Genomic DNA, 56,679 nt, shown 5'->3' on the forward strand with positions numbered 1-56,679 from the left:
TAATTTTGGGGTTATTCTTAGTTTATATGTCAAAAAATAAGGCCATAAACGCACCAGAGGTAAACGAATTAATCTGATACCAGAATCTAATACATAGTCACAAGGTTCAGTTTGTACTATTTTTCCATTTTTATATGTTGAGCAATCAGCAATTATACAAACTTCATGTCCATCTAAAACGTTTTGCAAAGGTAGTAAATTATCTTGATAGGTCATTCCTTCTGTATAATTAGATGCCAGACAAATATGTATAATCTTCATAAATTTTCCTTATTTGACTCTAATAAAATAGCATGGACATTTTTTAGATGATGCTTTAGTCGATATTTTATTTTTGCTGTCCGCATATTTATTACTGAAAATTTATGTAAAAGCTCTCTTTGGCACACAAGTTTCGTAATTGCATTAGCTATTGAATCAGGAGCGCATTTTTCTATAGCCAAGCCATTTAGATCTGGTTCAAATATATCAAATATTCCACTATGATCAGTTGTCAATACAGTGCAACCTGCTGCATATGCTTCCAATATACTAATTGGTTGTCCTTCATAAGGATAATAAGTAGGCAGACAAAATACATGGGCATTATGTAGTAAATTTCTCTTTTTCTCTCCACCAACTATCCCATGATATTTAGCACATGGTATTTCTTCAATTTGTTTTATAAAAAATTGTTCTTCTTCAAAAGATTCAAAACCACCAGCAAAATCTATATTAATTTTTTTTAAAATATGTTCGGGCAATATTTTTATCGCGTTTATTAAATCATCATGTCCTTTTCCTGGTAATAAATTACTCAAAAAGAGTATATTAATAGTATTAGTGTTTTTTAATTTTCTTTGTAAAGAAGAAAATTTAATAAAAACATCTTCTGGAGAAAAATTCTTAACAATATGAATGTTTTTTTCATAAACTATGTTTGAGTATATAGTAGTAAGTCTTTCTCCAAGAACAATAACACCAGCCATTTTTTTAAGGAAAAAAGAATTTATTTTTTTTATTATAGGATGTTCATTTGAAAGTAATTTTTTCATACCTGCACCACCATGCATATGGATATAAGTATGTGGTAAATATTTGTAAATAGTTATATATATTAAAATATCTTTTACATTACCAGCAAGAGATTCGGATGGGGTAAAATATATTAATGTTGTATTTTTCTTATATTTGTATATATACCACAATATCTTACATATTTCTATAATACGAACAAAAGAGCTTTTTCCAGATGAAAATGACTGTTTGCTTAAGTTTACTAACTTGACTATTTTTCCTTTACTAACAAGATCATCATATAGTGCTTTACTTGCTACTGATTGCCCTGTTGTCGGTGGAGGAAGTGGTGCTATAAATAGAACTTTATGAGATGACATATATACTCGCCAATTATATTTTGATGTTAAATAAAGTATGAATAACTTCACTAAAACAGTGATATACCTTGCGCCACATCTTGTATAGTAGGGACTGATAGAAAATTATCGTAGATCCATGAAATGATATCACTGTCCCGACTAAGCTTGCATTATTTTTTGGAACCTTAATATTTGATTTTTTATTTGTCCTAATTATTTGAAAATTTCTATTTTAGAGGCTCATTTCTTTGCTATTGTATTAAATGTGAATCCATTTTTACTAAAATCATCACTTCAAATTATTATATTTGAATCTGTTTGATAATAATAACCCTAAAATAACCCATACCCCCCCTCCACTGAGTAATGAGGTTGTTAATGGAGCATTTATTATTGTTATCCAAAAACCAGTCATCCATAAAGCAATAAATCTTGGATTTGTTTTATATGATACTGAATTTATTATCCATAATAATAATAATATAAAAAATGTTATTACTAATATTCCCCAAGAACCTAAAGCAGCTATTCCATCACTAGCCCAAAAACTTGCATTAAAGTTAGCATCATACGAACCAGAGTAATTTATCCCAATCATTTGTCCCAGTGAATATTTACCATACGGATATGATTTAGTAATGGCGTCAATAAAATTGATATGAGTGTAAAAAGTCAGACTATGTTCTACGAAATATTCATAATAGGTTGTTAATGTCCATCCAGGAGTAGCTAAAGTTCTCATAAAAAAAATAGCTTTTATCATTTCTAGATTGGGTATGTTAATTAAAATTAAAGCAGCTATAGTTGAAATCATAATTATCGATAATTTAATAAAGAAATCTCCTTTATTATTATAAAGGACGCTCATAGCGATGATAAAAAAAGGCATTAAAAGGGTACTTTTAGAACCATTTGCCATGTATACTAATAACGCAAGGGAAAAAGCAAAAAATAAAGCTGTTTTACTTTTATTCAAAATACCAACGGTAGTATAGTATGGGATAAAGCAGATGGAAAGCCACATTATTAAATAGCCTGAAATTACACCGCGTGAAGAATCTCTAGACTCAAATCTTAGAATATACACATCAGAAAAATTAACCAATCTCATATGAGAATGATTTTCCGATAAAAGAACTATGACTGCTATTATTGTTAATAAAAATAGAATTATTTGAGCTGCTTTATGCAGAGAGTTATTTTTTTTATATGAAGGAAATTTTTTTTTTGTAAAGTACATTTTATTGCTTTTTTTTATATTATATCCCGACACGATAAAGATTGCATACATACTTATAGAAAGGAAAACCATAACTAAAAGAAGGGAGGGTATTGTTTTTCTCCACATAAATAACATGGTTAATTGAGCAGGAGCGTAGCAAAATATATATAATAAAACCGCTCCATAATTAGATGGTGTTATAGATTTTTTATAAGCTAAAATAGGTAATATGGCTAAAATATAGCCAATAAAATAAAGGATTGGTGTTCGATGAAAGTAAAAATGATACGCATATTCAAAAGCTGGATTTATATATTTTATATATGCCCAGTGGTATAGTGATAAATACATTACGGTTAAAATAATATAAAGTATTTTATTTTTTTTTACTTTGTTTATTCTCATATTTAGTATAAATAATATCGTAGTGATTGTTATTATAATTTATATCTGTCATTAATTAAAGTAATATGTCTGATAAAAATCATAATTCCTATTGTAATTATAGTATTTGCTATTGAGTAACCCAAAATTATTTTTTCTAACTTTAGATTAAGAAGACATAATAAAATAAGAGTAATATTAGGTATTAAACCTAGCGCAATTTGAGAAAGTAAGCCATAGAATTGTTTTTCAAGTACCACAAATAAAGACTGAAGTGGCTGTAATGAAATTGTAGACCACGCCATTAAAGCTAAAGGTGAGACTAAATTACTAGCGGGTTCAAAATTTGAACCTAATATTAATATAAGAACTTCGTCACCTATTGCATTTGAAAGAAAAATAAAAGGTATCCCAATAATTAGACTAAATTTTATAAGTTTATTTACTATAGGTAATAGCTTATCTTTATTATGATGTCGCTTGAATAACTCTGCTCGTAGTGCTTCACTAACTGCGTTGCCGAGTATAATACCTGGTGTTTGAAGAAATCTTAAAGCTAATGAATAAAAACCTACTTCTGCCTGTGTGCGTAATAGTCCAAGAATGAATATTGGTGCACTGGTTGACAACGATGACAGCAAAAAAGTAGGTAACATAAATGTTGGAAATGCTTTATTTTTTTTTATAATGTCTAGCATTAGACTCGGTGTTTGTATAATATTAATTCCTCCGAATATTTCATTTCTATTACCTCGAGGAATTAGCATAAAAAAGGTAGCTGCAGTTATACCAAAAAAAACTCCCATAACTAAAGATTCAGTATTATTCAATTCAGAATATGCTAAGCTTAAAGTTAAGGCAATATTTATAATTGAGCTTAACAATAGGCTTAATGAATATCGAGAGTAATTCATTTTCCGTGCCGACCACTGTTGGGTTAGGTTATGAATAACTATAGAAATGACACAAAATGGCAATAACAAATAATAAAAAGGAAACCACTTTATTTCTAAAGTTATAAAAACAAACATAGTTATTATTAATAAAACAGAGAAGATAATAGAGAAAATAAAAGTTATTGCACTGAGAGAAATCGCTTGTGAACTATTTCGTTGAGCAGGAATAGATAATTCATATCTTAATGTGCTAATTCCGGCAAGTATAGTATATGATGTCATAAAAATAGCTAATCCACCAAGCGCTTCTGGACTATACAACCTCGTTAACATTGGAGTTATTATAAACAATAAAAATTGACTCGCTAAAGTTCCTGAGGCAAGTTGAGTGATATTTTTTCTTAGGGATTGCATATTGTTTGCTTATTTTTAAATATATTGAATTAGTGATTTTTAAATAAGTTTAATTTTTCTTTTATTGTTGCAATGCATATTGGTAATATTTCAAATTTTTGTTTGTTTTCCTTTCTGCATTTACTACAAATTAGGATATATTAAATATATTATTTTAAATCTCATTATTAGATAATAGATATTATATACGCAATTAACTTGAAGATGCAGATTTTAAAATCTGGAAGTTATCAGTCAGCTGGGTAATGAGTTCATTTGTTTTTTCTGGCAACGTGACATGAAAAAAATTATGGAGTGTTTCACGGAATGTTTTTGCATCTGGGAAATAAATATTGTTTCGTACCTGCTCGTTCGCATATTTCCACAATCGGGTTGAGGTTCGGACTGTAAGGCGGCAGATAATGCAACTCAATATTCAGAACTTCAGCAAAAAATTAAACTAATTCAGAACGATGATAACCCGCGCAATCCAGAATAATGTGAATTTTTTGAGAAAGGGGTAACTTTCCCTGATTGAGCCGAAAAAAAGGACGACATTTTTCACATTAATGGTCGAATATTCACAAATAATCGTGTCTTCAATCCGTTGTAAATTAAGGGCACCCATGATGTTAAGCCGAATACGACCGCCCGTGTTTTCAACCACTTTGACATGCGTTCTCCCGCCCTTCATCCAGCCATAACTTAATTTTGTGAACTGGGTAGGATGCACGGCATCAATAAACAAAATAGGTTCATTTTGACCACATTCTTCTTTTAGCGCGTTGTAGGCTTCAATAAACTGTTACTGTTTATCTGCATCAAATTTATGGGGCATGCCCATGGGCTTCTTGTAGCGGAATCCCTGACGGTGAAGCCATTTTGTCATTCCGGCCACCGTGAAAGTTACCTGCCAACGCGCCTGCACATACACGACAATTTGCGCGGTAGTGTGCCCGTGTTCGGGAACTGTATAACGAAAGCCGTGGAGCGATAGGGTATGAATGTGCCGCCCAGTTACTGATGACAGCGGGAGATAATCCAGAACGTTTCCACTCAGAAGCTGGCTTTGCTGCTTTATGCGGAGTGAGTCCGGTACCTGTGTCTTCAGGGAAAAATCAGCGGCACCGGCTCAACCGTGGCGGTGATCGTGCTGCCAACAGTGCACTGCATATCATTGCTATTGGCAGGCTGCGAACGGATCCCCGAACTCAGGAATATGTCGCAAAGCGTATGGCAGAAGGTCACTCCAAACTGGAGGCAATACGCTGTTTGAAACGTTATATCTTGAGGGAAGTCTTTACCCTGCTGTGTAACCGAAATCGTCAAATCAACAGTATACAAATAATGACTTGACACTTAGAAGGGCATCCAAGGCAGCCAATACAGCAGCAAGAAATTTCGCCGCTTACTGTGGCGAAATAAGATTATCCAAAGTATGAGCCGCAGGGGCTGCTGCTATGATAATTCCCCGATGGAACGGATATTCCGAAGTCTGAAAACCGAATGGATCCCACCAGAAGGTTATCTGGATATCCATGAGGCGATAAGAGATATCACGAAATATCTGGGCGGATATGACAACGACGTCCGTCCCCATAGTTTCACTGGCGGTCTTTCTCCCGTTGAATAAGAAAAGCAGTGGGAAGAGGCTAAAATTGTGTCCGGAAATGCTTGACCGCTACAGATAGGATTATGGGGTTTATGCGGGGCAACAGAGGGGACTATTTTCTGCCTGAGCTCATCAGAAATGAACCATTGTGCTATCGATTTCTTATTCATGAATAAACATCCCCTCAATTAAAGAAAGCTGATTATAATATAAAATATCTCCTATTGGGATAGGCTCTAAATCTAATTGATTATATTCTTTAGATTTTCAATAAATATATCATGAGGTATAGCGAAATTTCCTGTAACCGTTTGGCCATAGATTACATTTTTTGTCACTATCGAGCCGAGAGATATCCTTGATTTATCTTCAACCATCAGTCTACTGCTAATAACCGAAGCAGGACCTATAAAAGTGTTATTTCCAATTTTAACATGCCCCATTACCTTTGCTCCAGCGCATATGATATTATCACTGCCAATATTAACTCCATGGGCAATGTATACTTGTGCATCTAATTTAGAGTTAGCCCCTATAATAGTATTTCTATAGCTAAATCCCCTACTTAATGTAGAGTTTGCTCCAATTTCTACATTATTCTCTATTAATAAAAACCCATCATGCTTTGGACTAAATATTCCATGAATAGTTCTTTGATGCTGAAAGCTATCAAGACCTATTACACTACCTGAACGAATAATTACATTGTCTTTAATTATTACTCCAGGATGAATTGTAACATTAGGCTCTATTATGACATTCTTCCCTATATTTACATCACAATCAGATATATATATATTGTTATATAGTATGTCGCTCTCTATTACAGATTTATTTTTATGACCTATTTTTTTTCCAAAATAGTCTACTAGTGAAAAAAAAGCAAAGTTAGGATCTTCATGTATTATTTTTGTAATTCTAGGATCTATTTTTATTGCTGATTCTGATTTGCAGATTACGCCATGTATATTTTTATTGTTATTTAACACATTGATATAACTATCATTTTTTATATAACTTAGCAAAAATTCTCTGTGATTAGAATATACATCGCCTATGCCATTAAATGAAGGAATATCTATTTTTATATTAAAAAGATCATTAATTAAATCTGAGGTTATCAAGTTTTCAATTTTTTTCATGATTATTTTTGAGAATAAATTTATTATGATATGTTTTTGTTTAGAATATCTCGTGGCTCTTATTATTTATTTTACATCTAGTTATATTTAAGATACTGCATTTTCTAATTTAGACTAAATCGCATTTCAAAATGATAGGAGTAAACCTTGTCCCGCGTGCCGCGCGGGACAAGGGATCACCATCTGGAAATACTCTCACTATTATGAAAAGGCATTTAGTAAATTACATTTATGTATGTTTATTTTAAATAAGTTCAATATGAATATCATTTATAACCAATAAAATAGATAGATATTTTCATATATCTCCAAATTTATTAGATGGTAAAAAAGATAAAATCATTATAAGTAAGGTTTAATAACAGTTGTACATTTAATTAGTGAATATTCCTTACCCCTCTCTCCAAGAAAGGGGTAAGGAAATTATATAACATTTTGAATGATTATTTATAAGTATGAGCTAGTTATATATTTAGCTAAGATAAAGCCAACAAAATAATAGTTTGAAAGATAAAGAATATATAGATTGGAGAAAGGTACTTCTTTTCCATTTTTATAATAGTGTTAGTTATAATCTCTTAGGAGAATCATTACAATTCCTCATCGATTACGATGGGAGTTATTCATTTAAGATTTTATTACATTATTATGATTAGGAGAATATTTTCCACGAGTATCAACAATTAACTCTGCATTGTTAATTATTAAGTTATAGTCAAATTTATCGTGGTCTGTTGCTAGAATAATACAGTCGAACTCTTTTAAATTACTCTCAGTTATAGATTGACTTGTTAAGTTGAAGTGATGTTCACGCATTTTAGGGAAGACAGGAACGTGTGGATCAGAATATTCTACGAATGCCCCTAAATCCCTTAGTTTTTCCATTATATGGACTGATGGACTCTCCCTCATGTCATCAACATTTTTCTTGTATGCAATTCCTAATACAAGAATACGGCTTCCACTGATAGATTTATTGGTTTTATTCAATGCCAAGACCGTCTTAGTAACAACATAATCAGGCATTGACGAATTAACTTCACCAGAAAGTTCGATAAAGCGAGTATTTATACCATATTCTCTGGCTTTCCATGTTAAATAGAAAGGATCGATAGGTATACAATGACCACCTAGCCCTGGACCTGGGTAGTAAGGTACAAATCCAAATGGTTTTGTTGCAGCAGCCCTAATGACTTCATGTATATCAATACCCATTTTGTCTGCAACAAGCTTCATTTCATTAACTAGACCTATATTAACGGCCCTATGTATATTCTCAAGCAGCTTAGTCATTTCTGCTGCTTTTGTGGAGCTAACTGGAACAACTTGATCAATAGCTGGTTGATAAACGGCAATACCTGCTTTTAAGCAGTTTTCTGTATGTCCACCAATAACTTTTGGGATTGTTCTCGTTTCGAAATCAGGATTACCCGGATCTTCTCGTTCCGGTGAATATACGAGGAATATATCTTCACCGACTGTTAAACCATTTTCTTCTACTCTTGGTAATAGCTCTTCTTCAGTCGTACCTGGATAAGTTGTACTTTCTAGAGAAAGTATCTGACCTTGCCTCAAGAATGGTTTCACCATATCAGTTGTATTTATGACGAAACTCATATCAGGTTCTCTGTATTTATTTAATGGAGTTGGTACACAGAGGATAATTGCATCACATTCGGAAATTCTTGAAAAGTCAGTTGTTGCTTCAAAACCTGTTTCAATAGCTTTTTTAATTTTAGAGGAAGAAATATGCTCAATATAACTTAGGCCTTGACTTAACTTATCCGTTTTATTTTGATCTATATCAAAACCGATAACTTTAAAACCAATATCACTATATCGTAGCATTAAAGGTAATCCGACATACCCTAACCCAACAATAGCTATATTTGCATTTTTATTATTAAACTTACTAATTAATTGATTCAGAAATGACATGTTATAGGCCTTTGATATACCATATAAAATTAAGCTAAAAAAATGTTCTTGGATTAAGAGCATTTTTTTAGTTCATATGAGTATTGAATTGAGAAAGGTAATGAAGAAGGTACGTAATATTATTTTCTTGATTAATATTAAAACAGCATCAAAGCTACCGCACTGGGTTACGGCTCCCAGAGTGCCTGCTATATACTCAAATTTAGCTTATCCTCTTAGTTAGAAGAGGAAGATTTGTCTATCTAACAAAAATCAACATATCAATGATTTGTGTTAGGCAGCGACGAGGTTAGTCCCTCGACACCCTGAGGTCAAGTATAATAACGTTTTTTTCTTTAATTATTACATGCTGTAACTAACCAAATCTCAAGATGAAAGATGTCTACCTTCCATGACCATGCAACGGCAACCAAATCACCAACCGTAACCCACCTAAAGGGCTATCTTCTGCTTTCACCCAACCTCGATGCTGACTTATTGCCGTTTCAACAATCGCCAGTCCCAATCCAGTTCCACCGGATTCTCTATCACGTGCTTCATCTGTCCGATAAAACGGTCGGAAAATTTGTTCTCGGTCTTCAGGGCTGACTCCCGGGCCATCGTCATCAACCGTAATCGTGACACCTTGATTGTCTGACTTAAATGCAACGGCAATATGGCTGCTGGAGTATCGAAGTGCGTTACGGACGATGTTTTCCAGTGCGCTGCCGAGTGTTGTCGGGTTACAGTAAATTATCCAAGTACCGGGCGGAGAAACGATATCCAACGTTTTGTTCATCTGCTCGGCTTCAAATTTAGCGTTCTCCAGGATGTCATGCCATATATCGTAGGCTTTGATATTTTCGCGCAGTAACTCGTTCTTGTGCTGATTACGGGAAAGTACTAACAGATCGTTAATCATCCCATCTAAACGTTGGGTCTCTGTTTCGATGCGTTCGAGTTCTTTGCTTTCACCATGACGGCGGCGCAGTAAGGCTGTCGCCAATTGTAAGCGAGTCAATGGTGTGCGCAGTTCATGGGAGATATCAGAAATAAGCCGTTGCTGGGCAGTAACCATCCTTTCCAATGCGCTTATCATCTGGTTGAAGCTGCTGCCTGTCGCCAAAAATTCTTGTGGGCCGGATTCTAGTTCGGGGTGTTGCCGTAAATTTCCTTTTGCAACGTCATCTGCTGCGTTCTTTAATTTCCTAGCCGGCTTTGCCAAACTCCATGCCAACCATAATAACAGTGGAGCGCTGATTAACATGGTTGCCGCCGGCAGTAAAAAAGGCCGGTCAAACATCAAGTTAATAAAATCTGATTGTGGGCTGCCTGCTGGCCTCACTAGGTAGAGTTGATAGTGGTCTTCACCATCTCGAATGGAAAAAGGCCCAAGTATTTCAGAACGGCCATATTTTTTCTTTTTAGGGTGATCCGCATTATCAGATTGCCCGATAAAGTTACGAACCACTTGCTTCTGACGAGTCGGGGTATCGATATCAATGATACGTCCTTCGCTGGTGACAAGGAGTAAACTTTGGCCCGGGGGCGTTAATTGGGCGATAGCGCGATCCAACCGCAACCACCAGAATAGGTCGTTTGCTGGGTAGCGAATCAGTTCTTCTTCCAGTTGCTTCGCCAGTTTTTTCCCCTGTTGATATTCGCTGTCTAGAAGTGGTGTTAGTTGCCGTGAGTCCAGTTTGGGGGCCATTAAGGCCACCATCAGGACAAGTGCGAGTGTGAGCCAGAAAATTGCGAAGATGCGGGCTGTCAGGCTATTGATCATTTTGCGGAAACCATTAAGTAACCACGACCACGTAATGTTTTAAACCATGGAAGCTCGTCAGTTCGATTCGGTAATTTACGACGCAGGTTAGAAATATGCATATCAATAGCACGATCAAAAGGTGTCAAGCGTTTCCCTAAGACTTCCTGACTTAAATGTTCACGGGAAACAACCTGCCCTAAATGCTGTGCTAATAAATATAGCAAAGTGAACTCTGTTCCGGTCAGATCCAAAATCGTACCGTCAAAACTGGCTTCCTGACGTCCAGGATTGAGTTGTAGTTTATCTATCTCCAGTATCGGTGTCCCCATATCAGCTTGTTGTTCGCTCCAGTTGGAACGACGCAAAATCGCACGGATACGGGCAACCAGCTCACGATCATTAAACGGTTTAGGGAGATAGTCATCCGCTCCCAGCTCTAATCCCAAAACGCGGTCTAAATCACTTCCACGTGCCGTTAACATGATAACAGGGGTCTGATGGTATTGCCGTAGCTCTTTGAGCGTTTCAATACCGTTCTTGCGCGGCATCATGATGTCCAGCAATAACAAGTCTATTGAAGAATCTATATATTGTAAGGCCTGCTCTCCATCATGGGCGATGACAACATTGAATCCTTCCATCTCGAGCAATTCTTTTAATAGCGATGTCAGCTCGCGGTCATCATCAACTAATAAGATTTTATGCATTAATTCTTCCTCCAAGAGCAAAATACGATAACAAACTCAGCTATTCCATGACTTTACGTTCTTTTACATGCTCTGACGCTAGTTTGCAGCCGCAGGGTTATAGTTATCCGCACTGAATCGAATGCTGCTGTTCGAGAAAGCGGGGAAATTTAATGCGTAACATAGCAATATTGGCTTTAGCGTCAATGGTTGTTCTCGGACCAATAATGGCCTTAGCTGAAACTGCTGATACGGATGATGTTCCTGAGGCCATAAGTCCTTTGCCTTATTGTATGCCATATGGTCATAAAAGAGACTCTAATTATTATCAAAGTGATGAACATAACTACAACTATAGTTATATCTTTGGTGGAATAATATTAACTGAACAACAGCGTCAACAGATGTGGGATTTAGTGAAAAAACAACATCTGCATGAGCAATCAATTGTTGATATGCAAGTTGAGCGTCAAAAGATGTATAAGATTTTGACCGAGAAGAATTTTGATGAAGCTGCGGTTCGATTGCAGCTTGAAAAAATAGCAGAAAAAAATATTGAATTGGGTGTAGAAATTGCACGTATCCGTAACCAGATGTACCAATTATTAACACCTGAGCAGAAAGAGCGACTACAAGAACGTTATGAAACGCACACTGCTCGGGATATAGACTGAGTTTTTGCCAGTAACTAGGCGCTCAGTAGCGTCAACAACGGTTTTCCTTGCCATAGACACCATCCCTGTCTTTCAGCCCCCTTGAGGGGCTTTTTTTTATGCAAATTGCAGCTTACTTGCATAAATTGGCTTTTTTTTATCTAATTTGGTAAATGATTCCAACTGTTCCCCTTTTCCATGAAAAAATTTGTCTTTATTGCTCCTGAATTTCATTCGATACCTCCAACCTACTCTGCCGCTGTAGAATGGTGGGTCTATAATGTTGCCAAAACGAGTCAGACTAAAAATTTAATTGTCTGCAAGGGAGAAAAAACAGAGAAACCGATAGAACAAATCAGTGAATACTCCACAATCCACAGAGTATATACTAGTGCAATTTATAAACGTTTTTTCAGAAAATGGTCTCGTTTAGATCCTTACCCTTATGCCAAAAGGGTTATGGATGTGGTCATGTGTGATCAGTGTCAGGATGACGAAAACCCTATTTTGATCATTCAAAATTCTATCCCGCTTTACAACGCAGTAAAGACGTTTTACCCAGAAAAATTGATGGCTCTTCATTTGCATAATAAACATAGAACAACTGACTTAGGGTCAGAGACAAAACTCATTACACCCAGTCATTTTTTAGCCCATTTTTTTCACTCAGAAGTAAAAATAGAAAATATCAAAGTAGTCCCTAATGGCATCGATAAGACACTATATATACAAAAAAGTGACTGGAAAAGAGAACGTTTCGGTTTAAAAAATAATGAAACCGTCATCTTATATGCTGGTCGGTTAGATCAAGGCAAAGGTGTTATTGAACTGATGGATGCCGTTACTTTACTGCATAAAAAACATAAAAATATAAAGTTGCTGATGATCGGAGATCATTCAACCACTAAAAAAGGTGAACGCGAAATTTATCGGAAAAAAGTGCTGGATAAAGCTTCAAGAATGACTGATATCTGTATCCTCGCAGGGAGTATGCTTCCGGCAGATATGCATCAGGTATATCCACTTGCTGATTTAACCGTCGTGCCTTCATTAGGGGAAGAGGCTTTTTGCATGGTTGCCTTAGAATCAATGGCATGCGGAGTCCCCGTTTTGGTCAGTCCAAGAGGTGGAATAAAGGAGTTTGTGATCCCTGAAAGGACCGGTTTTTTATTGCAAGAACCTTTGTCTCCGGAATCTATTGCCAAAGATATTTTGTCTACCTTGTTGAATAATAATTTAAACGTTATCGCTGAGAATGCCAAAGAAACGGCAATAAACCAATATGATTGGACTAATGTCAGTATGTCTCTGTCAGAAGCGTTAGCTGAGTGGTTTTAACCATTTTTAATGGGCTATCCAAAAGTGTTGAATAGCCCTCAGAGTAGTTAACTTATGCTTCAGTTTTCTGCTTTCTTTCACGCCATCTTTGCTGACACAACGCAGCCAGTAAGCCAAGATAGATACCTAAGATATTCAAATGAATACTTTCAAAATTCCCTCTGACAATAAAATACCCAACGAAAGAGATAAATAAGATTAATGCGGCCTGATTATTACCGTTATTACTTGTTATCCATTCTTGAGTAGATTGTTTCAGATACGAGAAGATTAAAAATAAAAAGGCAATTAACCCGAATATTCCAGCCGCAAACCAAACAGTCAGGAAAATATTGTGAGGACCAAGCGATGTTTTAAAGGTCCAATCAGGATAATTTTGAACGTTATCGTTATAAATTTGGTCATAGATTTTGTTACCGGCACCATGACCTTTGATTGGATTGTCTAAAATTAAAGTTAGGGCAGATCCTTGTGTCCCATTGCTATAGCGATGGCTGCTATCTGTTTGTTCCAACTTATAAGTCAAAGTAGAACCTTTCATGAGATAGTCAGATTTGATGATAAATATAGCAGAGCCAATAATAACAATGCTGGTAATTAAGGTTTTCCAATTTTTGTTCATAACAATCATTATGAAAAACATGACAAAAACTGCAAGCCAGGCACCTCTGGAAAGCGTTCCGAGTAATACAAAAAATACAGATATAATAAGCAGAGTAGTCAGCGCAAAACGAACATAATTTTTCTTGTTTTGAAAATGCCAAAGAGCGACAAGTGCGGGGAAAAAGAACACTATGCCATCTGATATATTACGGTGGTTATAGGTTGTGAATGGCATGATATTGTTCTGATAATCCTGATAAAACAGGTACATTTCTTTTAGCGTGATAAATAACAATCCAAGCAAAAATGAACCAATAATCATTTTCTGGATTTTAAGTTTATCCGTATGGCTTAATGCTAACGTAATCAGAACACTGGAGAGAACGACATCTCTAAAAAAAGGTGTTTTGAGCTCATTGAAGCTGAGCTTGGGATCAGGCGAAATAACTATCGAATAGAGATAAGTCAAAATTAATAATCCCAAAGCTAACACAATATTATTCTTCAGTGCAGCAACGCATCCTTTGGGATTTTTAATAAGCATATAGAGTGCAGTTATTGCTATCAAAGCAAAAAATAAGTTCTTATAGCGTGTGATACCCGTTACGTAGACAAGTGCGATGTAACCACCGACACAAAATGTACTCCAAGATAAGTAATTTTTAACGGTTTCTTTAAACATAACCATACCAGACTGGAAAGAGGATTTCTGGTTGGTATTTTGTATTATTTTAGTAAAGCAGGCACGAACAAAAATGCAATTTTACTAATTCTGAAGCATTTTTATCTCATTCTGTGAAACTCAAAGAAAAATTCTCTCTCCAATCAAAAAGTTACTTCCATTTACCAGTCATCCCTAACCTATTGTTATATTGAATAATTTTCATTACCTTATACTCTATTATTATGTTAATTAAAAAATTTTATCATTATCATTCACATAAAAAGGGATAAGGATACCCAATATGAATAACCCCCATAAAATGGACCTATTGGCAAAAGGCATGGGTGCCACGCTATCAGGTTTATGTCGTCTTTTAACTGGTGTACAGGCGCGATGGATTGGCTGTGAGCCATCCACTGCAAGTCGAATTTATTATGCCAATCACTCCAGCCATCTTGATGGATTGGTGATTTGGTCTGTGCTTCCACCTACATTGCGTCACCAAGTTCATCCTGTAGCAGCCCGTGATTATTGGGATAAAACCAAGTTACGTTGTTACCTCGTTAATAACGTATTCCGTGCAGTATTCGTTGATCGTAGCGGAGAAATTAAGTGAGGGCGAAAACAAGGAAGCTTTCCTGCTACGGGCTTTGTCTGCATTAGAGGAGTTGATGTTATGACGAAGATTGATCATGACTTGATGCTGTTGCTAGGCGGTGTATTTGGAATATTAGTTATCGCCAGTGTCATCGGTGGAATTTTGACCCTCTGGTATTCAGGGGAAAAGCGCAATGCCACAATTGATAATCTGAATGCCCGAATCCGTGGCTGGTGGATGATATGCATCATCAGTGTGGTAGCCATTATTGTTGGTACTATGGGATTAGTTATTTTGTTCGCGGTAATGTCATTTTTTTCCTTGCGCGAATTTATCACGTTAACACCGACTCGCCGTGGTGATCATGAAGCCTTGTTTTGGTGTTTCTTTATTTTCATGCCCATGCAGTATGTTTTGGTTGGCGTACAATGGTACGGATTATTCTCAGTATTTATTCCCGTATATGTATTCCTGTTCCTGCCAGCCCGTACTGCCTTGGTTGGGGATACTACGCACTTTTTGGAACGAACCGCCAAAATCCAATGGGGGATGCTGGTCACGGTGTTTGCCATCAGCCATGCGCCGGCTCTGCTCATGTTAGATATTCCAGAGTATAAAGAACAAAATATCAAATTATTGCTGTTCCTGATGATTGTGGTGCAGATGTCTGATGTTTTGCAGTATATATTCGGGAAATTATTTGGTAAGCGTCCGATTGTGCCGAAATTAAGTCCCCATAAAACGGTTGAGGGATTCGTTGGGGGGATTGCAGCCTCGGTGCTGTTGGGAATATCGTTGTTTTGGGTAACTCCTTTTTCCCCTTGGGAAGCGGGTTTGATGTCGTTGGCAATCACTCTGATGGGATTTATCGGCGGATTGTGTATGTCAGCAATTAAACGAGACAGCAGTGTGAAAGATTTTGGTGGAATTATTGAAGGACACGGCGGGATGCTGGATAGAATTGACTCACTTTGCTTCGCAGCCCCTATATTTTTCCACTTAACGCGCTACTTTTATACCTGAGACTGACTAAATAACCAAAGGGCTATAGTCGATGAGTATAAATTATGGGCGATGGGTCAGTACCGCTGCGTTAGCAGCAACAGTGCTGGCCAGTGTGTTATTGATCGTAAAAATTTTTTCATGGTGGCTGACAGGCTCAGTGAGCTTATTAGCAGCGCTGGTGGATTCTTTGGTAGATCTGGCTGCATCTCTGACCAATTTTTTTGCTGTGCGTTATTCAATTCAACCTGCTGATAAAGAGCATACGTTTGGGCATGGTAAGGCCGAATCACTAGCAGTCCTGGCTCAAAGTATGTTTATCTCCGGTTCAGCGATTTTTCTGTTTTTGACAGGCCTTCAGCATTTATTTTCCCCCAAGCCTTTAGAACATGCGGTAATAGGTATCTGGGTGATCGTCATTGCCCTGATTACAACGTTATGTTTGGTAACATTCCAGAAATGGGTGATCAATAAAACTCAAAGTCAGGCCATTCGCGCGGATATGTTGCATTATAAATCCGATCTATTGATGAATGGGGCAATTTTGGTCGCGCTACTTTTGAGCCTGTATGGATTTAAACGTGCAGATGCACTGTTTGCTTTGGGGATTGGGAGCTATATCCTCTATAGTGCGTTAAGAATGGGATATGATGCTGTACAGTCTTTGCTTGATCGCGCTTTGCCGGATGAAGAGCGGCAAGAGATTATCGAGATTATACAAAATTATCCTGGCATATCAGGTGGACATAATCTCCGAACCCGTCAATCAGGCCCAACTCGTTTTATCCAGTTCCATCTGGAGATAGATGATAATCTGCCATTGGTACAGGCCCATGCTTTGGCTGAAGGCATTGAAAATAAATTGCGGAAAAGGTTTCCGGGTGCCGATATTATTATTCACCAAGATCCTTGTTCCCTTGTACCTGAAGAACATAAAAACCGTTGGGATTGATGGTGAATTTACCCATAATCAAAAGATCATCAAAAAATAGACATAATCTTAATGCAGGCTGAGTATTTTTCCGTATCATAGGTACTATTGAATCAATTCAGCTAATAAAGTGACTATCAGGTTTCGTAAAATCGCTGTAAGTCTTCCTACACAAGCAGTCGTCAGCAGATTGGCAAATACTTTACCGACAAATAATATATCTACAAGTCAGAGGTCATCATGATCAACAAGATTAAAAGAATCGGAGTCTTAACGAGTGGCGGGGATGCCCCTGGCATGAACGCCGCTATTCGTGGTGTTGTTCGTGCCGCTTTAACCGAAGGGTTAGAAGTTTACGGCATTTATGATGGCTATCTGGGGTTGTATGAAAACCGCATGAAGAAGCTCGACCGCTTTAGTGTTTCTGACATGATTAATCGTGGTGGCACATTTTTGGGTTCAGCCCGTTTTCCTGAATTCAGGGATGATAAGGTTCGGGAAATTGCCATTGAAAATATGCGCAAAAATGATATTGATGCGCTGGTGGTAATTGGGGGTGATGGTTCTTATTTAGGTGCGAAAAAACTGACTGAAGCGGGCTTCCCTTGCATCGGTTTACCGGGAACGATTGATAATGATGTCGCAGGCACGGATTACACCATTGGTTATTTCACGGCGCTGGAAACGGTAGTTGAAGCAATCGACCGCCTGCGTGATACCTCTACTTCCCACAAACGTATCTCGATTGTTGAGGTTATGGGGCGTTATTGCGGTGATTTGACCTTATCGGCGGCAATTGCGGGTGGATGTGAGTTTATTGTGCTACCTGAAGGTGAAACACCATTCGATAGAGAAGAACTGCTGGCTGAAATTAAGGTTGGGATTCAAAAAGGCAAGCGTCACGCGATTGTAGCCATTACTGAGCATGTTTGTGATGTTGCAGAGTTGGCGAAATATATTGAAGCAGAAACCCGCCATGAAACCCGGGCAACGGTATTGGGGCATATCCAGCGTGGTGGTGCACCGGTCGCCTATGACCGTATTCTTGCTTCCCGCATGGGTGCTTATTCAGTGCAGTTACTGCTGGAAGGGCACGGAAGCCGGTGTGTTGGTATTCAAAACGAGAAACTTGTTCATCACGATATCATTGACGCGGTTCAAAATATGCAGCGTATCTTCAAGAAAGACTGGCTGGATACAGCGAAAAAACTCTACTAATCCTTTCATCAGCTTTCTTATTAATCTGCAAAATTCATCTTCTGAGGCAGCCACATAATGTGGCTGTCTTATTTCTCATATCCCCCTATCGCCTTTCAAGATGCAGCATTGTTGGCTACGCTGCATCTTGAAATAAATCGTGCATATTCTTCTTACGTATAAGAAGAAATTTTAAATTATTTCAGTGTCATAACGCTTTCTGTCAGTTTTTATGGTGAAAAATGATAATAGCTTAGGGGAGCATGTCACCGTGATCATGAACACAGGAGTTATAAAGTTAAATATAAGAAGATATTACTCATCGGCGGTATTTTTGCTGACGTTGGCGATTGTGACGGGCAATTCATGGGCGAAAGAGGTTCAACTTTTGAATGTATCCTATGATCCGACCCGTGAATTATACCAGCAGTATGATGAAGCATTCAGCAAATACTGGCATCAAAAAACCGGAGATGATGTAAAGATCCGCCAATCACACGGTGGCTCAGGTAAACAAGCAACTTCGGTTATCAATGGCCTTCAAGCGGATGTGGTGACTTTAGCACTGGCATATGATGTAGACGCCATTGCAGAAAGTGGGCGCATTGATAAAAATTGGCTTAAACGTCTGCCAGATAATTCAGCACCTTATACATCAACCATAGTTTTTTTAGTGAGGAAAGGAAATCCCAAACAGATAAAAGATTGGTCAGATTTAATTCGCCCTGATGTTTCCGTCGTTACACCGAATCCCAAAACCTCCGGTGGCGCACGTTGGAATTATTTGGCCGCTTGGGGATATGGGTTAGAGCATAACAATCAGAATCAAGATAAAGCCAAAGAGTTCATAAAAACACTTTATAAAAATGTTGAAGTGCTGGATTCTGGTGCCCGTGGTGCGACAAATACCTTTGTGGAGCGCGGAATTGGTGATGTGCTGATTGCGTGGGAAAACGAAGCACTGCTGGCGAACAATGCCTTGGGAAAAAGTAAATTTGAAATTGTTACACCAAGCATTTCTATTCTGGCAGAGCCTACCGTTGCTGTTGTCGACAAAGTAGTTGATAAGCGGGGAACACGTGAATTGGCAACAGAATATCTGAAATATCTTTATTCCCCGACCGGACAGGAAATTGCAGTCAAAAACTATTATCGTCCTCGCGATAAAGCCATCGCCGAAAAATACCGTGCTGTTTTTCCTGAACTGAAACTTTTTACGATTGATGAAGTTTTTGGTGGCTGGGGTAAAGCGCAGAAGGAACATTTTGCTACAGGCGGAATTTTTGATGAAATTATCCGTCGCTAATCAGAGAATTGCTTAATAAATCATTGGTGGGGAAATAATTCTCCACCAATATAACCAAAATCTAAAATAGAAATAGTATGAAAAAATGTTTTATTATCAGCAAATAACCTCTATCAAACTGTAAGGTATTGATATATCCGGTTACATACCATGAATAAAACAGCATTATTTTTACGATAATGCCGTTGATAATAATTTTATTTCTCTACTTTAATTTTTGCTGATTTATATGCGGTCAATAATGCCAATATTGGTGCAATGGAGAAGATCAAAAATAACCAATAGGACGATGAAACAGCTCCTTCTACGCCACCGGGTTTATAAAAACCAAATATATTGACGATCATTCCTGCCAAGGCAGAGCCAAATGCAGAGGAAAATAACTGAATGGTTGTAATGGATGAACCAGCAATATTTTTATCCGCCTCACTGGAAATCTGCAAAATACGTGTCAGAAGATGCGGCCAGCCGAAACCTACACCAAAACCAAATAACCCTAGCCCTAAAGTGATCAACACCATTATTTGCCACTCTCCTGCTGATTGGAATGGCAGCATAACAAACAGCAATAACATGCCAATCAACATGAATATAGGGCCACTCATAATCGAAAATCGCATTTTCGCGCCCTGCCAGCTGGCACTGAGCATTTCTCCTAATGTCCAGCCAAGTGCTGCGGAAGCCACTATATAACCAGCAGCCAAAGGAGACTGTCTATGCAGAATTTGCAAAAAGTAGGGGACAAAAACATCACTCGCCAAGCCAAGCATCAAGAGAAAAATAGTGGCAAATAAAATCATGTGGGGTGAACGAAAACTAAAGGTATTTTCAGGTAATAATCTCGCCGAAGTGCGACGTTCACAAATGATCAGTAATAATACCAATATCACTGCCACCGCGACGCCGATAATATTGATCCGTACATCTTGTGACAAACTTCCCGAGGAAACCACCAAAATAGCCGTTGATAGCAAAATCAATTGTACCGTCGGCAATGGCGTTTTGGTTCTGTTTTGTTCCTGCTTTTTAGGCAAAATCAGATAGGCAAATAAGGCATAGAGCAAAATGGCGGGAATCATAATACCAAACGCATAGCGCCACGCATTCATTTCAGCGAAAAGACCACCAATGGCCGGCCCGATTAACGTCGATACCCCCCACACCCCCGAAATCAGCGCTATGGCCCGGGGCCAGAGTGATTGTTCAAAAACCAGATTAATCATCAAATAAGAAAGAGCAAATAGAAATCCACCTCCCAATCCCTGAATGGTTCTTCCTATCAACATAATTTCCATCGTAGGTGCGAGAGTACAAATCAAACTGCCGATGAAAAAGACCAATGCCGCAACCAAATAAGCATTTCTTGCGCCTGACACACTGAGTAATCTCACAGAAAGGATAGAACCAATAATTGATGCCATGACAAACAATGTCGTATTCCAGGCATAGAGATTTAACCCGCCTATGTCCTTCACAATGGAAGGTAAAATAGTAATCGCAATTAAGGTATTGATCGCCATCAATCCCACACCCAGTGAAAGCACTATTGCACTCGGCGCATTTTTGCTGGAAAAAAGATCTCTCCAGCGGCGTTCCTCAGTCATTATCATCATTATTGTCCTGAACACAGGTTGAGTTGTGAAAAATCTTAGGCTAAATTAAACAAGATAAATCTTGTAATAAATTAATGTCGGAATCAACAATATGTCAAGCACTGACTTGGAAAATAGAATAATCGCAGGACAGACAGTGAGTGAGAAGTTATTGATGCTTCTAAAAACTCGAGGTGCCTTACAAGCCTCTGATGCCGGCAAACTATTGGGAACAACAGGAGAAGCAGTCCGTCAACAATTTGTGAAGCTGGCTAAAGAGGGGTTGATTAAAGGGAAATCTGAAGCGAAGGGGGTCGGCCGCCCGATTCAACTCTGGTATCTCACGGAGAAAGGTCATGCCCTATTCCCTGATACTCATGCAGAGTTAACAGCCCAATTGATTACAATTATTCGCAGCCAATTAGGCGAAACAGCCCTGGATTTGATTATCAGTGTCCGCGAGAAAGAGGCACTTTCCAACTATAAAAAGATAATGGAAGGTGCCACAGAGTTACAGGAAAGAGTTGAGCGTCTGGTCGCTATCCGCAGCCGGGAAGGTTATATGGCCCATTATGATGTTGATGAAAAAGATGGCTCTATTTTGTTTTTTGAAAACCATTGCCCTATCTGCTTCGCAGCTAAAATCTGCCAAGGATTTTGTCGAACAGAGTTGAATGTTTTTCGCGAAATACTGCAAGCCAATGTGGAAAGAACCGAATTTATTCTCAGTGGTAATCGACGCTGTGCCTATCGCATCACACCATTGACTTAATCTCTGATAAAACCTACGCAGTATCAATTGCGTAGGTTTTGTTTATGTCTATCTCTTCAGATGACTCAGCCAAAAGCGAAATCGTTCAGATTACCCTTGGTTGGTGCTCCATTGGCACCAGGAAGACTGACAACTATGGCTGCAACGCGGTTTCCAAGATCCACGGCATCCCGTAACGACATGCCCTGAGACAATCCCGCCAACATACCACCACAGTGTGCATCTCCGGCACCAATCCCATCCTCAAACCGAACCTTATAAGCAGGCACATGTTCAGGCTGGTGGTTTGGCTGGCATATCCATGCCCCTTCTGCACCGACGCGAGCAATGATCGTGAAGCCATGTTCATCTGCATAGCGATTGGCCTGTATCATGGGATCACCATCGCCACACAATAAGGCAATCTCATCTTTATTTAAGCTGAGCATGGTTCTATCCACAGGTAATGCCTGAATAAATTCAAGGTCAATATCAACCAGACGAGGACCAAAATCTAATACCAAAGTCAGGCTAGCAGGCGAGGCCAATAACCATTCGCGTAAATCACCCGCAGTGGGATTCGCTAATTCATAACCACTCGTATAAATAAATCCCTGTTCCGGCAGTGGGATAGTCGCCAGAATCTCTGTATTCCAGGCATCGTCACAACCGGGGACAGAAACATAGATGCGTTTGCCATCAGGTTTCATCATGGCAAAGCACCAACTATTGTCTTTTGTAGGATGGCGCAAGGTCACCCTTAAACCCAGATTTTCCATTTCTGTTGCGACACTCTTCCCCCAAGCCCCATTCCCCACAAATATGCCGTTGATAACCGGGGTTTGCTGACGGCAAAGGGCGCGGGCAACATTGAATGCACAGCCACCAACTTGCCGATCAACTTCTTCCGCTTCCCAATATTCACCATCATGGGACAATTCAGGTAACTTAAGAACAATATCCCCTGTTGCAGATCCCACCACAACGACAGGCAGTAAAGGCTCTTTCATCTTTTATCCCTATTCAACATCAAATACAGACCATAACAGATAAAGCTGACAAAAAATGACAGAAACAAGCCAAGGCTGGAATTCGCAAAAATCCCAACTGCCCACGGACCACTAATGAAATCATTTTTCGTCACCAGAAAACCCGCCAATGCTCCCAGTAGCCAGCACAATATGGGTATCCACTTAATGCCGCCATTCGGGCCAATGTAATTGAACAATTTATCCGAACAATACCCCTGCTTTCGACGGATCACGATATAGTCAAGCAAGAATACCGCCTCCCACGATGCCAAAAAGACACCGAAGAATATCAGGAATGCGATAAATGGCCCCATAAAGTCGCCGGTAACAAACAGGGTATAAATCGCGACAGTCAACACAATCATCGAATCAATGGTAACTGCATGGATTCGTTTGATTTTTATTCCTAACGTCAATAAGTTCAAGCTGGCAGAATAAAGGCTCATGACTGCCATAATGATTATGCCTGCAATGGCTGTCATCAGGTAAGGGATCAACATCCAATCCGGCAAGATGGAGCCAATGTGGGCAATAGGATTATCTGAGCTGGGAAGGTCAGGTAATTGAACAGAGAGCAAAATTCCCGCAAATAATAACAATACCAGAGGGAGCATACCGCCTGTGGTTACTGCGGTGAAAACCTTTGCATCGGACGAATTTTCATTCTGAAAACGGCTATAATCGGCACTTGAGGCCGCCCAAGCTATACCGCTTCCCGCAGCAACTACTGAGACTGCCGGCAAAAATCCCGTTAACCAACTACCTGATGGCATGGACAACACCGATTCCCAATTTGTTGTCATCAGAATGTAAAACACCACAACCAGAGTCATGATCCCGAAAACGCGGGTAACCCATCGCTGCATGGCAATGACCATCTCTTTTCCCAGCAGCGTGACACCTATTGATAGGCCTGAAAATAATATCATGCTGGCGACAGTCAACAGCGTACTTTCAGCAAGTCCGAAAGCCTGAAATAACGCGGAAAGGGTCAAAGTACCCGTAACAATATTGATGGACTCCCACCCCATGGAGATGAACCAGAAAATCACCGTCGGGGCAATATTACCCTTGATACCAAAAATCGTGCGGGAAAGGGTAAGAGTTGTGGTTCTTCCTCGTTTGCCACTGAAACTGACATAGCCAACCAATGCAAAACTGGAAAGCCCTACTAATGCTGCCAGGGCGGATTGCAGAAAGGAGAGTTTGAAGGAGACAATGATGGCACCGTAAACAATGCCGAGAATGCCAATATTAGCGGCTGACCAGACCCAAAATAAATCCAATGGTGTACCTGTACGTTCTGAGGAAGGAACAATATCTATACCTGTGCGTTCTATCTTCCAGAACCGTTGACTATTTTTCTGTGTACTCATTTGTGTTTTCCATCACTGTCTTAAAACTTCTTGTTTAAATGACGTACTTAAGACTCTAGGCAGAAAAACCCTATCTGAGTTGCTAACTTATACCATGACCTCAGTAGGGAACATGTGATACCGGATAACGTCCTGAAAATGGCTCTGGTCGTGGACCCTATGGTTCTCTTCCCTGGGTTGGCGCAAAAAAATCGCACACATTAATTGGAGTCCCATAAAACATGACACCATGACCAGAGCGCAGCGTACCGACTTGATTAGCCCATGATAAGCCGATGAAGTCTCTGTTTCTTCAAGCGGGCGTGGCAGCCGGACATTTAAACCACCATACCACTTCAAGGCCGATGTCATACATCAACCCTGAGCTTGAAGAATACGTCTCTTGCGATCCCTTTCATCTTTCAAGTCGCAGCTTTGTTGGCTTTATCTTGAAATCAACTGGTTATAATTCAGGATATTACAGAAAAAGGCTTCTAAACTCCCTACTTCTTATATAAGCAAGACTTATACTTTATCCATCCATTAAGGCCAATGAAAGTCCAATTTTGTTATTATGTGATGCCAATCTAATTCCAATACACGCTATACCCAATGGATTTCAAGGCGCAACGCAACGGCAAGGGCTGGAGTGACTGGGGTAAGTGAACACAGATAACAAAGCTGCAACTTGAAAGACGAAGGGTATATACCTTGCTGTACAGGCTAATGTAAACTTATGCCATCAAATAACCGGGGCTTAAAAAATGCTGAATCACTTTGTTGACTGGGTACGCGAACAACTTGAAAAGAAAAGCAATAGCCCCCGCTATATCCAATTGCAAAAAGCCATTGAAGCGGCAATTGAAAAACAGTTATTGGAAGTCGGTGATTTTCTGCCACCGGAACGCCGATTAGCTGAATTACTCAGCATATCTCGGGTGACGGTCAGTAAAGCCATGCAGCTTCTGGAAGAAAAAGAAGTGATTATACGCCAGCAAGGGATCGGCACTCAGGTCGCCAAATCGGGCAATTCTTCACTCAATAAAGCTGTTGGTTTTACCTCACAAATCATTAAAGAGGGAGGAACGGTATCCAATTGCTGGTTATCGAGGAATATTATCCCTGCTTCGGAAGAGATAGCGAAAAAATTATCCCTTAATATCGGCGACCACATTGCCGAACTGCGCCGTATTCGCCTTGCTAACGATACGCCAGTTTCACTTGAAAATACCTATATTCCCCGGAAATACTTGCCCTGTCCTGAATTACTGGAAGGCTCCCTGTATGCACATTGGGAGAAAGAAAACATTCATCTGACCAATGTGAATCACAAAATCAAAGCTATTGCCTGCCCTGCGGAGCTTGCCGAATTACTCAATATCGCGGAGAATTCTCCACTACTGCAAATTCATCAGATAAGTTTCAATGGACAAAATGATATCATTGAGTTCAGCGAGATTTTATGTCGTGGTGATATTTATGGGCTTGATTTCAATTCTCCGCAAAATATAGACATTAATTATAATTGATAAAAAATTAATGAATAAAACCCTTCACCACTGACTTTTCTCCCTGTTTTCAGAGGGAATTCAGTACAAATACTGTCCATCACCTTTTGGTCTGTCATATCTTCCTGTCATCAAAAGTGATTCTTTTGTATAAAAAACAACATTTACTGATCGGCAAACAATCAATACATTATTTAATCACAAAAATATCATTTTAGTTTTCAGGCAATTCCAAATCATTAAGAAAAAGAAAAATAACTGACAAAATAGTACATTGAACGATAAGAGGCATATTACCTTTTACTGAAGGGATTATTTATGAAAGACATTAGTCAATTATATTCAGAACATCCTGAGTTCTACGATGCATTTTCGAAAGACAGAGACTTTTTGTCTCAATGCCACTCTCTTCTCGATTTTAGCTCTCCAACAGATCCCGATGACATAACCACATTAGAATTATTAGCGGGACCAGCAAGACACTCACAAGCGTTTAGCCAATTAGGCTGTAAAGCTTATTCTCTTGATGGTTCTGAGGGTATGAAAAAGTATTCCGTTGCAAAAGGCATACAACACGAAGCAAACTACTTCATTTCTCATTTGCCTGCTGATAAACCCAAAATTCCTCCTGATTTGAAATTTAATATTTATACGTTACTCAGATATTCAATTGGTTACTTCTCAAAAGAATCTATTCAGTGGTTACTGAAATGGTGTCAACACCATTCCCGCAAAAACGGCATACTTTTCGTTAAGGTACATAAGCAGAGTACTTTCAATAATTTTATTGAAATACATGAAGATAGCCATATTATTAGTGATTCGGAACTGGGTAAAGCGGAATGTTATTGGCCAGTCACCCCACCTGAATGGAGCGATACAGAGTGGGAAATTAAGATGACAGTAAAAGTGATTATTAATGGCGAAACACATTTTTATGAGTCCCGGGAAATAATCCATTCCTATGAAGATATCAGGCATATATCTGAATCCGTAGGCTGTAAAGCAGAAATCATTTCACCTCAAAAATTATCTGGGTTCACGGACAACGCCCACATTGTGGCTATTTATCTATAAATTAAAATTATGCCCTTCTGTCAGCAATTATTGGCTGACAGAAGGGATAATGGAGAATATGGCGACGCATTACTCTTTGCCTGCCACTCCCAGCTGTTGGTAAATATAATGCTTGTAGCTCTCCATCAGAGCCTTATCCTGACAATCATCCAACTCACCATCACACAAATGCCGCATGATCATATTCGCCTGATAAAATTCAGGTGTGGATAAGCGGGCTCGTTCCAGAATCATCCCGCCAAGGAAAGAGATATCTGTCAGATTGCCCGTTGTAATTGGAGTTCCGTCTTTCAGATTATCCCGCATAGTAAATTGGGTGATATGTGCAGGATCAGATAACGGAGAATTGTAGTGATCAAAATGTATGTTCGGTTGATGATCACCAAAATAGAGGAAAATAGTTGGTTTATCGCGCTTGGCAACAAATTCACTGAAATCCTTGATGGCAGGATCAGAAACCGTGATTTTTTCCATATAATGGCTGAATTTACCTACCGCATTTGAACTATCAACTTTGTCAGTCAAACCATAGTCATCAAAGTGGCCCTCTTCATAAGGGCCATGCTCGTACATGGTCAGCGAGAAAATAAAGATCGGCTTGTCTGTTTCCTTCGCCAAAATGGTTTTCACGTAAGACAACATATCCTGTGTCGAAATTGTCCACAGATTTTCATCGATGCTTGCCGGATAGCCCAGTTCCTGTGGCTGGATAATCCGGTCAACGCCCAATGTTTTGTAGGCATGCCCTGCATGATAGGCCGATTTATTAAATGGCGTCAGCACAACCGTGTAATAACCATTGTCCTTCATCGCACGGAACAAACTGTTTTTCAGATGATCGACAACAAAATAAAACACCGCATTTTTGCGAACGCCGAAATCATCCGTATTCAATCCGGTCAAAACAGAGAATTCAGATAGCCACGTCCCTCCACCAAAGGTTTGTACCCTGAGCGGACTTTGGGCACTGACATTCTCATCATGTTGGAACATATAAAGATCTGGCAATTTAACATTAGCAGGTAACTGATAAAGGTAGGGATTGACGGTGGACTCCTGCAATAACAAAACCACATCGGGTTTCACATCTGACTGTGGTTCCGGCAACATCACTTTCTTCGCCTGTTGTAAGAAATAGTCAGCAGATGTACCAAATTGTGGTGGTTGGTATTGTGCATCCATCGCTGACATCACCATATTGGTCACTGTTCCCCGTCCCTTTGGTAATTCCTCCTGCCATTGAGCATGGTAGGCTCTAACCGTCAGATTGATCCCCCAGACACTGGCCGCCACCAGAATAATACTGATAAGCCGCCATTTGATCCCCCGTGTGGGAGGAACCGCTTTCCAGCTCAATATTATGTTGAATATTAACCAGACAACCATCGCCGCTACCGCAATACCTGCCAGCCAATAATGGCGTAAGGTTTCCTGATTGGAAGGGTCCAGAATGACATTCCAATCAGAAAACATCAGCTGCTCTTTGTAGTAATGAACTTTTATCTGGTTAAGGAATTTGAGGATGATAAATAGGGTTCCAGTCAACACAACCGAAAATAGCCAGCGCGCTGACACGAAAAAAGCCAGACCAAAGATAATGCCGAATACGCCGACAGACACCAGCGCAGGATAAATATCTCCGCTTTTCTCAAACACGATTATCAAGGAAGCGATTAACAGCAATCCAAGATAAACCCCCGAGATTATTTTTTTCTTCATACTTGATTGAATTCCATATATGAGTTCAGTTTGACTTCACCCAAAAAAAGTAACATAGGCTATCAAATATGCAGAAAATAAAATTCTGTATATTCGCTCAATGAAGACACCTCTGACTCAAAGGAGTTCAATCGGTACGGCATTAAAAAACCACGGCTAAAACATGCCTTCATCCCGTAAAACATGTAAATCAGACTTTCTGCGGGTAAAGCCGGTGCGGTTAAAGAATTCTAGTATCTGGATCGCTAATTTTCGACCGATATTAAATTCATCGCGGAAATTCATAGCCGTTATGCCTCCGTTATCCTGATAATATTGACGGATCAAATCAGCAAATTGCTGAATGCGCTGACGGTGATAATAACGATCCGGCACGATCGCGATAATAATCCCCAATTGCGCCGCTGTCCGCAAAAGATGGCGCACGACATCTTTATCTTCCCCCATCTGCGTAGCCAAGTCGCGAACCCACCACGCTTCGGACCTGAAATAGGGTTCCGCTTTTAACCAAAGGCTCACCTGCTCAGCAGTAAATTCCAATCCATGCTCAGGTAAATGCAAACTTCCATAAGTTTGCTTCAGTGCTTTCCGTTCAAGTAATCGATTGAACAGAGTATAAACCAGCGTTTCATCCAGTGCAGGTAATGCCATTCTTTTCAATCGGGCTTTACCCACTCCAAGTTGATCAGGATGTTTCTCGTGATATTCCGCCAGAATCTGCAATATCTGTTGTTCTGCCAGCACTGCATTATGCTTTGACAGAACCCAGTCACCAGCAATGATGGCATCCATCTTTATCAACAAGTGGTTGAGCTGGCTTTCTGTTAACTGACGCGCCCATGCAAAGTGGCTGAGAGATAACGCTCCGCGTGGTAAATGAGAAGCGAGATTTTCCGCATGAGTATTCGCTCTCGCCAATTGGGATAACCAATCAAGAAACGCGGGCTGACGTTTTCCCCTGCGCGGAGAATTCAAATTAATGACCCGCGCTCCCGCCAGTGTCTTTCTGGCACTGATATCACGTAATATCAGGCGATCATTTTCCACCAGCCATAAAGGGCGATCTAACACCAGTTCAGCCAATACTGGTGTATCTGTCAGGGAATTCAGTAATGAAATTCGTCCCGTGATATGGCTTGCAGCATGATGAATATGAAGGGACTGCCAATTTTGCAGCGACGCATCAGTTTCAATCTCCACTAACACTTTGACAGCCGCAGACATGGGCTGTTGTGATAATAGCCAATCGCCACGGGAAATTTGTTCTTTACTGATATCCCCGGCAATATTCAATGCGATACGCTGCCCGGCTTGCGCATGCCCGGCTGGCCGATTCTGGGCATGCAGACCACGAACTCTAACAGTTTGCTCACTGCCGGTGAGCCACAAGGTATCACCGACACAGATACCCCCCGCCAACGCGGTTCCTGTCACCACTACCCCCGCCCCTTTAACGGTAAAAACGCGATCGATAGCCAAGCGAAAGCGCTGGTTTAATTTTTCATGATACGAATTTTGACGGGAATAATGGTGTTGGTGGGCGGATTGTGATTGATGGACAGAAAGTAAATAGTCTCTGAGTGGTGCAATACCTTCCCCTGTGGTGGCGGCTGTTACAAACAAAGGAACGGATTGCCACCCTTGTGATACCAGTAACTGTGCAGCTTGTTGCCGGACTTCCTCAATCCGGGCAGGTTCAACACCATCCGCTTTGGTCAGTACAACCGTAATTTCAGGCCGTCCGATTAAACGTAAAATCGCCAGATGCTCGCGTGTCTGCGCCATCACACCATCATCGCAGGCAACAACCAGCAGGACATGTTCAATGCCCCCGATCCCCGCCAACATATTGGACAGAAATTTCTCATGGCCCGGTACATCGACAAATCCCAGCGAAGAACCATCCGATTGTGGCCAATAAGCATAACCAAGATCGATAGTCATGCCCCGCTTTTTTTCTTCCGGTAAATGGGTTGTATCAACCCCTGTGATTGCTTGAATCAATGTCGTTTTACCGTGATCAACATGTCCTGCTGTGGCAAAAATCATAGTAATTCAGCTCATTTGTATAACAACGATTTTTATAGCGACAATTTTTATGGCATTAATTTTTATAACAATCATTGCTATAACAACAACTTTTATAACAACAACGCCTGCAATAATGCGCCGCTATCTTCAAGACAACGTAAATCCAGCCATAATCGCCCATCGTACAGACGCCCTATCACTGGATTGTGCAAATTGCGCCACTGGTGGGCTAAATTTTCCAATGTACTGCCGCGCCCATCAATCGCAGCAAAAGTCAGCGCCCAACTGGGCAGGCGATCGACAGGCAAAGAACCACTGCCAATCTGAGAATAACAAGGTTCGTCACGGACAATAAACTTTTCACCGTAATGATCCCGAATTTTGGGAAGGAGCCGCTGCACCATATCATGGATTTCATTTTGCGTACGAGACAACAGACGCAGCGTCGGTAATTTTTGATGGAGTTGTTCAGGATGTTGGTAAAGGCGCAATGTTGCTTCCAGTGCAGCCAGCGTCATTTTATCCGCCCGCAATGCACGTTTCAGAGGATGACGCTGGATAGCATCAATCCACTGTTTCTTGCCGACAATAATGCCGGCTTGCGGGCCACCCAATAATTTATCACCGGAGAAAGTCACCAAATCAATGCCGTGATTCAGATAATCCCGGGGCATGGGTTCGGCAGGCAAACCATATTGTGTCATATCTATCATGGAACCACTGCCAAGATCGATGGCTGTCGGGATTTGAGATCCCGCGCCCAACGTCGCCAATTCCTCTCCCGAGACTTCAGCAGTAAAGCCTTCGATGCTGTAATTACTGGTATGTATCTTCATCAGCAAACCCGTATCCGGATTGATTGCCTGTTGGTAATCTTTCAGATGCGTCCGGTTTGTCGTGCCCACTTCCACCAAACGACAGCCCGCCTGTACCATTACATCAGGAACACGAAATGCCCCGCCAATCTCCACCAATTCCCCACGGGAAACAACGACCTCTTTTCCCTGAGCCATCGTTGCCAATACCAATAAAACCGCTGCGGCATTGTTGTTGACGATACAGGCATCTTCTGCCCCTGTCAGCGTGCACAGGAGATCTGCCAAGGCACGGTCACGGTGCCCCCGACCAGCACCATCAAGGGAGTACTCCAATGTCACTGGCGAACGCATTGCCTGTGTCACCGCATCAATCGCTGACTCCGCCAGCACAGCCCGTCCGAGATTGGTATGGAGTACCGTGCCAGTCAGATTAAATACTGGTTTCAAAGCTGACAGGCCCTCTTGTTTGATTCTTTGATGCAATGAAGCAACCCAGTTACCATTCCATTCCGGCAAGTGTTGATGTTCCCGAATATTGATCCTCGCCAGCTCCTGCATTTCCCTCAGTATACCTACTACCCGCGTTTGCCCGTGCATCTCAATCAGCGGAGTGATTTCAGATTCCCGCAATAATTTATCGATGGAAGGTAACTGACGGTATAGCGAATTTATTTCCTGTGTCATCGCTGTCCCCTTAATCACTTATTCATTGGGAAACAGAAAAGGGTTCAGGCTACTGCGGGCAAAACCTTCATCTTCCATTTTGGCATCCAGAATCAGTGATGCCAGATCATCAGCCACCGCATCCACATTCGGATCTTTTTCCTGATAAAGGATTTTCAGGTAACTGCCACAATCACCACAACTTTCTGCTTTGACTGCCGCTTGCTCACTATCCAGTGACCAATAATTCAGATCGCCGGTTTGCTCACAGTTGCTGCATTTGATCCGCACAACGTGCCATTCACTTTCACACAAATGACAATGCAAATAACGCAGACCCTGACCAGTCCCAATCTGAACAACGCTGGCAACAGGCATACTGCCGCAGACCGGGCAAAACTGGCGATGCTCACCATATTCCGCACGCGCTTTACCGGGGATCAAACTGGCCATTTGCGCCCAATAAACAGACAGCGCAGCCCAGACAAACACCGACTGATCGGCACTGACTTTACTGAATTCGCTATTAAGCAATGCACTTGCCATCCCTTCTAATTCTTGCTCTGAATTTTTCGCCAGATTTTCGAGGGCAGGTTTCACATGCTCAGGCACGGCAGGCAGCAATTCCGCAATCAGGGAATGCAGGACACTGTGCCAGTGACGGGTACGCTTCAGGGTTTTGCAATCCAGCGGAACACGGGTTCCTTGTCGGGCGTGAGAGAGGATCTCATCTAATTCCACACTCAAGGGATTATCATACAGCGCCTTTTGCTGTGCCTGAACAATTTCAGCAGCAAAATTCAGATAGCTTGAAAATGGGTTGTCCTCAGTCGCCAACATTTTCAGGCGCTCAACACGACGCTGATACAGATTTTTCAGGTTGGCAAACAGCAATGGCGGAATAAAACCCGCACTTCTTTCATTCATTCGTTCTTTGCCCAACTGTTCTTTAGGAACAATACGAATACTCATTCTTTTAACCTCCCCGTTGTCATTATAATACGCCATCATCTTACTGACCTTGCCAGCCAGTGAAATAGTATTACGATTAATTTCAACACAAATTTACAAATACTACATATTCGATCCAGACTAAACTGTTATTCAGGTTAGACTGTCAGTGTTATTACACCCAATAGATTTCAAAATGTGGCCAACAAAGCGGCAACTTGAAAGATGGCGGGTACAAAGGAGGAAGGGTGAATTTAGTAGCACCAATCATGAACACTCTTCTTGATTTGCAGCTCAATAAGTGAAGAGACTTATGATGAAACTCACACCTGAAAAATTATGCTCAGCAATAAACGAATATTCTCATAAATCTGAGAAACAGCGCCAATTAACCCCGGAACAAATGCAATGGTTTACTGAGCCAGAAAACGTATTTTTACTGATAAACATGGCGTTAACGATACCTGAAGAAGCTATGGATGATATAGGCGATGCCATCAATAGTTGGGCTGAAGTTGCTATCGCTGAACTGGCACTGACCGCAACCAAATTGCCGGCGGAAGCCAAACAACAATTTGAAGAAACTATCGAGCAAATTCTGGTTGATACCAAAGAAAACGTCGAGTTCAATAATGAATGTATTTTGTTATTTTTATCAATATTGAAGAAACATCAGTTTCATATCCAAGCTGACATTACTCAGCTGCTGAAAACACCAAAACAGGATGACGACACTAATGTCACCAGCTTTCCCCCACAGCCGTTCAAATTAAGCCAGCTACTTGATCAATTTGATCTTAAATCGGGCATCGAATTCATTGAGTTCTTTGAAAATGGTTTTTCTGTTATACCTCACGAAGCTTTACCCTATTTACTGTCAGAAGTGACCCAATATCCATGGGGCATAGATGCTCTTCTGCTGTTAACCCAGTATTTTGAAGAGCCGGTTGCACTTGCCAGTGCGCAAGTGTTGGATAGTTGTCCCTCCTCCGCATGGGCACATTTATCCTACCAACAGCTAATCAACCTGTGTACCCGATTCAACCGCCATCCTTCTATTAAGCGTTATATAAAACGCTGGAAAAAACTGGCAATGAAGCACAGTAAAGCTCCGGCGGCGGCAGTAATACATGAATTATACGTTTCCCATGTTGATGGCAATGATTGCGCCAGCATGATGATGAAAATCACTCTGGATGGTCAGATACTCCAGCTAAACATGATGTTGGATTTTAAATCTGGTATCCGGGAAACGTTGTTGAATCTAGCTCCTGACCAAACACTCACTGAACTGATGGCACAACTGGATGACAGTGTTGACTTCACCCCCGTCTCCCCGGACTGGCTGCAACAAATCTTGCCATGGATACTTTCAGTTCAGCTCAATAAAAATACCCCAATCGATCTCTATTCTCTTCATTGGTTATCGCAATTACCTTTCAAATGGACACAACCAGAAACGTTTGAATTTGAGGTCTGGAGCAAAAAACTCGGTTATCAGGAAGATCCTAAACGACAAGAACGGAATCGTCTCAGCTCCATCTATATGGAACATTTTTCGCCGTTACTGATGAGTTGGCTGGCCCCAGAAGAATATTTACTGACAGCGAAAAAGCCCAGAGACTTATTGAAGAATTATTACTACGCAAACCGGGAGCTGTTTACAGAGCGCCTGACTTACTCAGCCACAGTTGAGCGATATAAACTACCAACACAAACTCAGCGTTTAACAAATGACTATTTGGATTTGGCTCATACGCTCTACGATCCTGCATTGAACCGCAAGAAATTTTCGCTATTTGATACTTTATCAGAGATAAGTTTTGAGTACTTTTCCATGATAATGGAACCCACCAATGCCGAACTACCACCGCAAGGATTAGTGATCAAAGTCAACTTACTTGATGCAAGCCCTGCGGTATGGCGTCGGCTCCGTATCAGTAATCAACTGACTCTCAGTGAACTCCATGAAGTGATACAAGATGCCATAGGTTGGGAAAATGCCCACCTGTACAGTTTTGATATTGGCGGAATAGAAATTCCGGAAGAACATAATGACCAAATACGTATCGGGGTATTCCTGAATGATATTGACGCAACACTCAACTATCAGTATGACTTTGGTGATGGTTGGTTCCATCAAGTAACCGTCGAAAAAATACTTCCGAAAGATATTCTCCAACCCGAAGTCACCGCAGGTAATGGCATGTGTCCGGCTGAAGACTCCGGCGGTATCTGGCATTGGAATCATCTGCTCAAATTGAGGAAAAAGAAAATCCTGACAGAAGATGAAGCAGAGCAATTAGAGTGGGCAGGTTTGTCTCCGGATGAACAGCCTGAACCTTTTGATAAACAACAAGCTAACAAGAGACTGAAGGCACTGTTCAATTACTAAAAGCCCATAACATCCTGCAAAACCGGAGGATAAAAACAGCCTCCGGTTTCCTTTTCGGCCTTCCTGTTCAGTGCTGGTTCATTGCTGGCAATGACAAAACTCTATATCATTAAATTTAACTTACAAGTTAAATTAACTGTTGAGTTAAGTTGTTTTAAGGATTAACTTAATACACAGGAAAGCACATGTTTGAATTGGTTTATCACCCAGATTCAGTGGACGAAATCAGTCAATTACCTGATGTCATACGAGGTAAGATGACAAGATTATTAGACATGTTAGAAAAACGCGGCAATGAGTTACGATATCCACTTTCAAAACCAGTCAGAGAAGGATTATTTGAGCTACGGGCATCTGGTAAAGATATCGCGAGAACATTATACGTTTTCCAAAGTAACCGCGAAATTTTTATATTACGCTGTTTTATAAAAAAGATAGATAAAACACCACTCAAAGAGGTGAAACTCGCGTTACAACGACTAGAGGAAATGATAGATGAGTAAAGTTAAGCGCATATCACACAATGAGGCAAAAGAACGTTTCCTGAATACACCTGAAGCTCAAAAAGCCTACCAAGAAGCTGCTGAAGAATTTGAGTTACTCAGTTTACTGACCGAATGGCGCGAAAATGCGGGTTTAACTCGTGCTGATGTTGCTGAAAAAATGGGGATAACTCCTCCCGCAATCAGCAGATTAGAACGGAATATTTCTCGTGCAACATGGCAAACATTACGTCGCTATGCGGCTGCATGTGGAGTAAAACTCTCCCTCACTGCACGCTATTGAATTGACATACAAAAAAAGCAGGGCATATCAACATACCCTGCCCCAAATTCACTCTTTCTCTTTTTGTTGCCCGTTTCGTTGCTCTTGCTTCACGATTTCACGATACCATCGTGGATGGTGTTTCTTCGCCCAGCCGCGCGTGACCCAGCCTTCCACCATCGCCCGCACTGATCCCTTCACCCAAAACGCCGCGTAAGCATGAACAATAATCGTCAGGATCAGGCCAATCGCCGACAGTGAGTGAACCAGCAAAGCAATTCGGATTAAGGGAATCGGGAAATATTCCGCAAAGTAAGGACGCCAAATAATGATGCCGCTGACCAGCAACAGGAACAGGCAGACACTCACCGACCAGTAAATGCCTTTCTGTCCGAGATTGTACTGCCCGATATCCCCTGCTTCTTCATTACGCAGTACGTTGTGAATATTCTTCGCCCATTCAATGTCACCCTTGTCGATCATGTTATGTTTGAAGTACCTGAAAAACATAAAAACAAACAAGAAGAACATTACCGAACCCGCAAACGGATGCAGTATCCGTGATAACTGCGGCGTACCGAAGATATTCATCATCCAGTTCAGAGATGGAAAGAAAAAACCCAACCCACTGATGGCGGTGAACAGGAAGCAGATAACAACAGCCCAATGATTGACCCGTTCAATCGGAGAATGGCGAATGATGACATCGTTACGTTTTTTCATTTCTTCGTCTCCCCACAATCTGAATTGCCCGAATCAATGTCCTCAAGGGCGCTCTCTTCCTCTTCCCTGGAAACACGGTTAGGGCCAATTCCCACGTAATGGAAAATGGAAGCGGCAAAGGTCGCGGCAAAACCGATGGCCGCCAATGGCTTCCAGATACCTTTCCAGAATGTGATTGTCGGACTGATAGTCGGGTTATCCGGCAGACCGTGATAGAGCTGAGGTTTATTGGCATGATGCAGCACATACATAACATGCGTTCCACCCACACCTTCGGGATCGTACAGACCAGCATTGTCATAACCACGCCCTTTCAGTTCCTCAACCCGTTCTGCCGCCAGCGCTTTCATATCCTGTTTACTGCCGAAATGAATCGCCCCAGTCGGGCAGGTTTTCACACATGCCGGTTCCTGACCCACACCAACACGATCAACACACAGAGTACATTTGTAAGCACGGTTATCTTCTTTGTTAATGCGCGGGACGTTGAATGGGCAGCCCGCAATACAATAGCCGCAACCAATGCAGTGCTCTGACTGAAAATCGACAATACCGTTGGCGTACTGAATAATCGCTCCTTCCGCAGGACACGCTTTCAGACAGCCCGGATCGGCACAGTGCATACAGCCATCCTTACGGATCAGCCATTCCAGCTTTCCATTCTCCTCAACTTCGGAAAACCGCATGACTGTCCATGACTTCGCCGTCAGATCAGCCGGATTATCATAAACACCCACATTGTGACCAATTTCATCACGAATATCGTTCCATTCTGAACACGCCACCTGACACGCTTTACAGCCGATACAGGTTGTCACGTCAATAAGTTTCGCCACTTCTTGCTGGTGATCCCGCACACGGGGTGCGGGAGTCAGTGAATTGGTGGCAGAGCGACGAATAATGTCCTGAGATTGCAATGACATGTTTTCCCCCTACACCTTTTCTACATTAACCAAAAATGCTTTGAATTCCGGTGTCTGTGTATTGGCATCACCGACAAACGGCGTCAGGGTATTAGCAAGGAAACCTTTTTTCGCTGCCCCTTCAAATCCCCAATGAATCGGAATGCCAATGGTGTCCACTTCACGACCGTGAACATTCAAGGTACGAATACGCTTCGTCACCACCGCTTTGGCCTTGATATAACCACGATTGGAGCTGACTTTAACGGTATCGCCCTGTTTGATGCCTTTCTCTGCCGCCAACCGTTCACCAATTTCCACAAACTGTTCCGGCTGGGCAATGGCGTTCAGCAACGCATGCTTTGTCCAGAAATGGAAATGTTCGGTCAGGCGGTAAGTGGTTCCCACGTAAGGGAATTTATCGGCTTTGCCCATTGCTGCAAAATCACTCTTGAACACGCGAGCCGCCGGGTTGGAAACCACATTCGGATGCAAGGGATTGGTGCCCAGCGGCGTTTCGAACGGCTCATAATGCTCAGGAAATGGTCCTTCTGCCATTTTGTCGATGGCAAACAGGCGTCCCATGCCTTCCGGCTGCATGATAAATGGCCCGACATCTGTTCCGGGCGCGGCATTGCTGTAATCGGCAATATCCACCCCGCTCCATTTATCGCCATCCCATGCAATCAACTGACGTTCAGGATCCCACGGATTGCCCTGTGGATCGGCAGACGCACGGTTATACAAGATGCGGCGGTTCAACGGCCACGCCCATGCCCAACCCAGCGTATTGCCGATACCAGAAGGATCAGCATTATCACGGCGTGCCATCTGGTTGCCTTCCGGCGTCCAGCTTCCGGCAAAAATCCAGCAACCGCTGGCGGTTGTTCCGTCATCACGCAATTGCGCGAAAGACGACAATTGCTGACCTTTTTTCACCAGTACATTGCCATTGGCATCCAGCACATCTGCCAGAGCACGACCGTTATTTTCCTGTGCGATTTCTTCCGGTGTCGGATTATCAGAATCGAGATAATCCCATGTCATGCTCAGGACTTGTTCCGGTGCCGCACCACCTTCTTCACGGTACAGGTCACGCAGGCGCTTATAGATACCTGACAGAATTTCACCATCCCCAATCGCTTCTCCGGGCGCATCAGCACCTTTCCAGTGCCATTGCAGCCAGCGTGCTGAATTGACTATCGAGCCATTCTCTTCAGCAAAACAGCAACAGGGCAGACGGAACACTTCTGTTTGAATGGAAGCCGGATCAACATCATTGAACTCGCCGTGATTTTGCCAGAATGAAGCTGTTTCGGTACTGAGCGGATCAACCGTCACCAAGAATTTCAGTTTTGACAAAGCAGTGACGACTTTGTTTTTATTCGGAAATGATGCTAGGGGGTTGAAGCCCTGACAAATATAGCCATTGACTTCCCCTTTCGACATCATCTCGAAATATTGCAGTACGTCGTAAGGTTTATCCCACTTAGGCAGGAGATCAAAACCCCAGTCATTCTCTTTACGAGCATGATCGCCGTAGAAACTCTTCATCAGGCTGACAAAGAACTTCGGATAATTGCCCCAATAGTTGACCTGCCCCGGAACCGTGGATTTTGGTGTGTTGGCTTGCAGATAGGTTTGCAAATCCACCTGTTTTTCCGACGGCAAGGAGAGATAACCCGGCAGGCTCTGGGACAGCAGCCCTAAATCTGTCAGCCCCTGAATATTTGAGTGACCACGCAGCGCATTAATACCACCGCCCGCCATCCCCATATTGCCGAGCAGCAATTGGATCATCGCCATAGTACGGATGTTCTGGGCGCCTGTGGAGTGTTGAGTCCAGCCCAATGCATACAAGAAAGAAGTCGTTTTATCTTTCACACTGGTTTCAGCCAGATATTCACACACCCTGAGAAAATCTTCCTTCGGCGTCCCGCAAATATCGGTGACCACATCCGGCGTATAGCGGCTGACATGCTCTTTCAGCAGATTCCAGACACAACGAGGATGACTCAGGGTCTTGTCACGTTTGGCAAAACCGTTTTCATCCAGCTCATAATTCCATGTTGTTTTATCGTATTGGCGATTTTCCGCATCATAACCGCTGAACAGGCCATCATCGAACGAGAAATCTGCCCGCACAATCAAACTGGCGTTGGTATAAGCCTCGACATATTCACGGTTAATCTTTTCATTGGTCATCAGGTATAAAATCACACCTGACAGGAAAACAATATCCGTACCGGAACGAATAGGCGTGTAAAAATCCGCCACGGATGCCGTACGGGTAAAACGGGGATCGATAACAATCAGTTTGGCGTTGTTGTGAATCTTGGCTTCCATCGCCCAGCGGAAACCGACCGGATGAGCCTCTGCGGCATTCCCGCCCATAACGACAATCAGATTCGCGTTCTTAATATCCACCCAGTGGTTGGTCATCGCACCGCGACCAAATGTTGGAGCAAGACTTGCTACCGTTGGTCCGTGTCAGACACGCGCCTGGTTGTCTACGGCAAGCATGCCGAGAGCACGAGTAAATTTTTGCGATAAATAACCGGTTTCATTGCTGGCAGCGGAGGCACACAACATGCCCGTTGTCAGCCAGCGGTTAACCGTAACGCCATCTTGGTTGGTTTTGATAAAATTGGCATCACGGTCTTGTTTCATCAATTTCGCAATACGATCGAAGGCGTCATCCCAGCTTATGCGCTGCCATTGATTGGAGCCTGGCGCACGATATTCCGGGTAATGCAGCCGATTTTTACTGTGAATAAAATCGACCAACCCGGCCCCTTTAGGGCACAAGGCACCCCGGTTTACAGGATGATCCGGGTCCCCTTCGATATGAAAAATAGTAGATTTGGCATTTTTGGCACCATCACCAAGGCTGTACATCAACAATCCACAGCCGACAGAGCAGTACGTACAGGTATTTCGGGTTTCACGCGCACGCAGCAATTTGTAGTTACGTGTTTGTGCAATCGCTGCGGTTGGGGAAAATCCCAACGCAGCTGCCGTCGTACCCGCCATACCGCCAGCACAGATCTTAAAGAACTGCCTTCTGCTGACTTGCATGGGGATCTCCTCACTCACATTGCTTATCTACACACCTTCTAACAGCGGTTCCCGTGGGTGTGCTCGCTTTTTATAAAAAAGATCTTTTGAATGGTTTTTGATTTTGGGTACTGTCTGTTATAAACATTATCCACTGTGTACTCAGGTTACTTATCCTATATACCCACACAAATAGTCCACACAAACAGCATTATGAATTAATCTGTCGGGGAATTCACTAATGGATGATACTAAGCCAGAAAATGAGTTAGCCATTGAAGGTATCTGTGGTACTTTCCGCATCAATGTAAAACAAAAAAATCACCTGAGTAGTTCCAAACCGGACTGGGTGGCCGAGGAAGTGCCTGTCGCCCTAGTTTATAACGGTATTTCCCATGTCGTGATGATGACCAGCCCGAAAGATTTAGAACATTTCGCCATCGGTTTTTCATTATCAGAAGGAATTATCACTTCCCCGCAGGAAATTCGTGGCATTGATTCAATGATCAGCTGCCACAGCGGAATTGAGCTGCACATTGAACTGTCGAGCCGCCGTTTTGTTGCATTGAAAGAGCACCGACGCAATATGGCGGGAAGAACTGGCTGTGGTATCTGTGGCACCGAACAACTGGCCGACGTTTTTCGTCCGATTACTCCCCTACCTTTCACCCAGACATTTTCACTTTCTCACCTTGATTCAGCTCTTGCCCAATTACCTCGCCTACAAGAAATCGGTGCGCTGACTGGTTGTACTCATGCGGCTGGCTGGATCTCCCCTGAAGGAAATTTACTCGGTGGATGCGAGGATGTAGGCCGCCACGTTGCGCTGGATAAATTGCTGGGAATGCGGGCAAAAACAGGCTGGCAGCAAGGCGCTGTTCTGGTTTCCAGCCGGGCCAGTTACGAAATGGTGCAAAAATCGGCCAATTGTGGCGTGGAAATTTTGTTTGCTGTTTCCGCTGCCACCTCACTTGCCATCGAAATCGCACAAAAATGTAACCTGACACTTATCGGATTTTGCAAACCGGGACGGGCAACAATATATACTCATCCTCAACGGATAACCGATTAATTGAAGCGCTGAAGCACCTACAGACTCATTTTTACTCAACTTTAAAACCAAAAATCCTCAACTTTAAAAAAGTTAGCCCATCCCTCGATGTGATCATAATTCAATCAATAAAAGATAAACGAAAAGTTACTGATAATTTACATTATAAATTATCAGGGGTAATTTTTTTCAATTACACGTTTTTTTTACCCAAAAAGTTAGGATCGCATTCCCGATAAGGAAATAAAACACTCCTTAACTCCGTGAGGCTAACAATGAAAAAAATTAACATATTAATCACTATATTAGGCATTTCGGGATGGATAACACAGGCTCAGGCAGCAGTTGGATATGGCATAAGCCAAACAGAAACAAATCCACATATACAGCTCGGTGATAAAAATGGCGAACCCGGCATTGGTATCTCTCTCTTGCCTGATAGCCTCTACACGGCCTCTGAATTGAAAGAATTGGCCACACTTGATGATAATGGCATCTATCGTTACAAACTAGAGGATAATTGGAATATCGAAAACCAGTATATCGATATCGGTCAGGTTCCCAATGCAGACGTTTACTTTGGTGAATGGGCACAAACCACTCCCGATAAATCGGATATCACACATACTGTTTTTTATATCGGTAAAGATGTCACAACCAATATGCCAAACTCGGGTACTGCGACCTATTCGGTGAAAGGCCTCAGCCAATATAACGGTAACAATCTCCTCAACGGTCAACTTGTCGCAAACTTTGATACCAAAAAATTAGAGGGTTCATTGAGCAATGATTCACTCAAAATAGGTATCAATGCCAACATCAATGATAATGCCGAATTTTCAGGCAATGCTACAGCCAATAACAGTATTAAAGGCATCACTGATGGGAAATTCTATGGTGATTCAGCCTCCTCTGTGGCGGGATATACCAAATTTGATAGTGACAGAAGCAAAGATACCGCTTTCGGCGGTACTAAACAGTAATTACTCATTTTCCAGATAACAGTGCCATTTCTGGCACTGTTATTTTCTTCGGCTCTCCATCTTCTTTGCCCTGTTTATTACATCTTGTATTGGGATTTACCCCCACTATTTACCTTCAACTACTTACCTTCAACTATTTGCCCCTAATAAATAAGGGACTTTTAATCAGGTGCTGCCATGACTGACAAGAGAAAAGTTTCGGTATTACTCACAACACTGCTGACTTCATTTATTCCCTTGGCAGTTTATCCCAATGAAGACATTAGCGACAAAATCTGGCAGAAAACGCAGTACAACCAAAAAGATAATCAGAAGAAAAATAAAGCCGATTTGAAGATACCAGATATTATTTCCAAAAATAGAGGTACTTCATCAGCCGTGAATCATGGGCAAATCCTTAAGATTGAAAGTAGTCCTAAGGGTATTGGTCAAGCACTGTATCTTGCCATAAACGATCAGCAATGGCGGGACATCAGGAATTTAGTCGTGATTTATCAAGAACTGCCGGAACACAATCCGTTACTCGTCGATTTTGCCCAAGGCAGTCTGGCACGCCTTGAAGGAAACTTGGCACTTTCTGCCTCTTATTATGAAAAAATATTACGCCAACAACCAAATTCCACACGCATCAAACTGGAACTTGCCCGTGTTTATTTTGAAGATCACAAGAACCGGGAAGCCGAACAGATGCTTGACGGATTAAGTCAACAACATCAGTTACCAGCAATGGTTTTGAAAAATATCGACAATTATCTAAAAACAATCACTACAAGAACTGGCTGGCATGGTTCATTATCATTAAGTTACGGTTATGACGATAATATAAATATGTCCTCAGAGCAGGAACCGACCTGCACATTTACCATAAAAGGAAAGTGCATAATTGTTAGAGAAATACCAAAAGCTATTAAAGAATGGGGAAACACTTATAGTGCTACGTTAAGCCGACGTTACCAAATCGCCGGGCATCACGGCATTTTTGGACGTGGCCTGATTCATGGTAAAAATTATCGCCATTATCACAACGAAAACGAAAATACGCTTCAACTAATCAGTGGCTATCACTATAAAAGCAGGAATCATGACATATCCTTTGGCCCACTGTTCGAATATAAACTGCGGGCTGGAAGTACCGAATACCACGCTGTCGGTGCAAAAATAGAATGGCAATGGGCTATCACCGCCCAAACCAACCTCAACGTTGAACTTAGACATAAGCGACTGACTTACCAGCAACTTTATCGCTGGAAAAACGGGACACTTTCCTCATCCTATTTCGGCATGTCCCATGCCATCAACGACAAATTTATTCTGTTTGGCGGTAGCAGCTGGGTCTATCGGGACAATTCACAACCAGCGGCCCGGTATCAACAATGGGGAGTGAATGCAGGCATAGCAGGACAGCTCTATTCCGGCATAAATGGTTCACTGTTTATTTCATTGAAAAAACAACATTTCGCGGCCTACAACGCATTATTAGGTGCCAAACGGCGGGAAAGTGAGCAAATATACACTGCTTCCATTAAATTTCCTGCCACTAAAATTATGGGTATGACACCCTCTTTAACTTTCATTCATCGGCACAATCACAGCAATGTGAGTTGGTTATACAGCTATAATAAAAATGAAGTACGGATACAAGTGGAGAAATATTTTTAGTCAAGGCTATGGAACACCCACAGATTAGGTTCAATGTAATAAGCCATCTGTTTCTCGGCATCCACCACCAGCGGCACTAAACCACCCGGAATAATATACTCCCCGCTTTGTGGAAATTTCATGCCTGCCCACTCCTGCCATTGTTCCAGAGTACCGTAAATTTCCATGGAGCGCAGGGCGGGTTTGATGATTTTTGCGCCCAAACGGCAATGGGTACGGAGCCATGGGTCAAATGGCTCACCTTTTTCATTTTTCCAGCCACAATACTCAACAAAATCTTGCAAGGGATATTTGCTTTTCAAACTGGGTCTGACGGGAACAACCAGCCCTTCTAATCCTTCATCACGGGCAGTTTGTTTTAATCCATTAATTAATAAACCAGGAATGTTTTGACCTCGAAATCCGGGATCAACCGTCACGGACAATGCTGACAGCATATTGGCTTTCTGCTTACCCTTCGCTTCCCCACCAGCATGTAACACAGCATCCCAACCTTCATCAGGCAGTTGTTCTAATGAATGATGCTCCCAGGGAAAAGGCACGGAATTCAACATACCAACCAGACGTTCTTCTTGCCCTTGTTGTAAAATCGCGAATTTTTGAAAACAGCTGAAACCCGGCTCATATAATTTATCCCAATATTGTTCAGCTACTGCATCATAATTCATAAACTCAGGCCAATTTGCCCCGATTAAATGACTTACTGCTTCTTCTAAATCTGTTCTCTCTTCAGCAGACTGGATAATAATTTTTACTTCCATAATACATCTCCCATGAACCTTGATTCAGATATAACACAATAATATTGGGTGATTAAATCTACTTGCATCACATTTTTAGCAAAAATGTAGATTAACCTCCACTTTTCAAAAATAATATAAAAGCAAATTATTCAACGAATTAAAAACTAAGTCCTGCCAATAAACCCCACAATCACTATAACAAATGGTAATAATTATCATTTACATTATCATTTAAAAGGTGTACTTTTTTTTCGCGCAATAAATCAGGCCGTTTTTAAGACAGGGTAACGAGGGATCCCCCATTCCAAATGAGGATAGTGATGAAAAAGTTAAATGTATTAGTCGCCGCTGTAGCAGCGTTGGGATTTATGGCACAGGCTCAGGCAGCAGTAGGATTTGGTCAGAGTCAGAAAAACACAACACCACATATTATTGTTGGTGCAACTGAAAAAGGTTCAAATTCACACGGCGGGGCAATCGGTGAACCGGGCATTGGAGTCAGTACAATTGGGGAAGGCAGACTCATCGGTTTTGCCGGACTGACACGCATGGCCCCAGCAGACAGCAATGGCATCCATAACATCTCAATGGCAGGAGCACCCGGCTCTCACGGCGGTATGGGCGTATTCCATTTCAGCAAAGTTGCCAATGCAGATGTTTACTTCGGTGAATGGTCAGCAACCGGTAACGCATCAGATCCTACCCACACCGTTTATTATGCGGGCAAGGATATTACTACCAATATACCAACCGACGGCACAGCAACCTATACCGTGAAAGGCGTTAACCAGTACAGCGGTAACAATGCCCTGTCCGGTACATTTACCGCAGACTTTGGTGACAAAACCCTAATTGGCTCTATGGCAAATAACATGATGACAATAAATATCGATGCCGATATCTATGCTGATGCCAAATTTGAGGGTGATGCAAACATTGGCAATCTTGCCGGAACAACGGAAGGCCATTTCTTCGGAAACGATGCTTCCAGTCTGGCTGGGCATGCCACATTTGAAGGTGACCACTCCAAGGATACCGCTTTCGGTGGTTCTAAACAGTAAACAGTAATTTTTCAGAGAACAGTGCTACTTTTGGCGCTGTTCTCTGTTTTTATTTCTTATTAACACGAGCCTTGTGATCTGGTTTCCCGATGTCTGACAAGAAAATAATACCCATATTATCAACGGCACTGATGGCACTTTGCCTCTCTCTGCCCGCTTATGCCGATGAAGATATTACCCGTAAAATCTGGCAGGAAGCACAACATAACCAACAGGAAAACGAAAACCGTCTGATTACACCAGATCCCGTTTTTGTTGAATATAACTCTTCATACATTGTGCTTAACGGGAAAACATTCCAAGTCGGAAACAATATTAACGATATCGGTCAGGCATTATTCCTTGCCATTAACCACCGGCAATGGCCGGATGTCAGACGCTTTCTCGCCGCTTACCTAAAATTGCCGGGACATGACGTTATGCTGGTGAATTTTGCCCAAGGCGGGCTGGCCCGCCTTGAAGGTGATTTAGATCTCGCAACCTATCATTATCAACAAATCCTGAATCAACAACCCGACTTTCCCCGCATTAAACTAGAACTGGCTCGTATCTATTTTGAAGATCATAAAAATCGGGAATCCGAACAACTGTTTTTAGAATTGAGTGAAAATCAGCAATTACCAGAAGCTGTCTCAAAAAACATTAACAGCTATCTGGAAGCAATAGACCTGAGAAACAGTTGGCGCGGTTCTTTTTCAGCCGGTTATGCCTATAACGATAATGTGAATATGTCTCCCGATCAGGACATTATTTATCAGTCTTATGATCCCAAAACGAAACTTATCTATCTAGGCCAGATACCTAAAGCCGTCAAAGCATGGGGCATATCTTATGACGCAACATTAAACCGACGTTACCAACTTTCTGGTCATCACGGTATTTTTGGTCGGGGGCTGATTTATGGCGAAAACTACCGCAATTTCCACGATGAGAATGAAGATACTTTTCTGCTGACAGGTGGTTACAATTATAAAAACAAGCGGCATGATTTCTCATTCGGACCCTTGTTTGAATATAAACAGCGAGCGGATGACGCTGGTTATCGTGCTATGGGTGCCAAAACAGAGTGGAGATGGGCATTCACTTCCCAAACATCACTGAATGTTGAACTTGAACATAAACAGCTACGCCATCAACAGCGTTTCCGTCGAAAAGATGGCGGATTTACCTCAAGTTACCTGACTTTATCCCACTCCATTAATAAAGATTTTGCCCTGTTTGGCGGCGGCGACTGGCTCTATCGGGGTAATGATCAATATCCCATAGATCGCTATCAACAATGGGGTCTTCGCGCTGGAATTGCCGGGCAACTCTATCCCGGTATTACTGGCTCACTGTTTGCCACGCTGAAAGAACGACGCTTCGGTGCCTACAATCCAATGCTGAAAGCCACACGCCAAGATACTGAACAGATTTACACAGCGGTTATCAAAGTGCCCGCTGCTGAAATACTGGGCATGACGCCTTCTCTTACTTTCCGCCACCGACGCAATCACAGTAATGTGAATTGGTTATATAGCTATAACAAAAACGAAGTGCTGATTAGGCTGGAAAAGTATTTTTAATCAAAAAGTTATGATTTTTTTATTTGCGTGATGATAACCGAAAATCGAGGCAGGGATAACAATGGTATACCGAGTCAAAACCCAACTAACCCCCATCACAATAGCGCTATCACTGGCATTCTCACTGGCAACATCTCCCTTGTTTGCCGAATCTAAATCGACCGCCACATCCTCAAACAATAAGACAGATTTAGGTAAAATTAGTGTCACCGATACCAGTGATAAAGATGAGGCCGGATATGATGCCGTCTATGACAAAGATATCTCTAATATTTATATCGGCAAAAAAGAGATAGAACGCTACAAAGGCTCATCTCCCGCCGACTTAATTAAAGGTGCCGTTGGTGTATACAGCGGCGATGCCCGCAATAGTAGCGCACTGGATATCAATATTCGTGGTGTTCAAGGACAGGGACGCATTCCCGTCACGATTGATGGTACAGAACAAGCGATGACGGTAGGACGGGGCTATCACGGTGCCAATAGCCGCAGCTATATAGATCCAAACTTAATCAGCAGTATTGAAATCGAAAAAGGCCCTTCACTGAGCCGTGGAATCAAAGGTTCTGTCGGCGGTGCGGTCTCTATCAAAACATTAGGCATTGATGATGTAGTACCAAAAGGGGAAACCTTCGGCATCAATACCAAACTGGAAACCAGCAGTAATTCAGTAAAAGAGCGGACGCCTTATCTGGCATTGGGGCAGGATTACCGCGATATCCCGAATTTTATCCAAAATGGTGTTGAGACTGATCCCGCTTTACAGATCACCCCACACTCATCAAAAGACAATAAACTTTTTGGTTTCAAAGATAACGCATTCCGCTTCGCAGTAGGTACACGGCAGGAATCTTTTGATTTGATGCTGGCCTATGCTTACCGTCGTCAGGGTAACTATTTTGCTGGTAAAGGAGGGGCTCATCGTTATGATGACGCCATTACGGAAAATGACAGGGCACTGATGAAAAATTCCCTGACAACACTGGACCCTTATCTGCCATTTGCTGCCCGTATTTATCGCCCCGGTAATGAAGTGCCCAATACCTCCAGTGAAATGCGCTCTGTATTAATCAAAAACAGTTGGCGCTTCAATGATGATCAAGTGTTGTTATTGGGTTTTCGCCATACCCGCATGGAGTTTGGCGATATTATGCCCTCACGTTTGGGCTGGGTTAAACCCGAAGAAAATAAAGTCCCCCAATGGCCGCTTGCTAACGTCCGTCAGCAAGCGGCCAACCTGAGTTATAAATGGCAGCCCTCAGACAACCCTTATATCGATTTCGACGTAAATCTGTGGACAACCCGCACTACCAGCAATACCAATACAGCGGGGGGATATCCCCGTACCCCTACCGATAGAGACTGGAACTGGGAAAAAGGAGAAGCAGTCAGGAGCAGGAGCAACAACATTGATGGTACATTGATCAATTCTGCTGTGACTCATAGCCAAAACAACCGTTGGGGTATCGATCTCTCCAATACATTTTCTTTACACCCCAGTCTGGATCTGACCTTAATAGGCAATTTTCAACGGGAACGTCTTGATTCCAATGATGATTACACAACCTCAAATATCTATTTTTTCCAGTCACCATCGCGAAAAGGGCAGCGGCAGGAAATGAATCTCGCCTTTAATTTTGACTGGCGTCCGACTTCATGGCTGGCACTCGGTGCGGGAGCTAAACGTGTCTCCTACTGGTCTCAAGATGATCTGCTCAGAGAACGACGTGCAGCAAAAGACAGTCGCTATCAAAAACTGCCGGAAATCACCGGACATAAAATGAGCTATTACCGGACGCCGACAGCAGAAGAATCTGATTATCTCAATAAAAGACTGCATGGAAAACCGAGCCGGAAAGAACGCGTAGCATTAACCAATAAATTGAAAGAAATAGGCTTATCAACAAACGATGTTCCTGTTCGTGATGGGCAACGACGCTATATGGTTCTGAGAGAATTCGATTGGCTTTATGATCCCCAAAAAAGCGTTCTCAATAAAAACGATAACCCCTATTTCAATGGTCAACTGAATATGAATGAAAAGGTTATCGATCCAATTAGTGGCAAAGAAGCCTATAAATATGAATATGGTACAAAGATCGATGCTGATAATAATATACGAGGTTCTAATGTTGATGACCCTTGGGAAACACCGCCAAAACGCAAGGGACATGCTTGGGCGCCTTCATTCTCTGCCACCGCCTATGTGACGGACAATTTCCGGCTCTATACCCGCTATGCCGAAGCTGTAAGAATGCCCAGCATTTTTGAAGATACCATCGGTTTTTCAGGTATCCCGGATAACCGAATCGGTCAACAAGTGAAGCCTGAACGTGCCAAAACCACTGAAGTCGGCTTAGTTTATGATTTCAGCCAGTTAGTTGATGCAGAGCGCCACGCTGATATCAAATTTTCTTATTACAATACCCTGATTGAAAATGTATTCGACAGGAACAACTCCTATCATTTCTCCCAAATGGATAAACAGAAACTGGCGGGTCTGGAATTACAGGCACGTTATGACAACGGCAGTTTCTTTACCGATATTGGGCTAACCTACAATATGAAGAACAAGGTGTGCGACAAGAATTCCTCCCTGAAAAGGGACTCCCAGAATCGCTATAACATCCCTGAATGTATTGATGGCGGTTTTCCCAATGGTTATCTGCGTACCTCCATCCAGCCCCAATACTCGGCTAACCTGACCATCGGCGGTCGCCTGCTTGACGAAAAACTGGAGCTGGGCAGCCGGATGCTCTATCACAGCAAGGCAGAAAACAAAGATGAAAAATGGCTGATGAATGCCTTACCGGATGTTTATAAAGGCCAGTCCAACAACCCGATGCGCTGGAATCCGGTGTTTACGGTTGATGCCTATATCAGCTACCAAATCACCCCAGACACATCTGTGGAGCTAATTGGCACAAACTTAACCAATCGCTATTATCTCGACCCTCTGACACGTTCGATGATGCCAGCGCCGGGAAGAACCTTTAAACTCAGTCTGACCAGCCAATTTTAGAGGCTAGGAAGGAGGATAGAATGACCAACGCAGCCATATTCGATAATCCAGCTTCGCATTTCCCCCTGACATCACAAAAGGGCTTGCTGGTAGGTATTCTGATTGCCATTTTATTGCATATCAGTCTGATATGGCTGTTTAACCGACATACTTCGTATGACGATGATGCTGCCCATCACATCACCAACAACGCTCCGGCCATGGAGCTATCCATAACGATGATCGCAGCCCCATCATGGGAGAGTGAACCGGAGCCTGTCTCTCCTCCTCCACCGCTTTTAATGGTACCTGAATCACTGACAACACCCAAAATCGTGCTGGATAAAGCGGTTCATCCTGAAAACAAGGTAGAAAAGCCGCCGGAATCCAGCAAACCCAAAAAACATAAAAAACAGCAGAAAGAAAAACCACAGGAAATGGCAGAAAAGAAACCCGCGCCATCACCGCAGGTACAGAAAGACAATCACACAGAAAAGGAAACCAACGGTAGCAATCAGATTAATTCACAAGGAAGTATGAGCCGAGCGGCAACTTCACAGCCTTTGGTGGGACAAGGAAATAGTAAAATGGATAATTATAATGCAAGGTTACGGCAGGAAATTGAACGCCATAAACGTTATCCCCGCAAGGCAAAGAGAATGAGACAAGAAGGTACGGTTACCGTCCATTTTACCCTGCTGAATGATGGTTCAATCACTGCGGCCAGAATCGCTCAATCATCTGGCAACAACGCATTGGATAATGAAGCACTGAATGCCATTAATCGTGCCCGTTCGGTTGGTGTCAGACCTTCAAGCATGAAACCAGAAATGACAGTGGCACTCGATTTTACATTGAATAACACAGATTAAATCAGCACCCAGAAACATAGATAAATATGTTTCTGGGGTTTTGTCTCTGGAAAAATAAGTTTTCTTATTTTCCAATACAAAAACTCGAAAAAATCCGGCCGAGCAAATCATCAGAGGTAAATTCACCCGTGATTTCACTCAATACCTGCTGTGCCAGCCGCAGTTCTTCTGCCAATAATTCTCCTGAACGGGCAAAAATCAACTGCTGGTGGCCTTCCTGTAAATGCTCTGCCGCTGTATTCAACGCCTGCAAGTGACGACGACGGGCCAGAAAACCGCCCTCGGTATTACTGTTGAAACCCATCGTTTCTTTCAGATGATCTCGCAACAAATCAATACCTTTTCCATCACGGGCAGAAAGGCGAACTAATGTGTAACCACTGATTTCCGATACACCCGTTTCTTCTCCTGTCATATCTGTCTTATTGCGAATAACGGTAACTGGGAGGGAAGCTGACAACTTAGCCATAAATTCAGGCCAGATTTGGGCGGGTTCAACTGCATTCGTCGTCGTGCTGTCCACCATAAACAACACCCGATCCGCCTGTTCGATTTCCTGCCACGCCCGCTCAATGCCAATACGCTCTACTTCATCACTTGCTTCACGCAACCCCGCTGTATCAATCACATGTAGCGGCATTCCATCGATATGAATGTGTTCACGCAGGACATCACGCGTTGTTCCCGCGATATCAGTAACAATCGCAGCCTCACGACCTGCCAGTGCATTGAGCAGGCTGGATTTACCGGCATTAGGACGCCCGGCAATCACCACTTTCATGCCTTCGCGCAACAAGCTGCCCTGATGCGCCTGTGAACGGACGCTCTCCAGTTCAGCAATCACCTCATCCAGTTTAGCTTCAATCTTGCCATCAGAAAGGAAATCAATTTCTTCATCGGGAAAATCAATCGCCGCTTCAACATAAATCCGCAAATTAGTGAGTGCTTCCACCATTTGGTGGACTTGATTGGAGAATGTTCCTTGCAGGGAATTCATCGCGGAACGCGCAGCCTGCTCAGAACTGGCGTCAATCAAATCCGCAATGGCTTCAGCCTGTGCCAAATCCAGTTTATCATTCAGAAATGCACGCTCCGAGAATTCCCCCGGATTGGCAATGCGCACACCAGAAATCGTCAGAATACGTTTTAACAATAAGTCGAGAATAACCGGCCCACCGTGCCCTTGCAGTTCCAGCACATCTTCTCCCGTAAAAGAGTTAGGGCCAGGGAAATAAAGTGCAATACCTTGATCAAGTACGGAACCATCTACATCACGGAAAGGCAGGTAATCGGCATAACGGGGTTTCGGGAGTTTCCCCAATACCACCTCAGCAACTTCTGCCGCTTTCCGGCCAGAAATACGCAGGATGCCTACACCGCCTCGTCCCGGAGGAGTAGCCTGAGCGACTATCGTATCGGTGGTATTCATGAAATTCTCTCTTTTTACCTATGAACTGAAATAACAAAGGCGGCCAATGACCGCCTTCCACTTATATCTTCTGCTTCTATACCTGTCGTCTTTCAAGTTGCAGCTTTGTTGGCTGCGCTCACTCACCCCGGTCACATAGTTATCTATGCTCCAGGGGATTAATGAAAGGCTCCTGCCTTTCACCGGAGGCCAGCCTTTGGCTGGGCAAATTCGTTCCCGACGAATTTGTCATTCCCTTGCCGTCGCGCTGCATCTTGAAATCCAATGGGTATATTTAAAAAACAGATTTTTAAAAGATCTATTTTTTCTCGCGAGTATGTAAACCGCGTTTTTCCAGACTGCGGAAAATTACCTGCTGCTGGATAATGGTAACCAAGTTACTCACGATGTAGTACAGCACCAGACCAGATGGGAACCACAGGAAGAAAACGGTAAACACGACTGGCATGTAGGTCATGATCTTCTGCTGCATCGGGTCAGTCACGGTAGTTGGTGACAGTTTCTGGATAACAAACATGGTCACACCCATCAGCAATGGCAGGATGTAGTATGGATCTTGCGCAGACAAGTCATTAATCCAGCCGATGAATGGTGCGTGGCGCAGTTCAACAGAACCCATCAGCATGTAGTACAACGCAAGGAAGATTGGCATCTGAATCACCAGAGGCAAACAGCCGCCCAGCGGGTTTACTTTCTCTGTTTTGTACAGCGCCATCATTTCCTGACTCATGCGCTGTCGATCATCACCAAAACGCTCACGCATCGCCGTGATTTTTGGCTGCAACAGACGCATTTTCGCCATTGAGGTGTATTGCGCCTTAGTCAGCGGATACATGATACCGCGCACGATGAAGGTGATCGCAATGATGGAGAAGCCCCAGTTACCGATATATTCGTGCAGGAATTTCAGTAATTTGAACAGTGGTTGGGAAATAAACCACAACCAACCGTAATCGACAGTCAGATCCAGATGTGGTGCAACCGCTGCCATTTTGTCCTGAATTTCAGGACCAACCCACAGGGTAGAAGAGATATTCTGCTGGCTGTTTGGTGCGATATTGATGTTTTCACCCTTGTACCCGATGATCGCCATTTTTTGGTTTTTCAGGTCAATGGTGTAGAAATTGCTGGTTTTGCCTTCACCCGGCACCCAAGCAGTGGCGAAATATTGCTGAAGCATCGCTACCCAGCCACCTTTGGTGGTTACGGAAAGCGCCTTACTTTCAATTTCATCAAATTTGTATTTTTCGTATTTTGCTTCATCAGAAGAATAAGCAGCACCACGATAAGTATGCAGAGCAAAGTTGCTACTGCCAGTATCACGGTGTTTCGGCAAATCAACGCTCTGCTTCAACTGACCAAAAAACGCCATTTGCAGGGGTTTATCAGTAACGTTATTGATGCTGTAGTCAATAGAAACAGCATAATTACCGCGTTTCAAAATGAAGGTTTTGACATAAACAACGCCATCTGGCGCAGTGTAAGTCATCGGAATACGTAATTCATCCTGACCATCAGCCAAAACAAAGCTATTCTGGGTGGCGTGATAAAATGGACGTTCAGCCTGGTTATCAGGACCATTAAGGCCTGTTAAACCACTTTGAGCCTGATAAGTAAACTCAGGTGTTGTTTCCAACAGTTTGAACGGCGTATTGGAACCTAGGGTATCAGGATAGGCTAGCAAATCAGCCTCCTCGATATCACCGCCACGGGTATTGATATGCAAAGAAAGCACATCCGTTTTCACGGTGATCAGTTTACCTTGTTCAGTGCTTGCTTCACGACTCAGCGTATTTGTTTGCTGCGTGATCTGTGCAGTTGGTTGTGGGTTCTTATCATTTTCCCACGCTTGCCAGACCAAGAACGAAACAAACAGCAAAGCGATGAGAAGAAGATTGCGTTGCGAATCCATCGTTAATGTTCTCTGTTATCGTCGTTTTTAGGTGGGACAGGATCATCTCCACCTTTATGTAAAGGGTGGCATTTTAATATGCGTTTCACTGTTAACCAACTGCCTTTTATCATTCCAAACCTACGCAATGCCTCAATGCCATAATGAGAACAGGTAGGGTTGAAACGACAACGGGGTCCCAGCAGTGGACTAATCACCAACTGGTAACCCCTGATCAAAGCAATCAGCAGGCGCGAGCCAAGCGACAGTGACGACGCCATAATTTGCCTAAAGCTTCCGTTAGCTCACGGTTATCAAGCTCAGCGACCCCTTTCCTCACCAAAATAACAAAATCCATTGATGGCAATTTATGTTGGTTTAAACGAAAACTTTCACGAGCCAGTCGTTTGATACGATTACGCTCATGGGCGCGTTTAACATTTTTTTTGGCGATGGTTAAACCGATGCGGGGATGCCCCAGCTCATTCAAGCGCCCAAGGATAGTTATCTCTGCGGAGCTTGCCCGTTGTGGCTGCTGGAAAACATAAGTGAAATGCTCGGGAGTTAACAAACGTAACTCCCTCGGAAAAGCGAGCTTAACCACGAGGTATGGTTAGCTTTATTACTTAGAAACGGTCAGACGAGTACGGCCTTTCGCACGACGGCGAGCCAGAACCTGACGACCATTTTTAGTGGCCATACGTGAGCGGAAGCCGTGAGTACGGTTACGTTTCAGTACGGATGGTTGAAAAGTGCGTTTCATAGCGATTTCTACCTAACTTAAAATTTGTTACTGATTCAGCAAATGCGTTGGCGACCAGTGAGAAATAAGTAGACACCGATGCCTCAATCGCAACATCAATATATAGAAAGAGGCAGGATTGTAATAAAATGTACTACCCTTAGTCAATCCAAGATGACGCGAGCCTTATCGCTTTCCTGCCAGATTATTAACTTCACAATCAGACATGACCAGACTTTTTGCTACCCGAAGCGCTTATCCCAAATCCTCACCAGACATAACCGGAAAAATCGTTGGTATAACACGCAGGGTGCAAGATTATACGGACTGCACAATAAAGCGCAAGGATCATACACAGATCGTCGCACATGAATATGCGATCAGGGTATTGTTTTTTTGTTAAATTTTAAACAGTAGCTAAATGGAGTTTGCTATATATCATGATTACACTACATTATCTCTTACGGGCCTTTATATCCTGCAAGTACCAAAGTGTGGTTATCTCCCTGTGGATAAAAAGCGTCAAAGCTGTGTAAAAGAATGAGGATCTATGTCGTCTTTTGCGTTATGATCGTTGATCACGATCCCGGTCTTTCTATATGCGGATCGTTGGGGAGCGATGATATTAAAAATCGCCACAAGGTACATGCTATCTTCCTCAGCATTGGGGAGTG

Annotated in this window: 49 protein-coding genes and 3 pseudogenes (1 of these 52 only partly in view); 22 read left to right on the forward strand and 30 right to left on the reverse strand. The window is 42.2% G+C overall.

Annotated elements, in window-relative coordinates:
* From AC5JQI_RS18865 to AC5JQI_RS18895, 7 genes are all read right to left on the reverse strand, one after another.
* Positions 1-261, reverse strand: partial view of a glycosyltransferase family 4 protein gene (locus AC5JQI_RS18865; RefSeq protein WP_493913250.1) — the beginning only. Its footprint begins 882 nt before the window's first position; the window shows 261 of its 1,143 coding nt (coding positions 1-261); it begins with the start codon at positions 259-261; its stop codon lies off the left edge, out of view.
* Positions 258-1,376, reverse strand: a complete 1,119-nt coding sequence (locus AC5JQI_RS18870) for a glycosyltransferase family 4 protein (protein ID WP_493913251.1) — start codon at positions 1,374-1,376, stop codon at positions 258-260. Before AC5JQI_RS18870 ends, AC5JQI_RS18865 begins: the two co-directional genes overlap by 4 nt.
* A gap of 271 nt (positions 1,377-1,647) precedes the next feature.
* Entirely contained in the window at positions 1,648-2,985 is a 1,338-nt protein-coding gene (locus AC5JQI_RS18875; RefSeq protein ID WP_493913252.1) for a hypothetical protein, read from the reverse strand.
* A 32-nt stretch (positions 2,986-3,017) separates the two neighbouring features.
* Positions 3,018-4,274: a lipopolysaccharide biosynthesis protein gene (locus AC5JQI_RS18880; RefSeq protein ID WP_493913253.1), complete on the reverse strand. Its 1,257-nt coding sequence runs from the start codon at positions 4,272-4,274 to the stop codon at positions 3,018-3,020.
* A gap of 299 nt (positions 4,275-4,573) precedes the next feature.
* The gene (locus tag AC5JQI_RS18885; RefSeq protein ID WP_493913254.1) at positions 4,574-4,681 is read right to left on the reverse strand and encodes a hypothetical protein; all 108 of its coding nucleotides are present in this window, start codon (positions 4,679-4,681) and stop codon (positions 4,574-4,576) included.
* A 32-nt stretch (positions 4,682-4,713) separates the two neighbouring features.
* Positions 4,714-5,001: a transposase gene (locus tag AC5JQI_RS18890; protein WP_493913255.1), complete on the reverse strand. Its 288-nt coding sequence runs from the start codon at positions 4,999-5,001 to the stop codon at positions 4,714-4,716.
* A gap of 57 nt (positions 5,002-5,058) precedes the next feature.
* Positions 5,059-5,334, reverse strand: a complete 276-nt coding sequence (locus AC5JQI_RS18895) for a helix-turn-helix domain-containing protein (RefSeq protein ID WP_493914734.1) — start codon at positions 5,332-5,334, stop codon at positions 5,059-5,061.
* On the opposite strand from AC5JQI_RS18895, the pseudogene AC5JQI_RS18900 reads away from it, so the two are divergent.
* Positions 5,238-5,609, forward strand: a pseudogene (locus AC5JQI_RS18900) (transposase); the annotation flags it as partial. The gene AC5JQI_RS18895 and the pseudogene AC5JQI_RS18900 sit on opposite strands and share 97 nt — an antisense overlap.
* Positions 5,610-5,625: 16 nt before the next feature.
* A pseudogene (locus tag AC5JQI_RS18905) lies at positions 5,626-5,886 on the forward strand (integrase core domain-containing protein); the annotation flags it as partial.
* Positions 5,887-5,939: 53 nt separating this feature from the next.
* On the opposite strand, the pseudogene AC5JQI_RS18910 reads toward AC5JQI_RS18905, so the two are convergent.
* From AC5JQI_RS18910 to cpxR, 5 genes and pseudogenes are all read right to left on the reverse strand, one after another.
* A pseudogene (locus AC5JQI_RS18910) lies at positions 5,940-6,035 on the reverse strand (IS5/IS1182 family transposase); the annotation flags it as partial.
* Between the two features lie 72 nt (positions 6,036-6,107).
* Positions 6,108-7,007 carry a DapH/DapD/GlmU-related protein gene (locus tag AC5JQI_RS18915; protein WP_493913256.1) on the reverse strand — a complete coding sequence of 300 codons (900 nt, stop codon included), beginning with the start codon at positions 7,005-7,007 and terminating at the stop codon, positions 6,108-6,110.
* 627 nt (positions 7,008-7,634) lie between these two features.
* Positions 7,635-8,945 carry a nucleotide sugar dehydrogenase gene (locus AC5JQI_RS18920; RefSeq protein ID WP_493913257.1) on the reverse strand — a complete coding sequence of 437 codons (1,311 nt, stop codon included), beginning with the start codon at positions 8,943-8,945 and terminating at the stop codon, positions 7,635-7,637.
* Between the two features lie 382 nt (positions 8,946-9,327).
* A complete protein-coding gene (gene cpxA / locus AC5JQI_RS18925) occupies positions 9,328-10,710 on the reverse strand; it encodes an envelope stress sensor histidine kinase CpxA (RefSeq protein WP_493913258.1) in 1,383 nt (460 codons plus the stop codon).
* A complete protein-coding gene (cpxR, locus tag AC5JQI_RS18930) occupies positions 10,707-11,399 on the reverse strand; it encodes an envelope stress response regulator transcription factor CpxR (protein WP_237387773.1) in 693 nt (230 codons plus the stop codon). The genes cpxA and cpxR overlap by 4 nt, the downstream gene beginning before the upstream one ends.
* A 152-nt stretch (positions 11,400-11,551) precedes the next feature.
* Between cpxR and AC5JQI_RS18935 the strand changes: the two genes are divergently transcribed.
* Together AC5JQI_RS18935 and AC5JQI_RS18940 are read left to right on the forward strand one after the other, a co-directional pair.
* Entirely contained in the window at positions 11,552-12,052 is a 501-nt protein-coding gene (locus tag AC5JQI_RS18935; protein WP_493913259.1) for a Spy/CpxP family protein refolding chaperone, read from the forward strand.
* Between the two features lie 177 nt (positions 12,053-12,229).
* Complete coding sequence (locus tag AC5JQI_RS18940) at positions 12,230-13,369, forward strand: glycosyltransferase (RefSeq protein WP_493913260.1); 1,140 nt, start codon at positions 12,230-12,232, stop codon at positions 13,367-13,369.
* Positions 13,370-13,421: 52 nt separating this feature from the next.
* On the opposite strand, the gene rfaL is transcribed toward AC5JQI_RS18940, so the two are convergent.
* Entirely contained in the window at positions 13,422-14,654 is a 1,233-nt protein-coding gene (gene rfaL / locus AC5JQI_RS18945; protein ID WP_493913261.1) for an O-antigen ligase RfaL, read from the reverse strand.
* Between the two features lie 283 nt (positions 14,655-14,937).
* Between rfaL and AC5JQI_RS18950 the strand changes: the two genes are divergently transcribed.
* From AC5JQI_RS18950 to AC5JQI_RS18970, 5 genes are all read left to right on the forward strand, one after another.
* Complete coding sequence (locus AC5JQI_RS18950; protein ID WP_493913262.1) at positions 14,938-15,252, forward strand: hypothetical protein; 315 nt, start codon at positions 14,938-14,940, stop codon at positions 15,250-15,252.
* 60 nt (positions 15,253-15,312) lie between these two features.
* A complete protein-coding gene (locus AC5JQI_RS18955; RefSeq protein ID WP_493913263.1) occupies positions 15,313-16,257 on the forward strand; it encodes a phosphatidate cytidylyltransferase in 945 nt (314 codons plus the stop codon).
* Between the two features lie 31 nt (positions 16,258-16,288).
* Positions 16,289-17,188, forward strand: a complete 900-nt coding sequence (gene fieF / locus AC5JQI_RS18960) for a CDF family cation-efflux transporter FieF (protein ID WP_493913264.1) — start codon at positions 16,289-16,291, stop codon at positions 17,186-17,188.
* A 219-nt stretch (positions 17,189-17,407) separates the two neighbouring features.
* On the forward strand, positions 17,408-18,385 hold the full coding sequence (gene pfkA, locus AC5JQI_RS18965; RefSeq protein ID WP_493913265.1) for a 6-phosphofructokinase: 978 nt from the start codon (positions 17,408-17,410) through the stop codon (positions 18,383-18,385).
* Between the two features lie 211 nt (positions 18,386-18,596).
* Complete coding sequence (locus tag AC5JQI_RS18970; protein ID WP_493913266.1) at positions 18,597-19,670, forward strand: sulfate ABC transporter substrate-binding protein; 1,074 nt, start codon at positions 18,597-18,599, stop codon at positions 19,668-19,670.
* Positions 19,671-19,867: 197 nt separating this feature from the next.
* Here the strand turns inward: AC5JQI_RS18970 and AC5JQI_RS18975 are convergent, their stop codons facing one another.
* On the reverse strand, positions 19,868-21,280 hold the full coding sequence (locus AC5JQI_RS18975; protein WP_493914735.1) for an MFS transporter: 1,413 nt from the start codon (positions 21,278-21,280) through the stop codon (positions 19,868-19,870).
* A gap of 94 nt (positions 21,281-21,374) precedes the next feature.
* Here AC5JQI_RS18975 and AC5JQI_RS18980 point away from each other — a divergent pair, with 94 nt between their 5' ends.
* Positions 21,375-22,034, forward strand: coding sequence for a helix-turn-helix transcriptional regulator (locus AC5JQI_RS18980; RefSeq protein WP_493913267.1), 660 nt, complete (start codon positions 21,375-21,377; stop codon positions 22,032-22,034).
* Between the two features lie 65 nt (positions 22,035-22,099).
* On the opposite strand, the gene AC5JQI_RS18985 is transcribed toward AC5JQI_RS18980, so the two are convergent.
* The 3 genes from AC5JQI_RS18985 to AC5JQI_RS18995 all read right to left on the reverse strand — a co-directional run bounded on the left by AC5JQI_RS18985 (position 22,100) and on the right by AC5JQI_RS18995 (position 24,771).
* Positions 22,100-23,023 (reverse strand): PfkB family carbohydrate kinase, encoded by a 924-nt coding sequence (locus AC5JQI_RS18985; protein WP_493913268.1) that lies wholly within the window; start codon positions 23,021-23,023, stop codon positions 22,100-22,102.
* Positions 23,020-24,420, reverse strand: coding sequence for a purine-cytosine permease family protein (locus AC5JQI_RS18990; RefSeq protein WP_237385994.1), 1,401 nt, complete (start codon positions 24,418-24,420; stop codon positions 23,020-23,022). The genes AC5JQI_RS18985 and AC5JQI_RS18990 overlap by 4 nt, the downstream gene beginning before the upstream one ends.
* Positions 24,421-24,507: 87 nt before the next feature.
* Complete coding sequence (locus AC5JQI_RS18995) at positions 24,508-24,771, reverse strand: hypothetical protein (protein ID WP_493913269.1); 264 nt, start codon at positions 24,769-24,771, stop codon at positions 24,508-24,510.
* A 392-nt stretch (positions 24,772-25,163) separates the two neighbouring features.
* Between AC5JQI_RS18995 and AC5JQI_RS19000 the strand changes: the two genes are divergently transcribed.
* Both AC5JQI_RS19000 and AC5JQI_RS19005 read left to right on the forward strand, forming a co-directional pair.
* Positions 25,164-25,928 (forward strand): GntR family transcriptional regulator, encoded by a 765-nt coding sequence (locus AC5JQI_RS19000; protein WP_493913270.1) that lies wholly within the window; start codon positions 25,164-25,166, stop codon positions 25,926-25,928.
* Positions 25,929-26,225: 297 nt separating this feature from the next.
* On the forward strand, positions 26,226-26,984 hold the full coding sequence (locus AC5JQI_RS19005) for a hypothetical protein (RefSeq protein WP_493913271.1): 759 nt from the start codon (positions 26,226-26,228) through the stop codon (positions 26,982-26,984).
* Positions 26,985-27,053: 69 nt separating this feature from the next.
* On the opposite strand, the gene AC5JQI_RS19010 is transcribed toward AC5JQI_RS19005, so the two are convergent.
* The 4 genes from AC5JQI_RS19010 to fdhE all read right to left on the reverse strand — a co-directional run bounded on the left by AC5JQI_RS19010 (position 27,054) and on the right by fdhE (position 33,187).
* Positions 27,054-28,703 (reverse strand): LTA synthase family protein, encoded by a 1,650-nt coding sequence (locus AC5JQI_RS19010; protein WP_493913272.1) that lies wholly within the window; start codon positions 28,701-28,703, stop codon positions 27,054-27,056.
* A gap of 156 nt (positions 28,704-28,859) precedes the next feature.
* Positions 28,860-30,752 (reverse strand): selenocysteine-specific translation elongation factor, encoded by a 1,893-nt coding sequence (gene selB / locus AC5JQI_RS19015; RefSeq protein WP_493913273.1) that lies wholly within the window; start codon positions 30,750-30,752, stop codon positions 28,860-28,862.
* A 92-nt stretch (positions 30,753-30,844) separates the two neighbouring features.
* Positions 30,845-32,236, reverse strand: a complete 1,392-nt coding sequence (selA, locus tag AC5JQI_RS19020) for an L-seryl-tRNA(Sec) selenium transferase (RefSeq protein ID WP_493913274.1) — start codon at positions 32,234-32,236, stop codon at positions 30,845-30,847.
* An 18-nt stretch (positions 32,237-32,254) separates the two neighbouring features.
* Positions 32,255-33,187: a formate dehydrogenase accessory protein FdhE gene (fdhE, locus tag AC5JQI_RS19025; protein ID WP_493913275.1), complete on the reverse strand. Its 933-nt coding sequence runs from the start codon at positions 33,185-33,187 to the stop codon at positions 32,255-32,257.
* 292 nt (positions 33,188-33,479) lie between these two features.
* On the opposite strand from fdhE, the gene AC5JQI_RS19030 reads away from it, so the two are divergent.
* From AC5JQI_RS19030 to AC5JQI_RS19040, 3 genes are all read left to right on the forward strand, one after another.
* Positions 33,480-35,561, forward strand: a complete 2,082-nt coding sequence (locus tag AC5JQI_RS19030; protein WP_493913276.1) for a plasmid pRiA4b ORF-3 family protein — start codon at positions 33,480-33,482, stop codon at positions 35,559-35,561.
* Positions 35,562-35,746: 185 nt separating this feature from the next.
* A complete protein-coding gene (locus AC5JQI_RS19035) occupies positions 35,747-36,064 on the forward strand; it encodes a type II toxin-antitoxin system RelE/ParE family toxin (protein ID WP_493913277.1) in 318 nt (105 codons plus the stop codon).
* Positions 36,057-36,347 carry a helix-turn-helix domain-containing protein gene (locus AC5JQI_RS19040; protein ID WP_493913278.1) on the forward strand — a complete coding sequence of 97 codons (291 nt, stop codon included), beginning with the start codon at positions 36,057-36,059 and terminating at the stop codon, positions 36,345-36,347. Before AC5JQI_RS19035 ends, AC5JQI_RS19040 begins: the two co-directional genes overlap by 8 nt.
* A gap of 48 nt (positions 36,348-36,395) precedes the next feature.
* Here the strand turns inward: AC5JQI_RS19040 and fdoI are convergent, their stop codons facing one another.
* From fdoI to fdnG, 3 genes are read right to left on the reverse strand one after another with little or no spacing between them, the layout of a single operon-like run.
* A complete protein-coding gene (gene fdoI / locus AC5JQI_RS19045; RefSeq protein WP_493913279.1) occupies positions 36,396-37,049 on the reverse strand; it encodes a formate dehydrogenase cytochrome b556 subunit in 654 nt (217 codons plus the stop codon).
* Positions 37,046-37,972, reverse strand: a complete 927-nt coding sequence (gene fdxH / locus AC5JQI_RS19050) for a formate dehydrogenase subunit beta (protein ID WP_237386005.1) — start codon at positions 37,970-37,972, stop codon at positions 37,046-37,048. Before fdxH ends, fdoI begins: the two co-directional genes overlap by 4 nt.
* A gap of 9 nt (positions 37,973-37,981) precedes the next feature.
* A complete protein-coding gene (fdnG, locus tag AC5JQI_RS19055; RefSeq protein ID WP_493913280.1) occupies positions 37,982-41,029 on the reverse strand; it encodes a formate dehydrogenase-N subunit alpha in 3,048 nt (1,015 codons plus the stop codon).
* Between the two features lie 220 nt (positions 41,030-41,249).
* On the opposite strand from fdnG, the gene fdhD reads away from it, so the two are divergent.
* The 3 genes from fdhD to AC5JQI_RS19070 all read left to right on the forward strand — a co-directional run bounded on the left by fdhD (position 41,250) and on the right by AC5JQI_RS19070 (position 44,701).
* Complete coding sequence (gene fdhD, locus AC5JQI_RS19060; RefSeq protein ID WP_493913281.1) at positions 41,250-42,080, forward strand: formate dehydrogenase accessory sulfurtransferase FdhD; 831 nt, start codon at positions 41,250-41,252, stop codon at positions 42,078-42,080.
* 254 nt (positions 42,081-42,334) lie between these two features.
* Complete coding sequence (locus tag AC5JQI_RS19065; protein ID WP_493913282.1) at positions 42,335-43,042, forward strand: Slam-dependent surface lipoprotein; 708 nt, start codon at positions 42,335-42,337, stop codon at positions 43,040-43,042.
* Between the two features lie 177 nt (positions 43,043-43,219).
* Positions 43,220-44,701 (forward strand): porin family protein, encoded by a 1,482-nt coding sequence (locus AC5JQI_RS19070; protein ID WP_493913283.1) that lies wholly within the window; start codon positions 43,220-43,222, stop codon positions 44,699-44,701.
* Here the strand turns inward: AC5JQI_RS19070 and AC5JQI_RS19075 are convergent.
* A complete protein-coding gene (locus AC5JQI_RS19075; RefSeq protein WP_493913284.1) occupies positions 44,698-45,462 on the reverse strand; it encodes a transferase in 765 nt (254 codons plus the stop codon). The genes AC5JQI_RS19070 and AC5JQI_RS19075 overlap by 4 nt on opposite strands.
* Before the next feature lie 302 nt (positions 45,463-45,764).
* Here AC5JQI_RS19075 and AC5JQI_RS19080 point away from each other — a divergent pair, with 302 nt between their 5' ends.
* The 4 genes from AC5JQI_RS19080 to AC5JQI_RS19095 all read left to right on the forward strand — a co-directional run bounded on the left by AC5JQI_RS19080 (position 45,765) and on the right by AC5JQI_RS19095 (position 51,943).
* Positions 45,765-46,505: a Slam-dependent surface lipoprotein gene (locus AC5JQI_RS19080; RefSeq protein ID WP_493913285.1), complete on the forward strand. Its 741-nt coding sequence runs from the start codon at positions 45,765-45,767 to the stop codon at positions 46,503-46,505.
* A gap of 89 nt (positions 46,506-46,594) precedes the next feature.
* A complete protein-coding gene (locus tag AC5JQI_RS19085; protein ID WP_493913286.1) occupies positions 46,595-48,070 on the forward strand; it encodes a surface lipoprotein assembly modifier in 1,476 nt (491 codons plus the stop codon).
* A gap of 61 nt (positions 48,071-48,131) precedes the next feature.
* Entirely contained in the window at positions 48,132-51,092 is a 2,961-nt protein-coding gene (locus AC5JQI_RS19090) for a TonB-dependent receptor domain-containing protein (protein WP_493913287.1), read from the forward strand.
* Positions 51,093-51,112: 20 nt separating this feature from the next.
* The gene (locus AC5JQI_RS19095) at positions 51,113-51,943 is read left to right on the forward strand and encodes an energy transducer TonB (RefSeq protein WP_493913288.1); all 831 of its coding nucleotides are present in this window, start codon (positions 51,113-51,115) and stop codon (positions 51,941-51,943) included.
* Between the two features lie 64 nt (positions 51,944-52,007).
* Here the strand turns inward: AC5JQI_RS19095 and mnmE are convergent, their stop codons facing one another.
* The 5 genes from mnmE to rpmH form a co-directional block, all read right to left on the reverse strand.
* Positions 52,008-53,372 carry a tRNA uridine-5-carboxymethylaminomethyl(34) synthesis GTPase MnmE gene (gene mnmE, locus AC5JQI_RS19100; protein ID WP_493913289.1) on the reverse strand — a complete coding sequence of 455 codons (1,365 nt, stop codon included), beginning with the start codon at positions 53,370-53,372 and terminating at the stop codon, positions 52,008-52,010.
* 298 nt (positions 53,373-53,670) lie between these two features.
* A complete protein-coding gene (yidC, locus tag AC5JQI_RS19105; protein WP_493913290.1) occupies positions 53,671-55,284 on the reverse strand; it encodes a membrane protein insertase YidC in 1,614 nt (537 codons plus the stop codon).
* Positions 55,285-55,286: 2 nt separating this feature from the next.
* Positions 55,287-55,544, reverse strand: a complete 258-nt coding sequence (yidD, locus tag AC5JQI_RS19110; protein WP_237386017.1) for a membrane protein insertion efficiency factor YidD — start codon at positions 55,542-55,544, stop codon at positions 55,287-55,289.
* Positions 55,508-55,867 carry a ribonuclease P protein component gene (gene rnpA / locus AC5JQI_RS19115; protein WP_237386018.1) on the reverse strand — a complete coding sequence of 120 codons (360 nt, stop codon included), beginning with the start codon at positions 55,865-55,867 and terminating at the stop codon, positions 55,508-55,510. The genes yidD and rnpA overlap by 37 nt, the downstream gene beginning before the upstream one ends.
* A gap of 18 nt (positions 55,868-55,885) precedes the next feature.
* Positions 55,886-56,026, reverse strand: coding sequence for a 50S ribosomal protein L34 (rpmH, locus tag AC5JQI_RS19120; protein ID WP_012990648.1), 141 nt, complete (start codon positions 56,024-56,026; stop codon positions 55,886-55,888).
* Between the last annotated feature and the right edge of the window lie 653 nt (positions 56,027-56,679).

The sequence above is a fragment of the Xenorhabdus sp. XBWT genome, from assembly GCF_059072735.1.

What these genes read in the sequence shown, in the direction of transcription:
- AC5JQI_RS18870 (WP_493913251.1), bottom strand. Translation starts at nt 1,376, where the DNA reads ATGTCATCTCATAAAGTTCTATTTATAGCACCACTTCCTCCACCGACA.
- AC5JQI_RS18875 (WP_493913252.1), bottom strand. Translation starts at nt 2,985, where the DNA reads ATGAGAATAAACAAAGTAAAAAAAAATAAAATACTTTATATTATTTTA.
- AC5JQI_RS18880 (WP_493913253.1), bottom strand. Translation starts at nt 4,274, where the DNA reads ATGCAATCCCTAAGAAAAAATATCACTCAACTTGCCTCAGGAACTTTA.
- AC5JQI_RS18915 (WP_493913256.1), bottom strand. Translation starts at nt 7,007, where the DNA reads ATGAAAAAAATTGAAAACTTGATAACCTCAGATTTAATTAATGATCTT.
- AC5JQI_RS18920 (WP_493913257.1), bottom strand. Translation starts at nt 8,945, where the DNA reads ATGTCATTTCTGAATCAATTAATTAGTAAGTTTAATAATAAAAATGCA.
- cpxA (WP_493913258.1), bottom strand. Translation starts at nt 10,710, where the DNA reads ATGATCAATAGCCTGACAGCCCGCATCTTCGCAATTTTCTGGCTCACA.
- cpxR (WP_237387773.1), bottom strand. Translation starts at nt 11,399, where the DNA reads ATGCATAAAATCTTATTAGTTGATGATGACCGCGAGCTGACATCGCTA.
- AC5JQI_RS18935 (WP_493913259.1), top strand. Translation starts at nt 11,552, where the DNA reads ATGCGTAACATAGCAATATTGGCTTTAGCGTCAATGGTTGTTCTCGGA.
- AC5JQI_RS18940 (WP_493913260.1), top strand. Translation starts at nt 12,230, where the DNA reads ATGAAAAAATTTGTCTTTATTGCTCCTGAATTTCATTCGATACCTCCA.
- rfaL (WP_493913261.1), bottom strand. Translation starts at nt 14,654, where the DNA reads ATGTTTAAAGAAACCGTTAAAAATTACTTATCTTGGAGTACATTTTGT.
- AC5JQI_RS18950 (WP_493913262.1), top strand. Translation starts at nt 14,938, where the DNA reads ATGAATAACCCCCATAAAATGGACCTATTGGCAAAAGGCATGGGTGCC.
- AC5JQI_RS18955 (WP_493913263.1), top strand. Translation starts at nt 15,313, where the DNA reads ATGACGAAGATTGATCATGACTTGATGCTGTTGCTAGGCGGTGTATTT.
- fieF (WP_493913264.1), top strand. Translation starts at nt 16,289, where the DNA reads ATGAGTATAAATTATGGGCGATGGGTCAGTACCGCTGCGTTAGCAGCA.
- pfkA (WP_493913265.1), top strand. Translation starts at nt 17,408, where the DNA reads ATGATCAACAAGATTAAAAGAATCGGAGTCTTAACGAGTGGCGGGGAT.
- AC5JQI_RS18970 (WP_493913266.1), top strand. Translation starts at nt 18,597, where the DNA reads ATGGTGAAAAATGATAATAGCTTAGGGGAGCATGTCACCGTGATCATG.
- AC5JQI_RS18975 (WP_493914735.1), bottom strand. Translation starts at nt 21,280, where the DNA reads ATGATAATGACTGAGGAACGCCGCTGGAGAGATCTTTTTTCCAGCAAA.
- AC5JQI_RS18980 (WP_493913267.1), top strand. Translation starts at nt 21,375, where the DNA reads ATGTCAAGCACTGACTTGGAAAATAGAATAATCGCAGGACAGACAGTG.
- AC5JQI_RS18985 (WP_493913268.1), bottom strand. Translation starts at nt 23,023, where the DNA reads ATGAAAGAGCCTTTACTGCCTGTCGTTGTGGTGGGATCTGCAACAGGG.
- AC5JQI_RS18990 (WP_237385994.1), bottom strand. Translation starts at nt 24,420, where the DNA reads ATGAGTACACAGAAAAATAGTCAACGGTTCTGGAAGATAGAACGCACA.
- AC5JQI_RS18995 (WP_493913269.1), bottom strand. Translation starts at nt 24,771, where the DNA reads ATGACATCGGCCTTGAAGTGGTATGGTGGTTTAAATGTCCGGCTGCCA.
- AC5JQI_RS19000 (WP_493913270.1), top strand. Translation starts at nt 25,164, where the DNA reads ATGCTGAATCACTTTGTTGACTGGGTACGCGAACAACTTGAAAAGAAA.
- AC5JQI_RS19005 (WP_493913271.1), top strand. Translation starts at nt 26,226, where the DNA reads ATGAAAGACATTAGTCAATTATATTCAGAACATCCTGAGTTCTACGAT.
- AC5JQI_RS19010 (WP_493913272.1), bottom strand. Translation starts at nt 28,703, where the DNA reads ATGAAGAAAAAAATAATCTCGGGGGTTTATCTTGGATTGCTGTTAATC.
- selB (WP_493913273.1), bottom strand. Translation starts at nt 30,752, where the DNA reads ATGATTTTTGCCACAGCAGGACATGTTGATCACGGTAAAACGACATTG.
- selA (WP_493913274.1), bottom strand. Translation starts at nt 32,236, where the DNA reads ATGACACAGGAAATAAATTCGCTATACCGTCAGTTACCTTCCATCGAT.
- fdhE (WP_493913275.1), bottom strand. Translation starts at nt 33,187, where the DNA reads ATGAGTATTCGTATTGTTCCTAAAGAACAGTTGGGCAAAGAACGAATG.
- AC5JQI_RS19030 (WP_493913276.1), top strand. Translation starts at nt 33,480, where the DNA reads ATGATGAAACTCACACCTGAAAAATTATGCTCAGCAATAAACGAATAT.
- AC5JQI_RS19035 (WP_493913277.1), top strand. Translation starts at nt 35,747, where the DNA reads ATGTTTGAATTGGTTTATCACCCAGATTCAGTGGACGAAATCAGTCAA.
- AC5JQI_RS19040 (WP_493913278.1), top strand. Translation starts at nt 36,057, where the DNA reads ATGAGTAAAGTTAAGCGCATATCACACAATGAGGCAAAAGAACGTTTC.
- fdoI (WP_493913279.1), bottom strand. Translation starts at nt 37,049, where the DNA reads ATGAAAAAACGTAACGATGTCATCATTCGCCATTCTCCGATTGAACGG.
- fdxH (WP_237386005.1), bottom strand. Translation starts at nt 37,972, where the DNA reads ATGTCATTGCAATCTCAGGACATTATTCGTCGCTCTGCCACCAATTCA.
- fdhD (WP_493913281.1), top strand. Translation starts at nt 41,250, where the DNA reads ATGGATGATACTAAGCCAGAAAATGAGTTAGCCATTGAAGGTATCTGT.
- AC5JQI_RS19065 (WP_493913282.1), top strand. Translation starts at nt 42,335, where the DNA reads ATGAAAAAAATTAACATATTAATCACTATATTAGGCATTTCGGGATGG.
- AC5JQI_RS19070 (WP_493913283.1), top strand. Translation starts at nt 43,220, where the DNA reads ATGACTGACAAGAGAAAAGTTTCGGTATTACTCACAACACTGCTGACT.
- AC5JQI_RS19075 (WP_493913284.1), bottom strand. Translation starts at nt 45,462, where the DNA reads ATGGAAGTAAAAATTATTATCCAGTCTGCTGAAGAGAGAACAGATTTA.
- AC5JQI_RS19080 (WP_493913285.1), top strand. Translation starts at nt 45,765, where the DNA reads ATGAAAAAGTTAAATGTATTAGTCGCCGCTGTAGCAGCGTTGGGATTT.
- AC5JQI_RS19085 (WP_493913286.1), top strand. Translation starts at nt 46,595, where the DNA reads ATGTCTGACAAGAAAATAATACCCATATTATCAACGGCACTGATGGCA.
- AC5JQI_RS19090 (WP_493913287.1), top strand. Translation starts at nt 48,132, where the DNA reads ATGGTATACCGAGTCAAAACCCAACTAACCCCCATCACAATAGCGCTA.
- AC5JQI_RS19095 (WP_493913288.1), top strand. Translation starts at nt 51,113, where the DNA reads ATGACCAACGCAGCCATATTCGATAATCCAGCTTCGCATTTCCCCCTG.
- mnmE (WP_493913289.1), bottom strand. Translation starts at nt 53,372, where the DNA reads ATGAATACCACCGATACGATAGTCGCTCAGGCTACTCCTCCGGGACGA.
- yidC (WP_493913290.1), bottom strand. Translation starts at nt 55,284, where the DNA reads ATGGATTCGCAACGCAATCTTCTTCTCATCGCTTTGCTGTTTGTTTCG.
- yidD (WP_237386017.1), bottom strand. Translation starts at nt 55,544, where the DNA reads ATGGCGTCGTCACTGTCGCTTGGCTCGCGCCTGCTGATTGCTTTGATC.
- rpmH (WP_012990648.1), bottom strand. Translation starts at nt 56,026, where the DNA reads ATGAAACGCACTTTTCAACCATCCGTACTGAAACGTAACCGTACTCAC.